Source organism: Streptomyces sp. NPDC050856, assembly GCF_040653855.1.
Classification (GTDB): Bacteria; Actinomycetota; Actinomycetes; order Streptomycetales; family Streptomycetaceae; genus Streptomyces.
In genome coordinates this window covers 55,190-110,233 of the sequence record NZ_JBFAGV010000013.1, presented here as the reverse complement: position 1 = coordinate 110,233, position 55,044 = coordinate 55,190, and the positions used below count along the sequence as shown (strand labels likewise).

Here is a 55,044-nt window from a genome sequence, read left to right as displayed (position 1 = left end):
CGCTTCCTCAGCTCCGCGATCCGGGCCTGGCCCGCCGCGATCGCCCTGCCGAGCTCCGCGATCTCGGTCGACTGCTTCCTGGCCCGTTCCTCGGCCAGGTTGTACGCGTCGGTGGCGGAGGCGGCCTGGCGGTAGAGCGCGTCGATCTCCCTGCGCACCTCCTCCAGGCTCTTCCCGGGGAGCGCCGGTGAGGCCGCCGCGGCGGCGGGGGGTGCCGTGGGAGGCACGGGTGCCGCGTACGCCACATGGGCCGGTGCCGCCAGTGCGGTCAGAGCGCAGACCACGGTGATCGCGACGGTGACACAGCGGCGTCGGTTCACGGACTTCCCCCTCGGACGGATCTGATTTACCGTCAGTAACTTTCGGTGGCCACCGAGATGGTGCCATGCCCACCGGCGATGCGACAGGGGGGCGTACGGGCACCTGACGGATCACCCGCACCGGGTGGGACGAAGGATCGCCGCCGGGCGTTCCCTCCCAACCGGCCGGTGGTGAGCGGCATCAGCGGACGGGCGCGAGGGCCGGCCACGCGACCGTCACCTCGCCCTGCCGCCACCGCCGGCGGCCGTCCGCCAGCGGCCAGTCCGCCGACAGGTCCGTCACCGCCGCGATCCACCGCTGCCGGGCGCCCAGTGAGGCGTAGGGGGCCGCCGCCGCCCACGCCCGGTCGAAGTCGCGCAGGAACGCGTGTACCGGCTCGCCCGGCACATTGCGGTGGATCAGTGCCTTCGGCAGCCGCTCCGCCAGGTCCGACGGGCGCTCCAGGGAGCCCAGCCGGGTGGCGAACGTCACCGTGCGCGGCCCCTCCGGCCCCAGCGCCACCCAGACATGGCGCCGCCCTATCTCGTCGCAGGTCCCCTCCACCAGCAGCCCGTCGGGCGCCAGCCGCCCGCACATCCGGGCCCAGATGGCCGCGACCTCTCCCTCGTCGTACTGGCGCAGCACGTTCGCCGCCCGGATCAGCGCGGGCGCGCCGGCCACCGGCACCTCGAAGCCGCCGTGCACGAAGGTCAGCCCGTCCCGCTCGTAGGGCTGGGCGGCGGCGACCCGCGCGGGCTCGATCTCGACGCCCACCACCCGGGCGCGGGGGTCGGCGGTCCGCAGCCGCTGGAGCAGCTCGACGGCGGTCCACGGGGCGGCGCCGTACCCGAGGTCGACGGCGACCGGGGGAGTGTCGCCGCGCGACAGGACGGGACCGTGCACGGCGGCGATCCAGCGGTCCATGCGGCGCAGGCGGTTGGGGTTGGTGGTCCCGCGGGTCGGTGTGCCGACAGGGCGGGTGCCGACGGAACGGGTGGTGCGCGGGGCCATGAGGACGAGGGTAAGCGCTGCCGGCCCCCGCCCCGGGCCCGCCCGGACGGGGGCCCGCGCACCCGCCCGGACGAGGGGGCCGCGCGCCCCGCCCCGGGCCCGCCCGGCGGCCGCCGTGCCGCGCCCCGGTCCGCCGCCCCGTCCGCGCCGGTGACCGGCCCCCCACCGCGTAATGAATTGGCAAACCGGAAATGAAAGGAGCCATTCCGCTGTTGTGGCCCCTGGAGGCGCGCGTCCTCCGTTCGCCCTGCCCCCGAGAGCGGAAGGACCGCCGACGTGAGCCAGTACGTGTCCCGGTTCGCCGGCACCCTGGCGGCGCCGCCCCGGCTCCGCATCCCCGGCCGGGCACGGGCGCCACGCCGGGTCGCCATGCTGAGCGTCCACACCTCTCCGCTGCACCAGCCCGGCACCGGCGACGCGGGCGGCATGAACGTCTACATCGTGGAGCTCGCCAAACGCCTCGCCGAGATCAACATCGAGGTCGAGATCTTCACCCGGGCCACCGCCGGCGGGTTGCCGTCCGCCGTGGAGCTGGCGCCCGGCGTGCTCGTACGGCATGTGGACGCCGGCCCCTACGAGGGCCTGGCCAAGGAGGAGCTGCCGGCCCAGCTCTGCGCCTTCACCCACGGGGTGATGCAGGCATGGGCGGGCCACCGGCCCGGCCACTACGACCTCGTGCACTCGCACTACTGGCTCTCCGGCCACGTCGGCTGGCTCGCCGCCGAGCGGTGGGGCGCCCCGCTGGTGCACGCCATGCACACCATGGCCAAGGTCAAGAACGCCTCGCTCGCCGAGGGCGACACCCCCGAGCCCGTCGCCCGGGTGATCGGCGAGACCCAGATCGTCCGGGCCTCCGACCGGCTCATCGCCAACACCGCCGAGGAGGCCGAGGACCTCGTCCGCTTCTACGAGGCCGAGCGGGCGAGGGTCGCCGTGGTGCACCCGGGCGTGAACCTGGAGCGGTTCCGCCCCGGGGACGGCCGGGCGGCGGCGCGCGCCCGGCTCGGACTGCCGGCCGAGGCGTTCGTCCCGGTCTTCGCCGGGCGCATACAGCCGCTGAAGGCGCCGGACATCCTGCTGCGCGCGGCGGCCCGGATGCTCGACGAGGACCCCTCGCTGCGGTCCCGGATGGTCGTCCCGGTCGTCGGCGGGCCCAGCGGCAGTGGCCTGGCCAAGCCCGAGGGCCTGCAGAAGCTCGCCGCCCGCCTGGGCATCGCCGATGTGGTCCGCTTCCATCCGCCGGTGGACCAGGACCGGCTCGCCGACTGGTTCCGTGCCGCGTCGGTGCTGGTGGTCCCCTCGTACAGCGAGTCCTTCGGGCTGGTCGCCATAGAGGCCCAGGCGGCCGGCACCCCGGTCGTCGCCGCCTCGGTGGGCGGACTGCCGGTGGCGGTACGGGACGGCACCACCGGCTACCTGGTCGAGGGGCACGACCCGGCCGACTACGCCCGCGTACTGCGCCGTTTCGTCGCCGAACCCACCCTCTCCGCCCGCCTCGGCGAGGCCGCGGCCCGTCACGCCGGCTCCTTCGGCTGGGACGCGGCGGCGACGGCCACGGCGGACGTCTACACCGCGGCGATGCACGACCACCGCCGTCGCGTACGCTCGCACCATGGCTGACGCACGGGAGATCATCGAGTCGGCGCTGAACGACGCCGAACTGACCTGGGAGTCCCCGGAGCCCGGCGCCTATGTCGTCACGCTCCCCGGCACCCACAAGCTGTCGACCACGCTGTCACTGCGCCTGGGCAACCACTCGCTGTCCCTGAACGCCTTCGTCATCCGCCACCCGGACGAGAACGAGGCGGGCGTCCACCGCTGGCTGCTGGAGCGCAACCTCCGCCTCTACGGGGTGGGTTACGCGGTCGACGGCATGGGCGACATCTACCTGACCGGCAAGTTCCCGCTGGCCGCGGTCACCCCCGAGGAGATCGACCGGCTGCTGGGCTCGGTCCTGGAGGCGGCGGACGGCGCGTTCAACACACTCCTTGAGCTGGGCTTCGCCTCGGCCATCCGCAAGGAGTACGCGTGGCGGGTCTCGCGGGGCGAGTCGACCCGCAACCTGTCGGCGTTCGCCCACCTGACCCGGCCGGACGCCTGACCCCAGGGCCGGGGCGGGCGAGGAGCGGTCGAACCCGGTGGGCCCGCAGGCCCTGGCCCGCGCGTGCGCGTCACCCGGGGCCCGGCCGGACCCGACCGGACCGGGGCGTACGGTCCCCCGTCGCCGTACACCCCGGTCGTCTCAGGCGGTGACCCGAGCGGCGGCGTCCACCGGGGCCCCCGGGCCCGTACCGGGGCCGCCGCCCGCGCCCGGGGCCGTGGCATCCACCGCCACCTTCGCCGCCGCCACCCGCACCGGCGCCGCCTCCGGCTCGGCCTCCGCCCCGGCGCCGGTGCCCGCTCCGGCACCCGCAGCCGTGCCCGTGTCCGCCCCGGCCAGTGCCCGTCGCAACAGCAGCGCGTACCCGGCCGCGGCCACACAGCCGATCACCGCGCAGCCCGCCCACAGCACGTTCGGGCCGGGCCCGTCCACGACCCAGCCGGCCAGGATCGGGGCCACGAAGCCGGCCACCGCCCAGGACATGCCCATCACCCCCTGGTAGCGGCCCCGGGCGTGCTCGGGGGCCAGCCGGGCGGTCGCCGCCGCGTTGGTCGGCACGTGCACCATCTCGCCGATCGTCCACACCACCACGGTCGCGGCGAACACCAGCGGTGTCCCGGCCAGCGCGGTCGCGCCGGTGCCGACCGCGAACAGGAGCGAGGAGACGGTGAGCAGGGCGGCCGGGGAGCGCTTCTCGGTGATCCGGTTGACCAGGAGCTGGAGCGCCACGATCACCACACCGTTGACGGCGATGACCAGACCGTAGGAGTCGCCCGACAGGCCGTCGGCGGCCATGGTCAGCGGCAGCCCCACCCAGGGCGCGGTGAAGACCAGGCAGACCAGCAGGTTGAGCAGGACCAGCGCCCGGAACGGCGCGTCGCGCAGTACGCCGAGCACGGTCACCTCCGGCTCGTCCGCCGCCCTGTCCGAGGCGTCGCCGGCGGCCGCGGGCCGGGTCTCCGGAAGCCGCAGGAACACGATCAGCGCGCACAGCGCGGTGGCCACCGCGTCGGCCACGAACAGCGTCCGGTAGCCCAGGAAGATCGCGGCACCGCCGCCCAGCGCCGCGACGGCGAACCCGAGGTTGAGCGCCCAGTAGTTCAGCGCGTAGGCCCGCCTTCGGCCGCTCTCCGGCACCAGGTCGGCGATGGTCGCGCCGATCGCGGGCCGGACCGCCTGCATGGCCACGCCCATCAGCAGGACCACCACGGCGATGCCCCAGGCACTGGTCACCACGGCCAGCGCGGCGGCTCCGGCCGCCCCCGCCAGATGCCCGGTGATCATCGTCGGCCGCCGGCCCCACCGGTCGCTGAGCATCCCGCCCAGCGGCGACCCGGCGATACCGCCCAGACCGTGCAGGGCGACGACCAGACCGGCGTACCAGGCGGAGTAGCCCAGCTCCTGGGTCAGGTAGAGGGAGAGGAAGGTGAAGACGAACGCTCCGGTGCGGTTCACCAGGGTGGACGTCCACAGCCACCAGAATCCCCCGGGCAACCCCGACACGGTCCGGCGCGCGGCGCCCCTCAGTCCGGCCATCGACATGCGTCCATCCCCCGTAAGTGGCTGCTCCAGCTACCGGAACTTACAAGGAACCCGGGCCCGCGAGCCATCCAATTGACGCCGTCCGTCAAGCGTCACGGGCGTCCATTAATCTCGTACGCATGGCCGACGCACCGTACAAGCTGATCCTCCTCCGCCACGGCGAGAGCGACTGGAACGCGAAGAACCTGTTCACCGGCTGGGTGGACGTCAACCTCACGGAGAAGGGCGAGAAGGAGGCGGTCCGCGGCGGTGAGCTGCTGAAGGACGCCGGTCTGCTCCCCGACGTGGTCCACACCTCCCTGCAGAAGCGCGCGATCCGCACCGCGCAGCTCGCCCTGGAGTCCGCCGACCGCCACTGGATCCCGGTCCACCGCTCCTGGCGCCTGAACGAGCGCCACTACGGCGCGCTCCAGGGCAAGGACAAGGCGCAGACGCTCGCCGAGTTCGGCGAGGAGCAGTTCATGCTGTGGCGCCGCTCCTACGACACCCCGCCGCCGGCCCTCGCCGACGACAGCGAGTTCTCGCAGGCCGCCGACGCGCGCTACGCCACCATCCCGCCGGAGCTGCGCCCGCGCACCGAGTGCCTCAAGGACGTCGTCGTCCGCATGCTCCCGTACTGGTACGACGGCATCGTCCCGGACCTGCTGGCCGGCCGCACCGTCCTGGTCGCCGCCCACGGCAACAGCCTGCGCGCGCTGGTCAAGCACCTGGACGGCATCTCCGACACGGACATCGCGGGCCTGAACATCCCGACCGGCATCCCCCTCGCCTACGAGCTGGACGCCGACTTCAAGCCGGTCACCAAGGGCGGCACGTACCTGGACCCGGACGCGGCGAAGGCGGCCATCGAGGCGGTCAAGAACCAGGGCAAGAAGTAGCCCCGCCCCCGGCACGACGGAAAGGGGCACCGCCCGGCGCCGGGCGGTGCCCCTCTCGTCGTACGGGTCGGGTTATCCGGTACAGCCGCCGCACTGGCACGGTCCGCCCGACTGGCAGCCGCAGCCGCAGCCGGGGCCGCAGCCGCAGGCGCCGATGACGGGTAGGTGGACCACTTCGACGGGTGCTTCCCGCGGTGCGTCGAACGCGAGGGAATCTGCCATGGGTTCCTCCTCGGAGGCGGACGTTCGCCTGCTCCCATTGCACGCCCGCCGAGCAGGGCGCATCAACGGCGCACGGAGGCCCCCGGCAGCGGCCTCACGCCCCCTCGACGGGCGCTTCCTGCTGCTGGAGCTCGTCCGCGTGCTCGCCCGTCACCAGGTACACCACCCGCTTGGCGACCGACACGGCGTGGTCGGCGAAGCGCTCGTAGTAGCGGCCCAGGAGGGTGACGTCCACGGCCGTCTCGATGCCGTGCTTCCAGCGGTCGTCCATCAGGTGCTGGAACAGCGTCCGGTGCAGCAGGTCCATCTCGTCGTCGTCGTGCTCGAGCTGGAGCGCCAGGTCGACGTCCTTGGTGATGATGACCTCCGCCGCCTTCGCCATCAGGCGCTGCGCGAGCTGGCCCATCTCCAGGATGGTGGCGTGCAGGTCGCGCGGCACCGCGCTGTCCGGGAAGCGCAGCCGGGCCAGCTTGGCGACGTGCTGGGCCAGGTCGCCGGAGCGCTCCAGGTCCGCGCTCATCCGCAGCGAGGTCACCACGATCCGCAGGTCCGTCGCGACCGGCTGCTGGCGCGCCAGCAGGGCTATCGCACGGGCCTCCAGGTCGTGCTGGAGGTCGTCGACCTTCTGGTCGGCCGCGATCACGGCCTCCGCCAGCTTCAGGTCCGCGTCGAGCATCGCCGTCGTGGCGCGCCCGACCGCCGACCCGACCAGCCGCGCCATCTCGACCAGGCTCTCGCCGATCGAGTCAAGTTCCTCGTGGTACGCGTCCCGCATGGATGTCCCTCTCTCACTACGACCGGGGTCCGGGTGGGGCTCGGACCCCCACGCTCCCACGTTCCGAGCCCCAGGAGTCCGGGGCCTCCCTCCCAAGTGAACCGCCACTATCCCCTCGGTGAACTCTGAGCGACGACTGTTCGAGCAGCCACTCGGATGGCTGGGAGCGTGTCCGTGACCACGCATAACCTGGGGACATGGACGTGAACGCGGCGGTCGCCGCAGCGGCAGCGATCGCCGGACTGTGCACCGGTGTCATCGCCATGCTGGCGTTCCGCTGGAGCGAGCGCGAACAGGCCAGGCCCACCCGTACCTCCCTGCACACCGACGCGGTGCTGCCGCCCGGCGTCGACACCGTCCTGTCCGTGCTGCGCTCCTCCGCGGTGGTCCTCGACGAGAGCGACTCCGTCGTCAAGGCCAGCTCCGCGGCGTACGCCCTCGGGCTCGTCCGGGGCGGCAAGCTCGCCGTGGAGCCGATGCTCCACATGGCCCGCGACACCCGCCGCGACGGCGAGATACGCCAGGTGGAGCTGGACCTTCCGCGGCGCGGCACCGGCCGCGGGGAGGCCCTCGCCGTCTCCGCGCGGGTGGCGCCCCTCGGATCCCGGCTGGTCCTGCTGCTGGTCGAGGACCTCACCGAGGCCCGCCGTACGGAGGCGGTGCGGCGCGACTTCGTCGCCAACGTCAGCCATGAGCTCAAGACCCCCGTCGGCGCGCTCTCGCTGCTCTCCGAGGCCGTCATGGACGCCTCGGACGACCCCGAGGCGGTCACCCGCTTCGCCGGCCGGATGCAGATCGAGGCGACCCGGCTCACCAACCTCGTACAGGAGCTCATCGACCTCTCGCGGGTGCAGAACGACGACCCGCTGGACGACGCGGAGCCGGTCCGGGTGGACGAACTGGTCGCCGAGGCGATAGACCGCTCCCGGCACACCGCGTCCACCAAGCAGATCACCATGGCCCCCGGCGGCACCGCCGACCTGCGCGTATGGGGTCACCGCGGCCAGCTCGCCGCCGCTCTCGGCAACCTCGTGGAGAACGCCGTCAACTACTCACCGGCCCGCACCCGCGTCGGCATAGCGGCTCGCCGCGTCCCCGCGCCCGGCGGCGGGGCCGCCCAGGCCACAGGCTCCGGCGGGATGATCGAGATCGCCGTCACCGACCAGGGCATCGGCATCTCCGAGAAGGACCGCGAGCGCATCTTCGAACGTTTCTACCGCGTCGATCCGGCTCGTTCCCGCGCCACCGGCGGTACGGGTCTGGGCCTGGCCATCGTCAAGCACGTGGCCGCCTCGCACGGCGGGGAGGTCACGGTGTGGAGCACCGAGGGTCAGGGCTCCACCTTCACCCTCCGGCTGCCGGAGGCGGGAGCCGTACGGGAACGCTCCTCCCGTCCCACCCGGCAGCACGACCCCGAGACCACCACCGAACCGCACCCTGCCCCGGAGGTCCTTCCGTGACCCGAGTCCTTGTCGTCGAGGATGAGGAATCCTTCAGCGACGCCCTGTCCTACATGCTCCGCAAGGAGGGTTTCGAGGTCGCCGTCGCGACCACCGGCCCCGATGGGCTGGACGAGTTCGAGCGCAACGGCGCCGACCTCGTGCTGCTCGACCTGATGCTGCCGGGGCTGCCCGGCACCGAGGTCTGCCGTCAGCTGCGCGGCCGCTCGAACGTGCCGGTCATCATGGTGACGGCGAAGGACAGCGAGATCGACAAGGTGGTCGGACTGGAGATAGGGGCCGACGACTACGTCACCAAGCCCTTCTCCTCCCGCGAGCTCGTCGCCCGCATCCGCGCGGTGCTGCGCCGCCGCGGCGAGCCCGAGGAGGTCGCCCCGGCGGCCCTGGAGGCCGGCCCGGTACGGATGGACGTGGACCGCCACGTCGTCACGGTCTCCGGTGCCAAGGTCGACCTCCCGCTGAAGGAGTTCGACCTGCTGGAGATGCTGCTGCGCAACGCGGGCCGGGTGCTGACCCGGATGCAGCTCATCGACCGGGTCTGGGGCGCCGACTACGTCGGTGACACCAAGACCCTGGACGTCCACGTCAAGCGGCTGCGCGCCAAGATCGAGCCGGACCCGGGCGCCCCGCGCTACCTGGTCACGGTCCGGGGCCTCGGGTACAAGTTCGAGCCGTAGGCCGTCGCGCGACACGAAAGGGCGCCCCACCGTCGTACGTGGTGGGGCGCCCTTTCGCGCGTTCGGCGCGCCGGTGCGGCAGGTGCGTCAGTGGCCCGCGCTGTGGGACGCGGAGGCCGCGTCCGAGGGGGCGGACGAGTGCTGCGAGCCGGTCCCCGGCTCGCCGGCGCCCTGGGTCGGGGAACCGCTCGGGCTGCCGGTCGGCGAACCCGTGGGGCTCCCCGTCGGCGAACCGGTCGGCTGCTGGGGCACCGCGCTCGGGCCGTACTCCGCGTAGTAGCCGGTCGCCGGGACGACGAACGCCGCCAGCTTGATGTCACCGGCCTCGCTGAACCGGAAGACGACCTCGCGGGCGTCGCCGTTGTCGGCCGCCTCGTGGCCCTTCTCGATCTCCGCGGCGGCGTTGCCCTTGCCGCCGATGATGACCGAGCCGTACGCGGGCACGGTGACCGGGCCGGAGCCCCCGCCCCGGGAGAGCTTGACCGCGGCGTCGGAGCCGGGGAGCTGGACGCCCTCCAGGACCTGCTCCTTCGCGCCGTTGTTGAAGATGGTCGCCGAGACGACCGCGGGACCCTCGGCGTCCGCCTTCGGCTGCGTGATCACAATGGCGTTCTGGATCTTGATGTCACCGACCGTCGTGGCGGCGTTGTCCGGCCTGATCTGGAGCGACTGGGCGTCATTGCCGGCGCCGCAGGCGGAGAGCGAGGCGATCGAAAACACGATGGCGGTGGCGGCGAGGGCGCCGCGTCGAAGGCTGCGGCTCACGGCGGCGGCAACTCCTAGGACGTACGGGACGGACAGGGGCTGAAGCTGAGCCAAGGGACAGTCAGCGCGCTCAGGTTACCGACCCCGCCTCCCGGTCCCGCACCCGACCCGCCCCCCGGGCGGTCCCGGTGCGCCGGGCCACTGCCCGGCCACCGGTCCGCCGACGGCGCGCGAACGGCCCGCCATCGGCGTGCGAACGGCCGGCCACCGGCGTGCGAACGGCGGGCCACGGCCGCCACCGGCCGCCACCGGCCGTTCACATAACCGCGCTTGATCAATTCCCCGGCGGTCGCCCTATTCGTTAGCCGAAAAACCGTGGTGATCAATTCGGGAAACACGGCGGTGCCGTCCGTGCGAGTGACCGACGTCCGAACGGAGTACGGGAAGTTCACCGTCGAGAACCCGGCAAACCGGGACGTTCGACCCTGTCCGGCCCCCTCCGGAGCAGTGTGACGGCCGTGTTTCAGGCTGCCCGTACAGCCGCTCCGACCTGCGAATACCCGGTTCCGGAAGGCCCCCGCAGCACGTTCCGGTTGCTGTTGTCAAGCCCCGAGATATGCCCTGACCTGCGGAAACGCCATTCAGAAGAAGCCGTATCCGTGTTACCCTGGATAGCCACGGAAGGGGTACCTGTCACATGACGTTCAAGGTTGGCGACACCGTGGTCTATCCCCATCACGGGGCCGCGCTGATCGAGGCCATCGAGACTCGCCAGATCAAAGGCGTGGACAAGACCTACTTGGTGCTCAAGGTCGCCCAGGGCGACTTGACGGTTCGTGTGCCAGCGGACAACGCGGAGTTCGTCGGCGTGCGCGATGTGGTCGGTCAGGACGGACTGGACCGGGTCTTCGAGGTGCTGCGCGCACCGTACGCCGAGGAGCCCACGAACTGGTCTCGTCGCTACAAGGCAAACCTCGAGAAGCTCGCCTCCGGCGACGTCATCAAGGTCGCCGAAGTGGTGCGTGACCTGTGGCGCCGTGAGCGTGAGCGCGGACTCTCGGCCGGAGAGAAGCGCATGCTCGCGAAGGCGCGTCAGATCCTGGTGAGCGAGCTCGCGCTCGCGGAGAACACCAACGAGGACAAGGCGGAGGCCCTGCTCGACGAGGTCCTCGCGTCCTGAAGTGAAGCGATGCAGCGGTGCCCGCTGACGTGCTGTGATTCACAGCGTCGTCGTCGGGCGCTGCGGCATTTCCAGCTCCGGTGCCCGACGCCACGGCAGCGGCACCGACCCGGGCGCTGACGCACGCGCCCGACACCGCGCCCCGGACCGGGCGACCCCGCGCTCGGCGCCCTGCAGCGAGCCGGGAGGCCGGCGGGGCCCGCTCGGCCAGCGGTCACGGAAGGGTCGGCCGAGGTGTGGCACCGCGCGTTCCCTCAACCAGCGGCCGGGGGTTCCCCCAGGCCATACCCACGTCGGCCGAGTCGACAAACCTGCCGGAGAACAACCGATGTCAGACGAAGCACGCCCCGCCCGCACCGCGGTGGTGATTCCCGCGGCCGGCAGGGGCGTACGGCTCGGCCCGGGCGCCCCCAAGGCGCTGCGCGCGCTGAACGGCACCCCCATGCTGATCCACGCCGTCCGGGCCATGGCCGCCTCCCGGGGCGTCTCGCTCGTCGTCGTGGTCGCGCCGCCGGACGGCGTCACCGAGGTGAAGAACCTGCTCGACGCGCACGCCCTGCCCGAGCGCACCGACTACCTGGTGGTGCCCGGCGGGGAGACCCGCCAGGCGTCCGTGCGGCTCGGTCTGGAGGCGCTGCCCGAGGGCATCGGCACCGTCCTCGTCCATGACGCGGCCCGCCCCCTCGTACCGGTCGACACCGTGGACACGGTGATCGAGGCGGTCCGGGACGGCACCGTGGCCGTGGTCCCCGCGCTGCCGCTCGCCGACACCGTCAAGCAGGTCGAGCCGGGCGGGCCGGGCGAGCCCGAGCCGGTGGTCGGCACGCCCGAGCGGGCCCGGCTGCGCGCCGTGCAGACCCCGCAGGGATTCGACCGCGACACGCTCGTGCGCGCCCACGCGACCGTCACGGACGACGTCACCGACGACGCGAGCATGGTCGAGCGGCTCGGCGAGCCGGTCGTGGTGGTACCCGGCCACGAGGAGGCGTTCAAGGTGACCCGGCCGCTCGACCTGGTGCTGGCCGAGGCGGTCCTCGCCCGCAGGAGGGCCAACGATGGCTTCTGAGCTCCCGCCGATCCCGCTGGTCGGCATCGGCACCGACGTCCACGCCTTCGAGCCGGGCCGCGAGCTGTGGTGCGCGGGGCTGCTGTGGGAAGGCTCCGACAGCGGCGGGTACGGGCTGGCCGGGCACTCCGACGGTGACGTCGCCGCCCACGCCGCCTGCGACGCGCTGTTCTCCGCCGCCGGAGTGGGCGACCTCGGCGCGCACTTCGGCACCGGCCGCCCCGAGTGGTCCGGCGCCTCGGGTGTGACGCTGCTCGCCGAGGCCGCCCGCATCGTGCGGGCCGAGGGCTTCGAGATCGGCAACATCGCCGTACAGGTCATCGGCGTGCGCCCGAAGATCGGCAAGCGGCGCGACGAGGCGCAGAAGGCACTGAGCGCGGCGGCCGGCGCCCCGGTGTCCGTGTCGGGCACGACCACGGACGGGCTCGGGCTGACCGGCCGGGCCGAGGGGCTCGCCGCGATCGCCACGGCGCTGGTGGTCCGTACCCGTACCTGAGGTACTCCGTGCGTACCCGGGCCGGGGGGTCCCCGTGCCCGTACCCGGGCACGGAAGAAGAACGGCGGGACGGGTGTTTCGCACGACGCGGTACCGAGTAGCGAGTACCTGTCAGTGGAACGTCGCACCAGAGCCACGAGAGAGAGGGGCCCCATGCCCGCCGTACTCAGCGACCGGCTCAAGGAACTGCTCGACAGCCCGGTCTTCGTCAGCATGGCCACCGTCCAGCCCGACGGCAGCCCGCAGGTGTCCCCGGTGTGGGTGAAGCGCGACGGCGACCAGGTGCTGATCTCCACCACCGTGGGCCGGCGCAAGGAGAGGAACCTGCGCCGGGACCCCCGGGTGACGATCATGCTCCAGCCCTTCGACGCCCCGTACACGTACGCCGAGATCCGGGGCACCGCCGAACTGTCGGCCGAGGGCGGACAGGAGCTGATCGACGAGCTGTCGGTGAAGTACACCGGCAAGAAGTACGCCGAGTTCAACGCGGCCGCCGGTGAGGACGCGCCGCGCGTCGTCGTCCGGATCACCCCGCACCGGATCGTCGGCCGGCTCTGAGCCCGGGAGCCGGGTGAAGCCCGGGAGTCCGGGACCCGGGGAGCCCCGGAGCCCGGGTCCGGCCCCGGCGTCCGCCCCGCGGCCCGAGTACGGTCGCGGGGCACTGGTACGGGCCCACTACCCTGGAGTGGTGACTATTCGCCTGTACGACACCAGCGCCCGGCAGATCCGTGACTTCGCCCCGATCACACCGGGCTGCGTCTCGATCTACCTGTGTGGCGCCACGGTGCAGGCCGCCCCGCACATCGGGCACATCCGGTCGGGGCTGAACTTCGACATCATGCGCCGCTGGTTCCAGTACCGCGGCTACGACGTGACGTTCATCCGCAACGTCACGGACATCGATGACAAGATCATCACCAAGTCGGCCGACCAGGGCCGCCCCTGGTGGGCGATCGGGTACGAGAACGAGCGCGCCTTCAACAGCGGCTACGACGTCCTCGGCTGCCTGCCGGCCAGCTACGAACCGCGCGCCACCGGCCACATCCCCGAGATGGTCGAGATGATGCGCGGCCTCATCGAGCGCGGCCACGCCTACGAGGCCGAGGGGAACGTGTACTTCGACGTGAAGTCCTTCCCCGGCTACCTGGCGCTGTCCAACCAGGACCTCGAGGACCTGCGCCAGCCGTCCTCCGAGGGGGAGACGGGCAAGCGGGACCCGCGCGACTTCGCCATGTGGAAGTCCGCGAGGCCCGGCGAGCCGTCGTGGGAGACGCCGTGGGGGCGCGGCCGGCCCGGCTGGCACCTGGAGTGCTCGGCCATGGCGCACAAGTACCTGGGCTCGGCCTTCGACATCCACGGCGGCGGCCTGGACCTGATCTTCCCGCACCACGAGAACGAGATCGCCCAGGCCAAGGCGTACGGCGACGACTTCGCCCGGTACTGGGTGCACAACGCCTGGGTCACCATGAGCGGCGAGAAGATGTCGAAGTCGCTGGGCAACTCGGTCCTGGTGAGCGAGATGGTCAAGCAGTGGCGGCCGATCGTGCTCCGCTACTACCTGGGCACCCCGCACTACCGGTCCATGATCGAGTACAGCGAGGAGGCGCTGCGCGAGGCCGAGTCGGCGTTCGCGCGCATCGAGGGCTTCGCCCAGCGGGTGGTCGAGAAGGCCGGCAAGAGCGTCGAGCCCGCCGCCGAGGTGCCGCCGGCCTTCGCCGAGGCGATGGACGACGACCTGGGCGTGCCGCAGGCCCTCGCGATCGTCCACACCACCGTCCGCCAGGGCAACAGCGCGCTCGCGGCCGACGACAAGGAGGCCGCGATCGAGCGGCTGGCCGAGGTCCGCGCGATGCTCGGCGTCCTGGGCCTGGACCCGCTCGACCCGCGGTGGGCGGGCGAGGACGACCGCGGCGAGGACCTCCACGGCGCCGTCGACACCCTCGTACGCCTGGTGCTCCAGCAGCGCGAGTCCGCCAGGGCGCGCAAGGACTGGGCCACCGCCGACGCGATCCGCGACCAGCTCCAGCAGTCCGGGCTGGTCATCGAGGACGGCCCGGACGGCCCCCGGTGGACGCTCGGCCCGCGCTGACCCGCGGCACCGCGCCCCCGGCGGACCGGGCGGCGCGCTCCCGCACCTGGCGGCACACTCTCTTGTACATACGCATCACCGAATTCACGAAGTAGGTAGGTCATGGCCGGGAACAGCCAGCGCAGGAACCGCCGCACGTCCAACAAGAAGGGCGCTACGGTCGGCAGCGGTGGCCAGCGACGCCGGGGCCTGGAAGGAAAGGGCCCCACGCCGCCCGCGTCCGAGCGCAAGGGCCACAAGAAGAACCGCATCGCCGGCGCGCAGGCCAGGAAGGCCCAGCGCCGCCCCGTCGCCCGCCGCGGCGGCAAGGGGACGTCCGAGATGGTCGTCGGCCGCAACCCGGTCTTCGAGGCGCTGCGCGACGGCGTGCCCGCGACGACGCTGTACGTCCAGCAGTTCATCGACAACGACGAGCGGGTGCGCGAGGCGCTCCAGCTCGCCGCCGAGCGCGGCAACATCCACCTGATGGAGGCCCCGCGCCCGGAGCTCGACCGGATGACCAACGGGCTGAACCACCAGGGCCTCGTCCTCCAGGTCCCGCCCTACGAGTACGCCCACCCCGAGGACCTGGCCGCGGCCGCGTTCGACGAGGGCGAGGATCCGCTGATCGTCGCCCTCGACGGGGTCACCGACCCGCGCAACCTCGGTGCCGTCGTCCGCTCCGTCTCCGCCTTCGGCGGCCACGGTGTGGTCGTCCCCGAGCGCCGCGCGGCGGGTATGACGGCGGGCGCCTGGAAGACCGCCGCGGGCACCGCCGCCCGCACCCCGGTCGCCCGGGCCACCAACCTGACCCGCGCCCTGGAGGCGTACCAGAAGGCGGGCATCACCGTGGTGGGCCTCGCGGCGGACGGCGAGACCGAGGTCGGCGAGCTGGAGGCGCTGGGCGGGCCGGTCGTCATCGTGGTCGGCAGTGAGGGCAAGGGCCTGTCCCGGCTGGTGGGCGAGACCTGCGACTTCCGGGTGCGCATCCCGATGCCGGGCGGAGCCGAGTCGCTCAACGCCGGTGTCGCGGCGGGCGTGGTGCTCTACGAGGCGGCCCGCCGCCGGGCGTGACGACGTCCGTCCCGGCCTGCGGGCGGCCCTGACCGGCCGCTGTGTCCGGGGCCTGTCATGATCTTGACGGGCCTCGGACATTTCCGGTGCGTCAAGGCAGTGTCCTAACCCCACGTCACTCGGTTAGATGAGTGTGGACACCAGAACGCCCCGGCCCGGTTTCGACGATCAGCCTGCGCTGAGCATGGTCAAGGTGGATTGCGATCCCGCGCAGGTCATCGTGAACCACGCCAGTTTCCGGGTGCAGCTCGCCCCGGTCCAGAAGCCCCGCTACGCCGAGACCGCCCGCGTGCCCGTCATGAGCGGCACGGTCACGCGGGCGGGACGGCGGCGCGCCCCCGTCGTGTGGAGCGGGAAGTCCGTCCCCGGGGACCCCGGGGCCACCGGACTGCTCCAGGCGGTCCGTGACTCCGCGTCCATGGACACGCTCGACACCCGGAGCCACCCCTACGCCGCCCGTGAGGCCGGCGCGACCCAGGTCATCCCGCGTGTCGGCCTGTCCGACGACACCATGCCGACGCCCGTCGTCGGCGGACAGCGCGGCCCCGTCACGGGCGGCCCGCTGCTGCCGCCGATGCGCCGCGCCGTCGGTGCCTACGACGAGCCCGACGGCCTCGCCGACACGGGCACCGTCGCCGCGTACGAGCGGTTCGACGACGACGAGGCCGGCGACACCGGCACCGCCCGCCAGGGCCACGGGACCGGCGGGCCCCGCCACGCCCGGGACGGTGACGGCAGGGACGGCTACGACTCCGCAGCCGACCAGCGGCACGCCTACTACCCGGGGCGCCGGATGAACCTGGGCGTGGTGCTGCTGCCGCTGCGCGTCTTCCTGGGCTTCATCTCCATCTACGCGGGCATGGGCAAGCTCTGCGACCCCGTCTACTTCGACGGCGGCGAGCGCGGCTCCATGGTCAAGTGGCTCACCTCCCTGCACCCCTGGCCACTGGCCGAGCCGCTGCGCGACTTCGCGCTCGCCCACCCCGTGGGCGCGGGCCTGAGCGTGGCCTTCGCGCAGGTCGTCGTGGGCGTCCTGACCGTGCTGGGCCTCTGGCAGCGGGTGGCCGCCGTCTTCGGCGCGGCGCTGTCGGCGGCGATCATCCTGACCGTGAGCTGGCGCACCCTCCCCGCTTACGACGCGCCCGACATCATCTTCCTCGCCGCCTGGTCGCCGCTCATCATCGCGGGCGCGCCCGTGTACTCGGTCGACGGCCGTCTCGCCGGTGAGGCCTGGCGCACCCTCGGGCCCCGCTCGGCCCTGTGGGACCTGCGCCGGAGGGTGCTGCGGCGCGGTGCCCTCGCCGCCGCCCTGGTGGTGGGCCTGACCCTGCTGACCGGGTCGATCCTGGGCGGCGCGGTGCGCTCCACCGAGATGGTCACCGTGCCGGGACCGGACGACGACCCGACCAACCACCTGCCCGGCCGGCCCCTCCCGCAGGAGCCGGGCGAGCGCTCCCCGTCCTCCCGTGAGACGTCCCAGCGGCCGGAGCCGACGGTGTCCGCCTCGCAGAGCCCGACGGCCGAGGAGTCCGCGGTGGTGCCGGACCAGTCCGACCGGGAGACCGAGCGCACCGAGGAGCAGCGGCCGACCGCCACCCAGGGCACCGGTCAGCGGCCCCCGCAGCAGTCGCGGCCCGAGCCCCCGCCGTCCAGCAGCGAGGGCCCGTCCTCCAGTGGCGGCAGCGGCTCCAGCGGCGGTCCCGGCGGTGGTGGTGACGGTGGCTCAAGCGGCGGCTCCACCGGTGCTGGTGACGGCGGTTCCAGCGGTGGCTCCACCGGTGGCGGTGACGGCGGCTCCAGCGGCGGCTCCACCGGCGGGAACCAGAACCCGATCGGCGGCCTGCTGGGGTGAGCCCCGCCGGTCCCGCCGGCCCCGCGCGCGAGGAGGGGCGGTCACCGTCGACACGGTGACCGCCCCTCCTCGTGGTGTGCGCCCACCGGGTTGGCGGGCCGGTCAGAAGCGGTGCGCGGCCAGTTCCGCGGCGGCCTCGGCGAGGTCCTTGGCGGTGTCGATGGCGCGCCAGTACGCGCCCTGCGGCAGCGGGAATCCGGCCAGCCGGCGTTCCCGTGCCAGCCGGGGGAACGTGGTGCGCTCGTGGTCGCCCACCTCCGGCAGGAGGCCGGTGAAGGCGGGGGAGAGGACGTACACGCCCGCGTTGATCAGGTACGGGGAGGGCGGCGACTCGACGAAGTCGGTGATGTGCCCGAAGGTGTCCGTCTCCACGGCGCCCCAGGGGATACGGGGGCGGGCCAGGGCCAGGGTGGCGGTGGCGTCCCGCTCGGCGTGGAACGCGGCCATCTCGCGCAGCGAGAAGCGGGTCCAGATGTCCCCGTTGGTGGCGTACCAGGGCTCGTCGGGGTGCGGCAGGCGGGCCGCCGCGTACTTGAGGCCGCCGCCCCGGCCCAGTGGCTCGGGTTCGACGACCGTGGTGACGCGCAGCGGCAGTGCGGCGGTCTCCAGCCAGTGCTGGAGGACCTCGGCGAGGTGCCCGCAGGAGACGACGGCGTCGGTCACGCCCTCCGCGGCCAGCCAGGAAAGCTGATGGCCGATGATCGGGGTCCCGGTTCCCGGGATCTCGACCATCGGCTTGGGGCGGTCATCGGTGTACGGGCGCAGGCGCGAACCCTGGCCGCCCGCCAGGACCACGGCCTGCGTGGGAGGCGTGTGCATACCGGCACGATATGCGGACCAGCGCTCTCCTCAGCTCTCGTGGGCGACGCCGGTGGCGTAGGAGGTGTCGCAGACGGGGCGGGAGAAGGACTGGGCGCGGACGGGGCCGTAGTGCTGCACCGCGGCGCGGCCGAGCGCGCGGGCGATCGACATGCAGTGCTTGGCGATGGACGGGCGCTCCTCCACCGCTCGCTGGAGGTGGGTCAGGGCGACACCCGGGTCCTTCTCCTGGAGCTCCGCGAGGAGCCGGTCGCGCAGAATGTCCTGCGGGGCACGGGACTTGGCCCGTACGGAGACGTTCTCCGAGGACGCGGTGAGCATCTGCGTCGTCGAGTTGCTGCCGGCCCACGGGACACTGGTGACCGCGAGGGTTCCGGAGAGCACCAGGACGACGGGCAGGACGAGAGCGAGGGTACGGCCGATTCGGCGTGCTGTGTGGGTCACGGACGTGAGCGTAGCGGCCAGTGATGATTTGGAGACATTTAGTCACCCTCCCGGGGGATGGTTCGATGCTCCTTTTCGAATGGCGGGTTGACAGCCAGGTGCGAATTGCCCGATGTGCCGGGGTATTTGTCGACAACCGTGATCACGGAACGCGGACGGCCCCGCACCGAAGTGCGGGGCCGAGCGCGTGTGTTGGGGTGTCAGCCGCTGAGACGCTCACCCGTGGAGGTCGCGAACACGTGGAGCTCGGCCGCGCGCGGCACCACGTGCAGCACGGAGCCCTTCTCCGGGACCGCGCGCCCGCCGACGCGGACGACCAGGTCCTTGTCCTCGCCGCCGACGCGGGCGGAGCCGTACACGTAACCGTCGGCGCCGAGTTCCTCGACGACATTGACCGAGACGGCCAGGCCCTGGTCGCTCTCGGCGCCCGAGACGTCGAAGTGCTCGGGGCGGATGCCCACGGTGACGGTGGTGTCGCCCCGGTCGGCCGCGGCGGCCAGCGCGTCGCGGGACACCGGGACGACGCTGTTGCCGAACTTCACGCCACCGTCGGTGATCGGCACCTCGACCAGGTTCATGGCGGGGGAGCCGATGAAGCCGGCGACGAAGAGGTTGGCGGGCCGGTCGTACATGTTGCGCGGCGAGTCGACCTGCTGGAGCAGACCGTCCTTGAGCACCGCCACCCGGTCGCCCATGGTCAGGGCCTCCACCTGGTCGTGGGTGACGTACACGGTGGTGATGCCCAGGCGCCGCTGGAGCGAGGCGATCTGCGTACGGGTGGAGACCCGGAGCTTGGCGTCGAGGTTGGACAGCGGCTCGTCCATGAGGAAGACCTGCGGCTCGCGCACGATGGCCCGGCCCATCGCGACCCGCTGGCGCTGGCCGCCGGAGAGGGCCTTGGGCTTGCGGTCCAGGTACTCGGTGAGGTCGAGGATCTTCGCCGCCTCCTCGACCTTCTTGCGGATCTCCGCCTTGTTGACCCCGGCGATCTTGAGCGCGAAGCCCATGTTGTCGGCGACGGTCATGTGCGGGTAGAGCGCGTAGTTCTGGAACACCATGGCGATGTCCCGGTCCTTGGGCGGCAGGTGGGTGACGTCGCGGTCGCCGATGCGGATGGCGCCGCCGTTGACGTCCTCCAGGCCGGCGAGCATGCGCAGGGAGGTGGACTTGCCGCAGCCGGACGGACCGACGAGGACGAGGAACTCGCCGTCCGCGATCTCGATCTGGAGCTGGTCGACGGCGGGCTTGGTGGACCCCGGGTAGATCCGGGTCGCCTTGTCGAACGTGACACTGGCCATGGTGATGCGGTCCCTTCACCGGCAGGAACGTGCCGGACGATCCGAGTAAAGGAATGGAAACTGTCCGGTCCACGGGAGTGAACCCGACGTGACGCTACCCGGCGGGGTGGGGTCTGTCAGTACCCCGGAGCCGTTCGATACCGTTCGGCGACCTGGCCCGCCCCGGCGGGACGGCGCGGCGGCGGCGCGGGGACGGCACCGGGGGTGGTGCGGGGCGCGGGTGCGGACGCGGTGCGGGGCGCCGGAATTCCCGACCGGCGCGCGGCGGTGTCCGGTTACACTCGTGCGCAGTGCCTCCTTAGCTCAGCTGGCCAGAGCACCGCTCTTGTAAAGCGGGGGTCGTCGGTTCGAACCCGACAGGAGGCTCCAGTGAAAAGGCCCCCCGGTCCCTGTGGACCGGGGGGCCTTTTCGCATGAGTGGTGGGCGGGCGCCCGGGTCAGCGGGCCGGCGGGGTGAACTCCGGCTGGTCGAGCAGGCGCAGCCAGCTGCCGTCGGGCTGGCGCCGGGCCACCTGGGCGCGGGCGCCCGTGCCGTCCTTCGGCGGGGTCGAGGTGAGGGCGATGTCGCCGCTGACCAGCGTGGGCAGCGGTGGTTCCGGCTCGAAGCGGGGGCCGCCGGCCAGCACCTTCTGCCACAGTGCGCGGATCGCCTCCCGGCCCACCGTCGTCCGGCCGGGCGGGTACGCCATCACCGCGTCCTCCTCGTAGAGGGCGGCGACCCCGGCCGCGTCCCCGGCGTTGGAGCGTGCGACGAACAGGCGGGTGAGGTCTTCCGGGCGCATCGCCTTCTCGTACTCCGGCATCCGATGTCCTCCTGAGGTCCGGCGTGGGGTTCTTCCTCGGTCCGCCTCCAGCGTGGTCCCGCCCCGGCCAGAAGTCCAACAGATGGTTCTTCTGGTCATTAGAATTTCCAGTCATGGAGCTGAGGCAGCTTGAGTACTTCGTCGCGGTCGCCGAGGAGCGGAACTTCACCCGGGCCGCGGAGCGCGTGCACATCAGCCAGTCCGGCGTCAGCGCCCAGATCCGCCGGCTCGAACGGGAGCTGGGGGCCGAGCTGTTCGACCGGTCGGCGCGCACCGTCACCCTGACCGCCGCCGGAGCCGCGGCGTTCGAGCACGCCCGGGCCGCGCTGGCCGCCGCCGGGGCGGTCGGCCAGGCGGTGGGCGAGGTGACCGGGCTGCTGCGGGGGCGGCTGACCCTGGGCATGGTGATCGGCTGCACCCTCACCCCGCTGTTCGACGCCCTCGCGGCGTTCCACCGCGCCCATCCCGGTGTGGAGCTCTCCCTCCGGGAGGACAACTCGGACCGGCTCGTTGAGGGTCTGCGCTCCGGCGACTTCGACCTGGGACTGGTCGGGGCCGCGTCCGGCACCCTGCACGGGCTGGACTCGCTGACGCTCGTCAGCGAGCGGCTGGTCGTCGCGGTCCCGGCCGGGCATCCGCTGGCCGACGCCGGGCGGGTCACCCTGCGCGACCTGGCCGCCCACCCGGTCGTGTGCATGCCGCCGGGGACCGGCCTGCGCACGGTCTTCGACCGGGCCTGCGAGGCGCAGGGCGTCCGGCCCAGGGTCGCGCTCCAGGCGAGCGCCGCCGACGCCGTGGCCGGACTCGCCCGCCGTGGGCTGGCCGCCGCCGTCCTCAGCGAGTCGATGGCCGCGCTCCACCGCGACCGGCTCACCGCACTCCCCCTCGACGGAGTCGAGGCGCCCGCGCTGCTCGCCCTCGCCTGGAGGGGCACGCCCGGCCCGGCCCTGGCCGGGCTGCTGGGGCACTGCCGGCGGGCGTTCGCCGGGCCGGACGCCGGCGAGGGGTGACGGGCGGCGTGGATCAGTGCCGGCCGGAGACGCGGTCGGCGAGAGTGGCGAGCCGGGGGGTGCGGGCGGTGTGGGTGGTGGCCTCCTGGCGGTCGGCGGTGCGGTAGGCGGCGTACATGGCCTGGACGCCGAGCCAGCGCAGGGGTTCGGGCTCCCAGTTGCGCACCTTGTGGTTGACCCAGGGCAGGGTGGTCAGGTCGGTGGGGCCGGCCTGGCCGGAGTCCTGCTGGATCAGGTCGCGCAGGGTGCGGGCGGCGAGGTTCGCGGCGGCCACGCCGGAGCCGACGTAGCCGCCGGCCCAGCCCAGGCCGGTGGAGCGGTCGAGGGTGACGCCGGCGCACCAGTCGCGCGGTACGCCCAGGACGCCGGACCAGGCGTGGGCGACGGGGGTTCCGGCCAGGGCGGGGAACAGCCGGACCAGGATGTCGCGGAGGGCCTCGACGGTGGCGGGCTGGGTGCGGCCGTCGTTGTCGGTGCGGGAGCCGTAGCGGTACGGGACGCCACGGCCGCCCAGCGCGATGCGGTCGTCGGCGGTGCGCTGGGCGTACATGTAGGCGTGCGCCATGTCGCCGAGGGTCTCGCGGCCGGTCCAGCCGATGTCGTCCCAGACGGCGGCGGGCAGCGGCGCTGTGACGATCATGGAGGAGTTCATCGGGAGCCAGGCGCGCTTGAGGCCCTTGAGGGTGGCGGTGAAACCCTCGGTGCAGCGCAGGACGTAGGGCGCGCGGACCGTGCCGTACGGGGTGACGGCGTGCTTGGGCCTGATCTCGGTGACGGGCGTCGACTCGTGGATGGTGACGCCGAGCGCTTCGACGGCGGCGGCCAGCCCCTTGACCAGTTTGGCCGGGTGCAGGCGCGCCCCGTGCGGGGTCCAGGAGGAGCCGACGGCACCGGTGACACGGACCCGGGCGGCGGTGGCGCGGGCGCCCAGCAGCTCCCGGTCGGTCTCGCCGAACGCGGTCTCGACGGCGTGGAACTCCTTGAGCCGGGTCAACTGGGCCGGGGTGTAGGCGACTTCCAGTACGCCGCCCCGGTGGATGTCGGCGTCGATGCCCTCGGCGGCGGCGACCTCGACGACCTCGGAGACGGTGTCGTTCATGGCCTTCTGGAGGCGTACGGCGGCCTCGTGGCCGTGCCGCGCGGCGTAGCGGGCGCGCCCGGCGATGCCGTTGTAGAGCCAGCCGCCGTTGCGGCCGGAGGCGCCGTAACCGCAGAACTTCGCCTCCAGGACGGTGATGTTGAGGAAGGGCACGGCCTTCTTCAGGTAGTACGCCGTCCACAGGCCGGTGTAACCGCCGCCGACGACACAGACGTCGGCCGTGGCGTCACCGGGGAGCGGCTCGCGGGGAGCGGGGGTGCCCTCCTGCGCGTACCAGAACGATATGCCGCCGTTGACGGTGTCCATGTGGGTCCTCGGGTGATGCAATCGGGTGGGTGTGGCGGGACGTTACTGGATGGGGTGGCGAGTGATCGAGGTTCCGGCCGAGCTGGCCCGGATTCAGGCGAGGACCAACGGCGCGGCGGGACGGGCGTTCGTCGCCGCGCTGCCCGGCCTGGCGGAGCGTTTCCTGGACGAGTGGGGTCTGCGGCCGGCCGGCCCGGCGCTGCACGGGTGGAGCGCGCTGGTGTTGCCGGTGGTGGCCGGGGACGGGACCGCCGCCGCCCTGAAGCTGCGACTGCTGGACGAGGAGAGCGAGGGGGAGGCGGCCGCCCTGCGCGCCTGGGACGGCGCAGGGGCGGTACGGCTGCTCGCGGACGACCCGGGCACCGGGACGCTGCTGCTGGAGTGGCTCGGGGGCGCCTCCCGGGCCGGCGGCGCCGGGGAGCGGGGGCGGCGCCTGTCGGACGTGCCGGACACCCGGGCGGCGACGGGCGTGCTGGCCGGGCTGCTGGCCCGGCTGGTGGCGGTGGAGGCGCCGGCGGGGATGCGGAGTCTCGGTGACATCGCGGCCGGGATGCTCGACGACGTGCCGGACGCGGTGGAGTGCCTGGCCAGTGAGGACGACCGGCGGTTGCTGCGGGACTGCGCGGCGGCGGTACGGGAGGTGGCGGGGGAGCCGGGGGACCGGCTGCTCCACTGGGACCTGCACTTCGACAACGTCCTGGCGGGCGGGCGGGAACCGTGGCTGGCCATCGACCCCAAGCCACTGGCCGGGGACCCGGGCTTCGAGCTGCTGCCGGCGCTGTGCAACCGCTTCGAACCGGACGAGGTGCTCTGGCGTTTCGACCTGATGACCGAGGCGCTGGGGCTGGACCGCGACCGGGCCAGGGCGTGGACGCTGGGCCGGGTCCTCCAGGACTGCCTGTGGGACGTGGAGGACGGTGGGAGCGCCCTGGGCGGGGAGCGGGTGTCCGTCGCCCGGACGCTGCTGGCGTGAAGGGCGGGGCAGCAGGCAGGCTGCGGACATGATTCGTAGCGCTGTTGTCGACGACGTACCGGTGATCCACCGGATGATCCGCGAGCTCGCGGAGTACGAGAAGGCCCTGGACGAGGTGCGGGCGAGTGAGGAGCAGCTCCGGGAGGCGCTGTTCGGGGAGCGCCCCGCCGCCTTCGCGCACATCGCACAGACCGACGAGGGGGAGGTCGCCGGGTTCGCCCTGTGGTTCCTCAACTATTCGACCTGGCGGGGCGTCCACGGTGTGTACCTGGAGGACCTGTACGTACGGCCCCACCTGCGGGGCGGGGGGTACGGCAAGGCGCTGCTGCGGGAGCTGGCGCGGATCTGCGTCGCCCGGGGGTACGGGCGGCTGGAGTGGTCCGTCCTGAACTGGAACACCCCGTCGATCGACTTCTACGAGTCGCTGGGCGCCAGGCCGCAGGACGAGTGGACGGTGTACCGGCTGACGGACGACGCTCTCCACAGGCTGGGGGCGGCGCAGTAGCCGGGGGCACTGGGCGCCCCCGGCCCTCCGCCACGGGGGGGGCGGACGGGCGGGGCCGATCAGGGGGTTGGCCGGTCACGGAGAGGGGGTGGTCCGGAGCCGGAGGCTGGGCGGGTCCCGCCCGGCCCGCTCCCGGGCAAGCTCAGGGGACCAGGACCACCTTGCCCATCGTGGCCCTGGTCTCCAGGGCGCGGTGGGCCGCCGCCGCGGCGGAGAGGGGGAAGCGCTGGACGGCGGGGCGCAGGCGGCCCGAGGCGGCTTCGGCGAGCGCGCGGGTCTCCAGGACCCGGATGTCGCCGCCCGCCCTCTCCAGCATCACCGGGCCCAGGACCCCCTGGGAGGTGATGCCGCGTTCGGCCAGCTCCTCGTCGGTGAAGGTGAGCGCCTCGCCGTCGTGCAGGCCCGCGCCCGACCAGCCGAAGACGAGGTGCTGCCCGCCCTCGCCCAGGAGGTCGACGGCGGCCCGGCCGGTGGCGCCGCCGACGGAATCGAAGACGACGGTGGCGGCCGTGCCGTCGAGGTACGCCCGGACCTCGCTGGGCCAGTCGGGGAGCTGGTAGTCGACGGCCAGGTCGGCGCCGTTGCGCCGGACGGCGGCGGTCTTCCCGGGTCCGCCGGCGAGGCCCACCACGGTGGCGCCGGCGTTCTTGGCGTACTGGACGAGCAGCGTGCCGATACCGCCGGCGGCGGCCGGGACGATCGCGACGCTGTCCGGGCCGAGCTCGGTGAACTGCAGGATGCCCATGGTGGTGCGGCCGGTGCCGATCATGGCGACGGCCTGGGCGTCGTCCAGCCCGGCCGGCACCTCGTGGAGCCTGGCGGCGTCGACGACGGCGAGTTCGGCGTAGCCGCCCGGTGCCATGCCGAGGTGGGCGACGACGCGTCGGCCGAGCCAGGAGGGATCGGTGCCCTCACCCAGCAGGTCCACCGTGCCGGCGACTTCGCGGCCGGGGACGGTGGGCAGCTCGGCCGGAGCGGGGAAAGGGCCGGTCATGCCTTGGCGCAGGGCGGTGTCGAGCAGGTGCACACCGGCCGCGGTGACGGCGACACGGACCTGGCCGGGGGCGGGGACCGGGTCGGCGGTCTCCTCGTACGTGAGGTTCTCGGCGGGGCCGAAGGCGTGCAGGCGGACGGCGTGCATGGGTCACTCCCGGGGCGGAATCCGGTGGCTGGACGGGTACGGGTACGAGTACAGCCTGCGATCTCAAGTGGACTTGAGGTCAAGGGGTTCCGGGCCGGTGGGGCGGGGTGGGGCCCGGCTCAGGGCAGGCGGGGGAAGCGGGCCTGGAGGTCCCAGATCGCCGGGTTGTCCGCCAGGCCCTCGTGCATGTCCGTGAGGTCGGCGATCAGGTCGTGCAGGAAGTCGCGGGCCTCGCGGCGCAGCTCGCCGTGGCCGAACGTGAGCGGGGGCTCGTCACCCGGCATCCAGTCGGCCTCGACATCCACCCAGCCGAACCGGCGCTCGAAGAGCATCCGGTCGCTGGACTCGGTGAAGTCCAGTTCGGCGTACTGCGGCTGGGCCGCCCGGCTCCCGCGCGGGTCGCGGTCGAGGCGCTCCACGATGTCGCACAGCGCCCAGGCGAAGTCCAGCACCGGAACCCATCCCCAGGCCGTGGACACCTCCCGGTCCTCCTCGGTGTCCGCGAGGTACACGTCACCGCAGAACAGGTCGTGGCGCAGGGCGTGGACGTCCGCGCGCCGGTAGTCCGTCTGCGGCGGGTCGGGGAAGCGGCGGGAGAGGCTGTAGCCGATGTCGAGCACGTGGTCGATGGTGTCACGCCGGCCGGCCGTGCCCGCACACGCGGGTGAGCGGTACCGGCCGTCCTCGGCACGTGCCCCGCACCCGGCCCTCCGGCCGCGCTCACCGGGCCCTGCGGGCCACTACCGGACCAGTGCCGTCCGGAGCCGGTGCGTTCCGGGACCAGTGCGTTCCGGGACCAGTGCGTTGCGCGGCCGGTGCGGGCCCGCGGCCGGTGAGCCCGGGACCGGGTTCTCAGGGCAGCAGCCGCTGCTCCTTGGCCACCGCGACGGCGCCCGCACGGGTGTCGACGCCCAGTTTGGTGTAGACGCGGCCCAGGTGGGTCTTGACCGTGGCCTCGCTGATGAAGAGCGCGCGGGCGATCTCCCGGTTGCCCAGGCCCCGGGCGAGCTGGCCCAGGATGTCCCGTTCGCGGTCGGTGAGGGTGGGGCCGGCGGCGCCGCGCATTCGGTCCCTCACCCGGCCGGCGACCGGGGCGGACAGCGCGGTGCGGCCCTGCGCCGCGGCGTGGATCGCGGTGAACAGCTCCTCGGGCCGTTCCGCCTTGAGCAGGTAACCGGTGGCACCCGCCCCGATGGCGCGGGTGATGTCGGCGTCCGTGTCGTACGTGGTGAGGACCAGGACCCGCACATCGGGTGCGGCGATGCGCCGGGTGGCCTCCACGCCGTCGATGCCCGCGCCGAGCTGGAGGTCCATCAGCACCACGTCGGGGCGCAGTTTGGCCGCCATGGCGAGGGCCTCCTCCCCGCTGCCCGCCTCGCCGACGACCTCGATGCCCGGCTCGCTGCCGAGCAGGGCGAGCAGCCCGGCGCGTACGACGGCGTGGTCGTCGCAGAGCAGGACGCGTACCGTCACGGCGCCTCCAGGGGGATCGAGACCGACAGGACCGTGCCCTCGCCCGGCGCCGACTCGACGGCCAGCGAACCGCCGAGCTGCTCGGCCCGCGCCCGGATGGCGGGCAGGCCGTGGCCCCGGACACCGGACGGGCGCGGGGCGCCGGGGTCGAAGCCCAGGCCGTCGTCGGTGACGTCCAGGACCACCTGGTCGTCCAGGTACGTCAGGGTCAGCGCGGCCGAACCGGCGTGGGCGTGTTCGCGGACGTTGGCCAGCGCGCCCTGGGCGATCCGCAGCAGCGCCGACTGGACCCGGCCGGGCAGCGCGACCGCCGTGCCGTCGACGTGGAAGCGGGCGGACTCGCGCGCGGCCAGGGCGCGCAGCGCCGCCTCCAGGCCGTCGCCCCCGGCGAGGTCGGCGGGGGCCAGGTCGTGGACGAAGCGCCGGGCCTCGGCGAGATTGCGCTCGGTGATCGAGGCGGCGGTACGGACGTGGCGGCGGGCGGTGGCCGGGTCGCCGTCCCAGGTGCGGTCGGCCGCTTGGAGCAGCATCCGCTGGCTGGACAGACCCTGGGCGAGGCTGTCGTGGATCTCCATGGCGAGCCGCTGCCGTTCGGCGAGGGTGCCCGCGCGCCGCTCGGTGGCGGCCAGCTCGCGGCGGGTGGCCAGCAGGTCGCCGATCAGGGCCCGCTGCCGGTCGGCCTGGCGCTGCGCGTGGACGAACACGGCGGTGGCGACGGCCGCCACGGCGGGCGGCGCGACCAGCAGGTTCGGGTCGGCGCCGCCGTCCGCCAGCTTCAACTGGGCCACCACGACGAACACCGTGAGCAGGGCCACCAGCGCGAATGCGGCGCGCGGCGGCAGCGTACGCAGGCCGGTGTAGAACAGCGGCACCGCGCACCACGCGAAACTCGGCGCCAGCACCACCAGCACCACCCACACCGCGACCACCGTGCACAGCCAGCCGAGCCGGCGCGGGGTCGGGCGCGAGCCGATGACCGGCCCCAGCACGTACAGCACGGCCAGCGCGCCGGACAGCGCGACCACCCAGGGCCCCCGGTCCGCCCACGGATGGCGCAGCAGGAACCGCGCGAGCGAGGCGCCGAGCAGCAGGAAGAACGCGGCGTGCATCACCCGGGCCAGCCAGCGGGCGTCGGGATCGTGCTCCACGTCCACCACCCCTCGTCCCTCCACTGCCACCACTCCCACTCCTGGTGCCTCCGCCTCCTGGTACCACCACCGCTCGCACCGGACCGTGAGTGTGCCCGCCGGTCCGCGCGGGGCACGCAGGGCGGCGGGCCGGACCGCGCACGTGCCCTCCGGTCCATCCTCGCCCGTCCGGCCCCCGGTGCCATCAACCGATCGGCTGACCCGGGGCCGCCGGTCCCGGCCCCAGGATCGGAAGCGACCACCGATCCGGAGGAGTTCCCATGAAGAAGATGTCCCAGCGTGCCCGTGTCCTGACCGGTGCCGCCGCCGCGGCGGTACTCGGCGCCGGTACCCTCGGCGCCGTGTCCGCGAACGCCGCCGCCCCGGCCACCGCGGCCACCGCGCCGGCGAAGGCCGCCGACGCCGCCCACGGCGACCTCCGCCAGACCACCCACCTGACCGTCGACGCCGCCGTCCGGGCCGCGCAGGCCGCCCTGGACGCCGCCGAGGACGACAACCAGCGCGTCACCGTCGCCGTGGTGGACCGCAACGGCACCACCCTGGTCACCCTGCGCGGTGACGGCGCGGGCCCGCAGTCCTACGACTCGGCCCAGCGCAAGGCGTTCACCGCCGTCTCCTGGAACGCCCCGACCTCCGAACTGGCCAAGCGGCTGGCGAGCGCCCCCAACCTCAAGGACATTCCCGGCACCCTCTTCCTCGGGGGCGGCGCCCCCGTCACCGCCAAGGGCGCCCCGGTCGCCGGCATCGGAGTGGCCGGCGCGCCCAGCGGCGACCTGGACGAGAAGTACGCGCGGGCCGGAGTCACCGCGCTCACCCGCTGACCCGCCCGCTGACCCGCGCGCCCCTCCGGCACCCCTTCTAGGATCACGGAGTGGACCAGCGAACCCCCGCACGCGCCCTCGCCGCCCTGCTCCTCGCCACCGGCCTGACCACGGGCTGCGCGGGCGGGGGCGGGGGCGTGCACGGCGAGCCGGGCGCCGCCGGGCTGCGCGACCCGTACTTCCCCAGGCTCGGCAACGGCGGTTACGACGTCCGGCACTACGCCCTGACCCTCGGCTACGACCCGGCCGCCGACCGACTGGACGGCACCGCCGAGATCACCGCGCGGGCCACCCGGACCCTGAGCGCCTTCAACCTCGACCTCGCCGGGCTGACCGTCACCGGCGCCACCGTCGACGGCACGCCGGCCGCCGTCCACCGCGCCGGGAACGAGCTGACCCTGCGCCCGGACGGCGACCTGGAGCAGGGCGCCACCTTCCGTGCCGTCATCCGCTACTCCGGCACCCCGCGCGCCGTCACCGGCTCCGACGGGACGCGGGAGGGGTGGATCAGGACCCGCGACGGAGCGGTCGCGCTCGGCCAGCCGACCGGCTCCATGACCTGGTTCCCCGGCAACCACCACCCCAGCGACAAGGCCACGTACACCGTCACCGTCACCGTCCCGGACGGGGTCGAGGCCGTGTCCAACGGAGAGCTGCGGCAGCGGCGGAGCGTGAACGGCCGCACCACGTTCGTCTGGCGCTCCACCGAGCCGATGGCCAGCTACCTCGCGACGCTCGCCGTCGGCCGGTACGCCGTGACGTCCTCCCGCACACCCTCCGGACTGCCGGTGTACAGCGCCGCCCGCGGCGCGACGCCACTGCTCGCCCGCGTCGCCGAGCTGCTGGAATGGGAGGAGGAGTACTTCGGCCCGTACCCCTTCTCCTCCACCGGCGCGATCGTCGATCCGACCGTTCAGGTCGGGTACGCGCTGGAGACCCAGAACCGGCCGGTCTACACGAAGGGCACCCTCACCCCGGAGTTCGTCGTCCACGAGCTGGCGCACCAGTGGTACGGCAACTCGGTCTCCCCCCGGTCGTGGCGCGACATGTGGCTCAACGAGGGCTTCGCGACCTACGCGGAGTGGCTGTACGCCGAGGACTACCAGGGCGTCCCGGTGCGCCGGAGCTTCGAGCGGGCCTACGCCAGGGACGACAATTGGGCGTTCCCGCCCGCCCTGCCGCCCACCGCCGACCACATCTCCGACGACCCGGTCTACGGCGGCGGCGCGATGGTGCTGCACAAGGTCCGCCAGGCGGTCGGTGACGACACCTTCTTCGGCGTCGTGCGCGGCTGGGCGGCCCGGCACCGGCACGGCAACGCCTCGACGGACGACTTCACCCGGTACGTGGAGGAGGAGTCCGGACGGGACCTGACGGAAGTGTGGGACACCTGGCTGTACGGCGGGGAACGCCCTCCGGAGCCGTGACCGGAGGCGGGGGACCGGAGGCGGCAGGGCAGCCGCCCGGGACCCGGGCGTCAGGAGGCCGGGCGGCCCGGGGCCGGGCGGTCAGGACGCCGTGGACTGGAGGGACTTGCGCAGCACGACCCGGTCCCGGCCGGCCCGCCGGTCCGGGCGGCGGTCGATCTCCTCGTACCCCAGGGCGGTCCAGAACGCGATGGCTCTGGTGTTGTCGTTCGGTACGGCCAGCCGGACGCCGTCGCGGCCGGCCTGCCGGAACCGCTGCTCCACGATCTCGGCCAGTTCCCGGCCGAAGCCCACCCGGTGGTCCCGGGCGTGCACCATCAGCAGCCCGATCCACGGGTCGGGGCCGCCCGCCTCCACCGACGACGCGTCCTGGGCGTCCGGGTCGGGCCGGTGGGCCCGGGTCACCGAGACGCCGATCACGTGCCCGGCCGAACGGGCCACCAGCACCTCGGTGTCCGGGTGCGCCAGCTCCTCGGCGAGCGAGGCGGCCACCTGCTCGGGCCGGATGTCGTCGGGGTCCGGGAAGTCCCCGCTGAGCTGCTGGAACTCCCGGTTCGACGCGTACAGCTCGGTGAGTTCGGTCAACAGCGGCCCGGGCAGCGCGCCGTCCTCGCCGAGCTCCAGCGGTTCCACGATCATGCGGCAACAGTAGGGCCCCGGCGCACAGACCGCCGCCGGGGCCGTGGCCCGTTCGGGCCCCGCGCTGGACGCGTCAGATGTTGACGCCGAAGTCGCGGGCGATGCCCTCCAGGCCCGAGGCGTAGCCCTGGCCGACCGCGCGGAACTTCCACTCGGCGCCGTTGCGGTACAGCTCGCCGAAGACCATGGCGGTCTCGGTGGCGGCGTCCTCGCTCAGGTCGTAGCGGGCGATCTCGGCGCCGCCGGCCTGGTTGACGATACGGATGTAGGCGTTGCGGACCTGGCCGAAGTTCTGCGAGCGGTTGACCGCGTCGTAGATGGAGACCGGGAAGACGATCTTGTCGACCTCGGCCGGGAGGCCCGCGAGGTTGACGTTGATCTGCTCGTCGTCGCCGCCGCCCTCGCCGGTGCGGTTGTCACCGGTGTGGACGATGGTCTGGTCCGGGGTGGACTTGTTGTTGAAGAAGACGAAGTGCGCGTCGGAGGCGACCTTGCCGGCCGCGTCCACGCCGATCGCCGAGGCGTCGAGGTCGAAGTCGGTGCCGGTGGTGGTGCGGACGTCCCAGCCGAGGCCGACCGTGACGGCGGTCAGGCCCGGTGCCTCCTTGGTCAGCGAGACGTTGCCGCCCTTGGAAAGGCTTACAGCCATGGGAAGTCCCTTTCGTCGTGCATGAAGCGTGCGTCGAAGCCGGTCACAGCACATAACGCGGCGGACGGCGTCCTGGTTCCAGGTGGGGCCGTCCGGGTGACACCGGACCCGGCGCGCCCGCGCACCGGCACGGTGCTCCCGGTGAAAAGCGGGTGACGTGACCCCCGCCGGCCGGGGAACATGGATGACATGTCCGGTCCCCATGTCATCCGCGGTTCGGTCTGCCTGCCGGAGGCCGAGCTCATGTGGCGGTTCTCCAGGTCGTCCGGGCCGGGCGGGCAGCACGTCAACACCAGCGACTCCCAGGTGGAGCTGCGCTTCGACCTGGCGCGCACCGAGGCGCTGCCCCCGGTGTGGAAGGAGCGAGCCCTGGAGCGGCTGTCGGGCCGGCTGACCGACGGGGTGATCACCGTCCGCGCCTCGGAGCACCGCTCCCAGTGGCGCAACCGCGAGACGGCGGCGGTGCGCCTGGCCGCGCTGCTGGCCGAGGCGACGGCCCCGCCGCCCAAGCCGCGCCGGCCGACGAAGATCCCGCGCGGCATCAACGAGCGCCGGCTGCGCGAGAAGAAGCAGCGCGCCGACACCAAGCGCTTCCGCTCGGCCCGCGACTGGAGCTGACCGGCGACGGCGGACGGGCCCCCACCGGCCGTACCCCGGGGCGGCGTCCCGGACCGCACCCTCGTGTCGCCCGGCGGGCCGCACCCGCGGGCCGTGCCGCCCGGCCGTCCCGGCCCCCGTGCCTCAGCCCAGGTGCCGGTAGCGGCCGCGGAAGTACATCAGCGGGTCGCCCTCGCCGCTGGGCAGGCCGACCGTCAGTACCCGGCCGATCACCAGGGTGTGGTCACCGGCCTCGACCCGCTGTTCCGTGCGGCACTCCAGGACCGCCAGCGCCCCGCCCACCAGGGGCGCGCCGCTCACCTCGCCCCGGGTGCGGGGGATGTCCTCGAACAGCAGCCGGTCGCTGATCCGGCCCTTCATCGCGAACCGGCCCGCGATGTGCCGCTGGCTCTCGGACAGGACCGACACGCCCCACACCGGCTGCTCGGCCAGCAGGTCGTCCATCCGGGAGCCCTCCCGCAGCCCGACCATGACCAGCGGCGGATCCAGGGAGACGGACATGAACGCGGTGGCGGTCATCCCGACGTCCTCGCCGCGGGGGCCTGCCGCGCTCAGCGGGGGCTCGTGGGCGGTCACCAGTACCACCCCCGAGGCCAGCCGGGACATCGCGGCACGGAACTCGTCGTTGCTCACCCCTTCAGGATGAGGGACGGCGGAAGCGGGGGTCTCAGTTGTCGGGTACACACCGGTGAACGCTAGTCTCGCCCTCCTGCCTCCCGCATCGGCCCACGGGACCAGCCAGGTCCTAGGACCGCGGGCGGGCGTACCGGGCCGCCGTTGCGGCTCGCAAACGGTTCGGCGGAGGTGCCGGTCCCACCATCATCTGTTGTGACTTGAGTCACAGAGCGGGGTTATTGTTGACCCTGTGTACCGAGTGCGCAGCTCGCTGTGATTCAGTGGCCGGTGACAACGCATCACGAGCGCCGATGAGAACCCTGGAGTTGCTGTCGAGGTCTCGGGGAGAGCGAGCAATGGAGACCGAGTCGGAGCCGTACGTCCGTCTTGCGACCCTGCGGCAGCTGCATCAGGTCGTCGCCAACCTCAACACGGCCCGGAGCCTGGCCGACACGCTGCAGACCGTCGCCGACGGAGTCATCCAGGGCCTCGGCTACGAGCTGGCCTGCGTCAACCTCGTACGCCCCGACGGTGACCTGGTCGTCGCCGCCTTCGCCGGGAGCGCCGCCGCCGAGGCCCTGATCACCGGACGGGTGGGCTCCCGGGCGTCCTGGGAGCGGCGGCTGGGCATGGGGGAGGCGTGGGGTGAGCTGCGGTTCATACCGCACACCGAGGGCTGGGTGCTCATCGAGGACGACGTCCCGCAGTGGCACACGGAGGGCCCCGAGCCCCGCTTCGAGGACGAGTGGCACCCCCGGGACCGGCTCTACGCGCCCATGTACGCCTCCGGCAGCGGACGCGAGCTGCTCGGCGTGATCTCCGTGGACCGGCCGCGCAACGGTCGCCGCCCCGGCGCCTGGGGCCGGGAGGCGCTCCAGATGTACGCCTCCCAGGCGGCGATCGCGATCAGCAACGCCCGGCTGCGGGCGAACATGCAGCGGGCCCTGGTCCGGCTGGAGCGGGAGCAGCAGGCGCTGCGGGCCAGCGAGGAGTCGTTCCGCCAGGCGTTCGAATACGCCCCCTCCGGCATGGCCATCGCCGAGATGGGCGGTGACCAGCACGGAAGGCTGCTGCGCGCCAACGACGCGCTCTGCCGGCTGCTGGGCCGCCCCGCCTCGGTGATGCGCCGCTACTCCTTCGCCGACCTGGTGCACCCCGAGGACATCGGCACCCTGCTGCGCACCTCGGCCGAGGGCGGCCGGGCCGAGCTGCGCCTCGCCCGCCGGGACGGCTCGTACGTATGGGTGTCCCTGCGCAACTCGGTGGTCGCCGACACCGCCGACGGACCGCGCTTCCTGCTGACCCACATCGAGGACATCGAGGAGCGCAAGCGGCACGAGCTCCAGCTCGCCCACCGCGCCTCGCACGACGCCCTGACCGGCCTGCCCAACAGTGCCGAGCTGCGCGCCCGCCTCAGCGCCCGGCTCTGCGAGCGGCCCCACGCGGTGCGGTCACCGGCCGCGGCGTACGGGCCGGGCGGCGCGGCCGGCGGCGAGTACGCGGAGCCGGGGGAGTACGAGTACGGCGGGGAGTACGGCGGCGAGCACAGCTACCGGGGGGACAGCTTCGACTTCACCGCGGACGCCACCGGGCCCTACGACCCGCACGTGCACGCCGTGGCGCCCGACGGCGAGGTCGACGACGGCACGAAGGGCCTGGCCGTCCTCTTCTGCGACCTGGACGGCTTCAAGTCGATCAACGACCGCTTCGGGCACCACACCGGCGACGCGGTGCTGATCGAGGTGGCCCGCCGGCTGAGCGCCGGGGTACGGGACGGGGACACCGTCGCGCGGCTGGGCGGCGACGAGTTCGTGGTCCTCGCCGACGGGCTGGGCGCGGCCGACGCCGCCGACCTGGCGGCACGGTTGCGCAACGCGATCGTCCCGCCGATCCGGGTGGAGGGCCGGGCGGTCCGGGTCGGCGCCAGCTTCGGCATCGGCTGGGCCGAATGCGGGATGTCGGTCGAAGAGGTGCTGAACTCCGCTGACCAGCGGATGTACATCGAGAAGCGCTCCCGTGCCAAGGTGCACCGCCGGGCGGGGTAGCCCGTTCGGGGTAGGCTCGCCCGGTCGGTGACCGCTGGCGAGCAGGGATGAGGAGTGACCAGGGATGGCTGCCGGTAACAACGGCGCGAGCACGCCCGAGGACGACGATCCGTTCGGCTACCTGTACGCGGACGGACGGGCCGCCGGCGCCCAGGCGCCGCGGCAGGGCGGCGGCTACGGCTACCCCGGTCCGGCCGCCCAGCCTGGCGTGCCCAGGACCTCGTACAACCAGGTCAGAGCGGTCGGCGAACGCCAGTACGGTCAGGTCCCGCCCCAGCAGCCGAACGGCCCGCAGTCCTACGGCCGCCCGGCCGTCCAGTACGCCGCGCCCGAGACCCACCCGGGCGGCGCCCCCACCCGGTCGGCGTCCCGGCAGCAGTCCCAGCGCGGCGGCCCCAACACCAAGGGCCTGCTCATCGGGGCCCTCGCGGTGGTGGCCGTCGTGGTGATCGGCATCACCGTGGCGCTGCTCAGCAACAAGTCGGACGACGAGAAGGGCGGCGGCCAGGCGGGCGGCCAGTCCCCCGCGCCCACCCAGGTCCAGGAGTCGCCGGCCCCGCAGCCCTCCAAGGGCGAGGAGAAGCCGCCGGAGCTGCCCAGGCAGGACGCGGCGACGCTCCAGCTCGGGGCGCCCGCGACGCTGGGCAAGGACGTCAAGGGCGCCAAGGGCGCCGACGGCGCGTACGTCATGTTCAACGGGGTGGGCGGCTCGGCGAGCTGGACGGCGGAGGTGCCCGAGGACGGCGACTACACGCTGTTCCTCACCTACGGCGTGCCCGGCAAGGACGCCAAGACCACGCTGACGGTCAACGGCCAGAACCCCCGTGGCATCCGGATGAGCAACTTCGCCCACGCCCCGGCGGGTGACTGGGAGAAGGGCTGGACGAACACGTACTCCTACGTGACGCTGAAGAAGGGCGTGAACACGCTCAAGATCTCCTGCGAGCAGGGCGACCAGTGCGACGCCTACCTCGACCAGGTCTGGTTGCAGCAGGGCCACGGCAAGGGCTGACCGGGCCGGCGGCCCACCGGGCCCCGGCGGGCGGCGACCGCGTGCGGCCGGCCCCGGCCGGCCGGTGGCGGGCGCCACCGGTCCGGCTCCCCGCCGGGGCCCGGCCGGTTCAGCCCCTGACCACCGCCAGGAAGTGGGCCACCGTCCCGGCCATCGCCTCGCGGGCCGGGGCCAGGTAGGCACGGGGGTCGACCGTCGCCGGGTGGGCCTCCAGGAAGGCGCGGACCGCGCCGGTGTACGCGGTGTTCAGCGCCGTACCGATATTGATCTTGGTCATGCCGGCGGCGACCGCCGCGCGGAGCCCGTCGTCCGGGACGCCCGAGGAACCGTGCAGGACCAGCGGGACCGGGAGGGCGGCGCGCAGCCCGGCGATCAGGGCGTGGTCCACCGCGGCCGTGCGTTCGGTCATGGCGTGGGTGGAGCCCACCGCGACGGCCAGCGCGTCGACGCCGGTGTCCGCGACGTAGGCGGCGGCCTCGGCCGGGTCGGTGCGGACACCGGGGGTGTGGGCGTCCAGTGGCGGTTCGCCGTCCTTGCCGCCGATCCGGCCCAGCTCGGCCTCCACCCAGATGCCGCGCCCGTGGCCCCACCGGACCGCTTCGGCGGTGGCCTTGACGTTGTCGCCGTAGGGCAGCTTCGAGGCGTCGAACATCACCGAGCTGAAGCCCTCGGTGTACGCCGCGTGCAGCAGGTCCCTGGAGACCACGTGGTCCAGGTGCAGGGCGAGCGGTACGGAACTGGCGCGGGCCACGGCTCCGGTGGCGGCCGCCAGCGCGGTCAGCTCCCCGCCGTGGAAGCGCACGGCGTTCTCGGAGATCTGCAGGACCGCGGGCTCCCCCGCCCGTTCGGCACCGGCGGCGATCGCCTCGGCGTGTTCCAGGGTGATGACGTTGAAGGCGGCGACCGCGCGTCCCTGGGACCTGGCGCGGGTGACCAGTTCTCCGGTGCTGACGAGTGGCATGGGGGTCCTCTCGCTAGGCGGCCGCCGGGTGTTCGGTGACCGTGACCTGCTCCAGCAGTTCCCGGTACGCCTCCTCGGCGAACTCACCCGCCGCCGGAGCCAGTACCGTCGCCGCCGACAGCGCGACCGCGCGCCGCAGCCGCTCGGGCCAGGACAGGCCCTCGACCAGGCCGGACAGCAGGCCCGCCACCGCCGAGTCGCCGGCCCCCGTCGGGTTGCCCTTCACCCGGGCGGGCGGCACCGCCCGCCAGGCGCCGTCCGGGGTCACGGCGAGGAGCCCCTCCGGGCCCAGCGAGGCGACCACCGCGTGGGCGCCGCGGCGGCGGGCGTCCCGGGTGGCGCGCAGCGGCTCGCGGGCGCCGGTGAGCCGGGCCAGCTCGTCGGCGTTGGGCTTGACCAGGTCGGGGCGGGCCGCGATACCCCGGCGCAGCGGTTCGCCGCTGGTGTCCAGCAGCACCGGCACGCCCGCGGCGCGGGCGCGGCGGACCAGCTCGGCGTACGCGCCCACGTGGACGCCCGGCGGCAGGCTGCCGCACAGGGCGACCGCGTCGGCACCGGCGAGCAGCGTGCCGTACGCGTCGAGGAACGCCGACCACTCGGCGGGTGTCACGGCCGGTCCCGGTTCGTTGAGCTGGGTGGTGTCGCCGGTGGCGGTGTCGACGACCGCGACGGTACGGCGGGTGGTGCCGCCGATCGGCACCAGCGCGTCGCGCACCGGCAGTGGCGCCAGCAGGCCGCGCAGCACCTCGCCGGCGGGGCCGCCCGCGAACCCGGTCACCACGGTGTCGTGCCCGAGCGCGGCCAGTACCCGGGCGACGTTCAGGCCCTTGCCGCCGGGGCGCTCGATGACGTCGGTGACCCGGTGCGTGGTGTGCGGCACCAGGGCGGGCACCCGGTGGGTGATGTCGAGCGCGGTGTTGAGCGTGACCGTCAGGATCACCCCTGGCACCCCCCGCACGTCCACCGCTCGCTCACGGGAACTGATCATGCCAAACGGAAGGCGGTTGGCCCAGACCCCCGGTGCCGCCGCCCGGCCGCCGTTGGCGCGCACATCACCCCGGGTGGGGCTCGACCACCCATTCACCCTTGCGCATCACACCGGCCAGGGCGAACTCCCCGTCCAGTACCACCAGGTCGGCGTCCTTGCCGGGCTCTAGCGAACCGACCCTGTCGTACAGGCCCAGCAACTTCGCCGGATTGGCGGAAATCGCCCGGACGATCGCCTCGACGGGCAGCCGGTCGACGGTCGCGGCCCGCTGGAAGGCGGTGTCCAGCGTGAGGGTGGAGCCCGCGATGGAGCCGCCCTCCACCAGCCGGGCCACGCCCGCGCGCACCTCCACCGCCAAGGGGCCGAGGTGGTAGGTCCCGTCGCCGAAGCCCGCCGCGTCCATCGCGTCCGTGATGAACGCGACCCGCCCGGACCCGGCGTGACGGAACGCCAGCTCCAGCGCCGCCGGGTGCAGATGCGTACCGTCGTTGATCAGCTCCACGGTCACCCGCTCGTCCTCCAGGAGCGCGGCGATCGGACCCGGCGCGCGGTGGCCGAGGGCGGGCATCGCGTTGAAGAGGTGGGTGGCGACGGTGGCGCCGGCCTCGATCGCCGCCACGGTCTGCTCGTACGTGGCGTCGGTGTGGCCGATCGCCGCGATGACACCGTGCTCGGCCAGCAGCCGCACGGAGTCGAGGCCGCCGGGCAGTTCGGTGGCGAGGGTGACCATCCGGGCCTGGCCGCGCGCCGCGTCGAGCAGCTTGCGCACCTCGGCCGGGTCCGGGTGGCGCAGCAGCGCCTCGCTGTGCGCGCCCTTGCGGCACGGCGAGATGAACGGCCCCTCGAAGTGGACGCCGGCGATGTCGCCCTGTTCGGCCAGCTCGGACAGGAGCCCGGCGCGGTGCGCGAGGAAGTCCATGTCCCCGGTGACGGTGGAGGCGACGACCGTGGTGGTGCCGTGCAGGCGGTGGGTGTGCACGCCCCTGAGGACGTCCTCGACCGTGCCGGAGGTGAAGGACGCTCCACCGCCGCCGTGGTTGTGCATGTCCACGAAGCCGGGCACCACCCAGTGTCCGGACAGGTCCAGCGTGGGGGCGTCGGCCGGGGCGCCGCCGGCGATGCGGCGGCCCTCCACGACCACCCGCCCGCTGTCGACGACCCCGGCCGGCAGCACCACGCGGGCGCCGGCGAGAACCTTGCGATCGGCCATCAGGCGGATACCTCCGAGTCAGCGGTGCGGGCGAACAGGTCCCAGGCGAGCAGACCCGCGCCCAGGCAGCCGGCGGTGTCCCCGAGGGCCGCCGGCACGACGGCGGGCGGCCGCTGGAACGTCACCCGCGCCTCGACGGCGGCCCGCAGGGGCGTGAACAACGTTTCCCCCGCCTCGGCCAGACCGCCACCGATGATGAGGGTCCCGGGGTCCAGCAGGGTGAGCGCGGTGACCAGCCCGTCGGCGAGCGCGTCGACGGCGTCCTGCCACACCCGTACGGCGCGGGGGTCGCCCGACTCGACGGCCTTGGCGCAGTCGGCGGCGTCCGCCACCGGGTCGCCGCTCGCCGCGGCCCACGCACGGCTGACCGCGGCGGCCGACGCGAGGGTCTCCAGGCAGCCGCGCTGCCCGCACCCGCACGCGGGCCCGCCCGGCCGCACGACGATGTGGCCGATCTCGCCCGCGTACCCGTGCGCCCCGGCCTCGATGGTGCCCGCGATGCCGATGGCGCCCGCGATTCCGGTGCCCAGCGGCACGAACAGGAAGCGGTCGGTGCCCCGGCCGGCCCCGACGCGGCCCTCGGCCAGCCCGCCGGAGCGCACGTCGTGGCCGAGCGCGACGGGCAGGCCGTCCAGCCGCTCGCTCAGCAGGGCGCGCAGCGGTACGTCGCGCCAGCCCAGGTTGGCGGCGTACACCGCCATGCCCTCGTCGGGCTCGACCAGCCCGGGCACGGCGACCCCGGCGGCCACGGCGGCGGCGCCGTACCGCTCCAGGCCGTGCGCGTACAGGTCGGCGGCGAAGGCGAGGATCGACTCCACGACGGCCTCGGGCCCCCGCTCCCGGCCGGTCGGCCGCCGCGCCTCGTACAGCAGCGTGCCGTCCGCCGCGACCAGGGCGGCCTTCATCCCGGTGCCGCCCACATCGAGGGCGATGACGTGTTCCACGTACGACAGTGTCGCTCGTGAACCCGTGAAAGGTCTAGTCCACTCGCCCGGGATTGTTGACGCCGCTTACAAATGGCGCGCCGGAGACCCGGACCGGCCCTCCAGGACGACGCTCCGGGTCAGGTTGCGCGGGCGGTCCGGGTCCTGGCCCCGGGCCTCGGCCAGCGTCACCGCGAGCCGCTGCGCCCGGATCAGATCCGCCATCGGGTCGGCAGTCGCGTGGTCGTGGAGCGTGCCGCCCACCCGGGCCACCTCGCCGGCCAGACCCTCCGGGAGTGCGCCGAACACCCACGTCACCCGGCCGGGTCCGGTGATGGCGATGGGGCCGTGGCGGTACTCCATCGCGGGGTACGCCTCGGTCCACGCCCCGGCCGCCTCCCGCATCTTCAGGCCCGCCTCCAGCGCCAGCCCGTAGGCCCATCCCCGCCCCAGGAAGGTCCACTGCTCGGCCTCCAGCACCGCCTCCGGCAGTGGCTCGGTCACCGCAAGCTCCGCGTCCACCGCCGCCTCGGCCACCGGCTTGACGCCCGGGACCTCCCCCAGGCCCGCCCGGAGGAAGGCCAGTGCGGTCGTCGCGAACCGGGTCTGGACCACGGACTCCTCGTCCGCCCAGTCCAGCACCGCCAGCGTGTCCGCCGCGCCGGCCACCGGCGTCCTCGGGTCGGCCGTCAGCGCCAGTGTCGGCACCCGGCCGCGCAGCGCGGTCAGCAGCTCCAGCACCTCGGTGGTCGTTCCGGACCGGGTGATGGCCACCACCCGGTCGTACGCCCGCCCCACCGGGAACTCCGAGGCGGCGAACGCGTCCGTCTCCCCCTGTCCCGCCGCCTCCCGCAGCGCGGCGTAGGCGATCGCCATGAACCAGGAGGTGCCGCACCCGGTCACGGCGACCCGCTCGCCCGGCCGCGGCAGCCCCTCGAAGGCCGCGGCGGCCTCCGCGGCGCGGCGCCAGTCGGCGGGCTGGGTGGCGATCTCTGCTGCGGTACGGGACATGCGCGGCGTCTCCTACGGCGGTGGCGGTGGCGGTGGCGGTGGTGTGCGGTGGGGGTGCGACGGCGGCGTGCTGGGAGAAGAGTTGCCGAAGCGATACCCCTGTGGTGTAGACCTCATCCCCGCCCATGGGAAAATCGCAGTTCGACGTAGACGTAAAGGGTGGGAAGACCTGTGCAGCGCCGCACCATGGGACTGACCGCGGCGGTGGCCGCACTGAGCATGATGGCAACGTTGTCCGCCTGCGGGACCGGGGGATCCGACGAGGTCACGCTCAAGCTGGTCGCCGCCGACTACGGCAGCACCGAGGCCAACACGACCAAGAAGTACTGGGACCGCCTGGCCCGCGCGTACGAGGAGAAGCACTCCGGCGTCACCATCGACGTCCAGGTCCTGTCCTGGAAGGACGTCGACCGGGAGGTCGCCGCGATGGTCGAGCGCGGCGAGGCCCCCGACATGGCGCAGATCGGCGCCTACGCCGACTACGCCAAGCAGGACAAGCTGTACGAGGTCAGCAGCCTCATCTCGGTCCCCACCCAGGCCAACTTCCTGCCCCTGCTCAGCCGCGCCGGCGAGGTCGAGCGGGTGCAGTACGGGATGCCGTTCGCCTCCAGCACCCGGCTGCTCTTCTACAACCAGGACCTCTTCGAGAAGGCCGGTGCCAAGCCGCCGACGACCTGGGACGAGCTCCAGCAGGCCGCGAAGAAGCTCAAGGCCAAGGACGTCGAGTACCCGTTCGCGCTGCCGCTCGGTTCCGAGGAGTCCCAGGCCGAGACGATGATGTGGCTGCTGGCCGGGGGCGGCGGCTACCTCGACGCGACCGGCGCCTCGTACCAGATCGACTCCACCGAGAACGTCAACACCTTCCGGTGGCTCAAGGACCAGCTCGTGGCACCCGGACTGACCGGCCCGGTCGCCCCCGGCAAGCTCGACCGCCAGCAGGCCTTCGACGCCTTCGCGCGTGGCGAGGTCGGCATGCTCAACGGCCACCCGACCCTGATGGACAAGGCCGAGAAGGCCGGGGTGAAGGTCGGCAAGGTGCCGCTGCCGGGCATCAACGGCAAGGCCAAGGCCACCATGGGCGTGGCCGACTGGATGATGGCGTTCAAGCAGAACGGCCACCGCAAGGAGATCGGCCAGTTCCTGGACTTCGTCTACCAGGACAAGAACGTGCTGGCCTTCTCCGAGGAGTACGACATCCTCCCGGTCACGGTCACCGCCAGCTCCGCCATGGCCGACGACCCCAAGCACGTGCCGCTGCGGGCCTTCCTGGAGGCCCTGCCCACCTCCGAGCTGTACCCGGTCGGCAAGACGTCCTGGGCCAAGGTCAGCCAGAGCGTCAAGACCAACATCGGCAGGGCGGTCGAGCCGAACGGCGACCCCGAGGCGGTGCTGGAGCAGATAGGCCGGGAGGCCCGGGACGCGGAGGCGGCCGAGTAACTATGTTGCTCATATGACCGCCGCTTCCGCCGCCGGCCCGCCGTCGCCCGACGCCTCCCCGTCGTCCGGCGGCCCGCCGGCCCCCGCCCCGCTGTCCGACCGGGACCGCGCCGTGCTCGCCGTGGAACGGCGCTCCTGGCCGGGCCCGGGCGCCAAGGAGCGGGTGATCAGGGAGCGACTGGGGCTGTCCCCGACCCGCTACTACCAGTTGCTCAACGCCCTGCTGGACGACCCCAGGGCGCTCGCCCACGACCCGGTCACCGTCAACCGGCTGCGCCGGCTGCGGGCCGAGCGTGAGGCGCGCCGCTGACCCGGCCAGGTGTGCGAGGCCGGACCCGGGGATAGGTTCCCGTCCATGGGCAGCACCTCGAACCCCTCCATGCCGCGTCCGTCCACCCCCGCCGGCCGGGACGGCCTCGCCGCGTTCCTGGCCCGGCCCGGGAAGGCGCTGGTCGCCCTCGACTTCGACGGCACCCTCGCCGACATCGTGCCCGACCCCGAGCGGGCCAGGGCCCACCCCGGCGCCGTACCCGCGCTGGCCGCGCTCGCGCCGCGCGTCGCCTCCGTGGCCGTGATCACCGGGCGCCCGGCCGAGGTCGCCGTACGGTACGGCGGCTTCGCCGGTGTACCGGGCCTGGACCACCTGGTGGTGCTGGGCCACTACGGCGCCGAACGCTGGGACGCCGTCAGCGGTACCGTCCGGGCCGCCCCCGTCCATCCGGGCGTGGCGGCGGTACGGGCCGAACTGCCCGGTTTCCTGGAGCGCGCCGGTGCCCGGCCCGGCACCTGGATCGAGGAGAAGGGCCGCGCGGTCGCCGTCCACACCCGCCGGGCCGAGGACCCCCAGGCCGCCTTCGAGGCGCTGGTGGTCCCGCTCGGTGAGCTGGCCGCCCGTCACGGCCTGGTCCTGGAACCGGGCCGCCTGGTCCTCGAACTGCGCCCCCCGGGCATCGACAAGGGCGTGGCCCTGACCGAGTACGTCCGTGAGACCGGCGCCGAGTCGGTCGTCTTCGCCGGTGACGACCTGGGCGACCTGCCCGCCTTCGCCGCCGTGGACGAGCTCCGCGCCGACGGGGTCCCGGGACTGCTGGTGTGCAGCGGCAGCGCCGAGGTGACGGAGGTCGCCGCCCGGGCCGACCTGCTGGTACCGGGGCCGGCGGGAGTGGTGGACCTCCTCTCGGCGCTGGCGCGGGCGGCGGGCTGAGCGGGCCGGACGGACGACGGGCCGGGCGGCCGCCCAGCTCCGGCGGCCCGGGGGCCGTCCAGCTCCGGCGGCCCGGGCGGCCCGGTCCACCCATGGCGAGGGCCGCCCGGCGCGCCCGCGGTGCCTAGCTTCGGTCGGCGGAGGACCGCTTCTCGGTGCGGTGGTCGTAGTAGGCCCACACCGCGACGGCCGCGGCACCGACCACGACCAGCGCGACCTGACGGACCGTTCCCGACGTGACCAGCGCGACCGGCACCATGGCCAGCATGCCGCCGAGCAGCACCATCCGGCTGGTCAGGTACTGCTGGGGCGACTGGGGCCATTCGCGGTCGTCGAGGTCGCGCAGCGCCTCCTTCGCCGGTCGCGCCGATCCCCGGCGCCGCCGCGCGCGGTACTCCAGCGCGAAACCGACGACCACGTAGAGCGCCAGCGCCCCCAGCATCCAGCCCCACTCGGTGGCGGTGTCCGGTAAGCCTGCCAGGTACATGACTCAATCCTCCCTCTCGTCCGTCCCGGCTGCCCCGACCGGGGCCGGTTCACGCGAGCGGGCGGGAACGGGAAGGGGAACCCGCCGTTCCACCACGGCGGCGGGTCCGGGCGGGAGCTACCCGGCCGCCCGCAGCGCCTCCAGCTGGGCCAGGAACCAGCGGGCCGGCGGGAGGGCCGTGGCCGCCGCCGCCAGGCGCTTGGTGCGGTCCGCGCGCTCCGCGGCGGGCATCGTCAGGGCCTGGTGCAGCGCCGCCGCCGTACCCGTCACGTCGTAGGGGTTCACCGTCAGCGCGTCGTCGCCCAGCTCCTCGTGGGCGCCCGCCTCACGGGACAGCACCAGGGCGCAGCCCGCGTCGGAGACCACCGGGACCTCCTTGGCGACCAGGTTCATGCCGTCCCGGATCGGGTTGACCAGGGCCACGTCGGCCAGCCGGTAGGCGGCCAGCGAACGCGCGAAGTCGTCCTTGACGTGCAGCAGCACCGGCGTCCAGTCCGCCGTGCCGTACTCGGCGTTGATCTCCTCGGCCACCCGCGACACCTCGGCCGTGTACTCCCGGTACACCGCCAGGTCCTGCCGGGAGGGGTACGCGAACGCGATGTGGACCACCCGACCCCGCCACTCCGGGTGCTCCGCGAGCAGCGCGCGGTACGCCAGCAGACCGCGCACGATGTTCTTCGACAGCTCCGTGCGGTCCACCCGGATGATCGTCCGGCGGTCGCCGACCTGCTCCCGCAGCGTCGCCATCCGCTCGTCCACGTCCGCCCGCCGGGAGCGCTCACGCAGGAAGTCCGCGTCGGCGCCCAGCCCGTGCACACCGACCTCCGTGGTGCCCGTGCCGCCCACGATCCGCTCGCAGCAGCCGGTGAACGCGTCCGCCCACCGCCGGGTCAGGAAGCCCAGCCGGTCCGCCCCCAGCATCCCGCGCAGCAGTTCCTCCGCCACGTCGTCCGGCAGCATCCGGAAGTAGTCCACCGGAGCCCACGGGGTGTGCGAGAAGTGACCGATCCGCAGGTCGGGACGGAGCTCGCGCAGCATGCCCGGCGCCAGCGCCAGGTGGTAGTCCTGGACGACCACCGTCGCGCCCGGAGCCGCCTCCGCCGCCAGCGCCTCGGCGAACGCCCGGTTGTAGACGCGGTAGGCGTCCCACTGGCGCCGGAACTCCGCGTCGAAGACCGGCTCCAGCGGCGTCTGGTACAGCATGTGGTGCACGAACCAGAGCACCGAGTTCGCGATGCCGTTGTACGCGTCGTGGTGGGTGCCCGCGTCGATGTCGAGCATCCGCACGCCCGGCTCCGAGATCCCGCGCCGTACCGCCTCCCGGTCGCCGTCGCTCAGTGCCGCGCACACCCACAGCGCTCCGGCGTCCGGCCCGATCGCCGAGAGTCCCGAGACCAGGCCGCCACCGCCGCGCCGGGGGTCGAGTGTGCCGTCCTCCCCCGGTACGTAGCTGACGGGACCGCGATTGGAGGCGACGAGAATCTGGGCTGCCATGGAGACGAACCTAGCCCGTACCCGAAACGCTCAAACGTACGGCTCTCAGGCCGCCCGCCGGCGCCGCGCGTACTCGGCCACCTCCGCCATCGGCGGCCGTTCCTCGGTGTCCACGGCATGGGTGCGCGGCACGAACCCCTCCGCGCCCCGGTCGAACTGGGTCAGCCGGGGCCGCACCTGGTGCCCCCGCTCCAACCGGAGCTGCGCCGTCCGGTAGATCGCCGCCGCCATCCGCCCCAGCGCCCGGTCGTCCTGGTGCCGGTGCAGCCGCACCCCCACGTCCACCTGCGCCAGCGCGTCCAGGCCCACCAGGTCCAGCGCGTCCACCAGCAGCCCCAGCTCCACGCCGTAGCCGACCGGGAAGGGCAGCCGCTCCAGCAGCGAGCGCCGCGCCGCGTACTCACCGCCCAGCGGCTGGACGAACCCGGCCAGCCTCGGCCAGTGCAGGTTGAGCAGCGGCCGCGCCACCAGCTCGGTGACCCTCCCGCCCTGGGCCCCGGCGCCCGGCGCGCCCGCCGCCTCCGGGGAGCTCAGCGGCCGGTCGTACATCGCCTTCACGAACCGCACGTCCGGGTCGGTCAGCAGCGGACCGACGATCCCGGTGACGAAGTCCGCCGAGAACTCCCGCAGGTCGGCGTCGACGAAGCAGACGATGTCGCCACCGGTCACCAGCAGCGACCGCCACAGCACCTCGCCCTTCCCCGGCACCGCGGGTATCCGGGGCAGTATCGCGTCCCGGTGCTCCACCCGCGCCCCGGCCGCGGCGGCGACCTCGGCCGTGCGGTCCGTGGAACCGGAGTCCACGACGACCAGCTCGTCCACCAGCGGCACCGCGCCGGACATCAGTTCGCGGCGGACGACGGAGACGATCCCGCCGACCGTCGCCTCCTCGTTCAGGGCGGGGAGCACCACACTGACCGTGGTGCCGCCCGCCCGCTTGGCGGCGAGCAACCGGTCGAGCGGACGGTCCGCCACCGACCAGGACCGCCGGGCCAGCCAGCGCTCCACCTCATCCAGCACGTGATCTCCATCTCGCGGATCGGACGACCATCTCGGCCGCCCAGGGGTTCGGTTACAGTCTTGAGCAACGCGGACGGCCCTCGCATGTCGGGGTCCCGCTGACAACCACATACCGCTCATCCAGAGGGGCAGAGGGAAACGGCCCGTTGAAGCCCCGGCAACCCTCCAGTCGGCACTCGCAGATCTCGCGCGAGGCCCCGGCTAGGGAAGGTGCCAAATCCGTCTCATGGCGAAGTGCGCCATGAGGAAGATGAGGAGAAAGGGCCTCGCCTCCATGGCTGTACAGACTGTCGCCACCGCCAAGAACGTCGACCTCGGTCCCGCCGCCGCCCTCTCGTGCCGCGAATGCGGAGAGCGTTTCGAACTCGGTCCCATTTTCGCCTGTGAGCTGTGTTTCGGGCCGCTCGAAATCGCCTACGACCTGCCGGCCGGCGACCCCGAGGCCCTGCGCGCGCGGATCGAGGCGGGCCCCGCGAACATCTGGCGCTACGCCCCGCTGCTGCCCGTCCCCGCCGATGTCGCGGACAGGCCCAACCTGAACCCCGGCTGGACCAAGCTGGTCAAGGCCGACAACCTCGCCCGCGAGCTGGGCGTCGAGCCGGGCAGGCTCTTCGTCAAGGACGACTCGGGCAACCCCACCCACTCCTTCAAGGACCGGGTCGTGGCCCAGGCCCTGGAGGCCGCCCGCGCCTTCGGATTCACCACCCTGTCGTGTTCCTCCACCGGCAACCTGGCCGGCGCGGTCGGCGCCGCCGCCGCCCGGGCCGGTTTCCGCTCCTGCGTGTTCATCCCGCACGACCTGGAGCAGGGCAAGGTCGTCATGGCCGCGGTGTACGGCGGCGACCTCGTCGGCATCGAGGGCAACTACGACGACGTCAACCGCTTCTGCTCGGAGCTCATCGGCGACCCGCTCGGCGAGGGCTGGGGCTTCGTCAACGTCAACCTGCGCCCGTACTACGCCGAGGGTTCCAAGACGCTCGCGTACGAGATCTGCGAGCAGCTCGGCTGGCGGCTGCCCGACCAGCTGGTCGTCCCGATCGCGTCCGGCTCGCAGCTCACGAAGATCGACAAGGGACTCCAGGAACTCATCCGGCTCGGCCTGGTCGAGGACCGGCCGTACAAGATCTTCGGCGCCCAGGCCCAGGGCTGCTCGCCGGTGTCCACCGCCTTCAAGGCCGGCCACGACGTGGTCCGCCCGCAGAAGCCGGACACCATCGCCAAGTCGCTGGCCATCGGCAACCCGGCCGACGGCCCGTACGTCCTGGACATCGCCCGCCGCACCGGCGGCGCGGTGGAGGACGTGGACGACGAGCGGATCGTGGACGCCATCAAGCTGCTCGCCCGCACCGAGGGGATCTTCGCCGAGACGGCCGGCGGGGTGACCGTGGGTGTGACCAGGAAGCTCATCGAGAACGGTCTGCTCGACCCGGCGCTGACGACGGTCGTCCTCAACACCGGCGACGGCCTGAAGACCCTGGACGCCGTGGCCCCGACCACCGGGCCGACCGCGACGATCCGCCCCAGCCTGGACGCGTTCCGCGACGCCGGACTGGCCCACTGAGCCTCCGGCTCCCCGGCTAGCGGGCCGTCCGCCCGCCCGCCGCCGGCCGCCCGCCCACGGCCGAGTCCTGTCGAGATCACCCCGAAAGGCAGCACCCATGAGCGTCAAGGTCCGCATCCCCACCATCCTCCGCACGTACACGGGGGGCCAGGCAGAGGTCACGGCGGAGGGCGCGACCCTCGCCGAGGTCATCGAGTCGCTGGAGAAGAACCACCCCGGTATCGCCGCCCGCGTCCTGGACGACCAGGGCAAGCTGCGCCGGTTCGTGAATGTGTACGTCAATGACGACGACGTCCGCTTCGAGGGCGGCCTCGCCGCCGCCACCCCGGACGGCGCCGGCGTGTCGATCATTCCGGCGGTCGCCGGCGGCTGACGGCCCCGGCAGAACAATTGCCCCCTCCGTCCACACAAGCGGAGGGGGAAATTCTCCATGGTTGAGCGCGGTAGAGTTGGGGAAGCCGCCACCGCCGATCATGCCGCTCGCATATGAGCCCGCAGCCGGTGGCGACAAGATGCAGTCAAAGTAGCCGCACAGAATGCGCCATATCTGCGCCGCGCCCGGCCCGACTTGCCCGGGAATCCTGTGGATTCAACCGTGATTTCCGTTCACGCGCGCTCGGAATTCTCGTCCGATTGACCTGTTGCAGACGGCAGTTGGACAGATACATTCAGCGGCGGTCGACGCGTTCCGGCGCACGCTCCCACCTGTCAGGGGAGCGAGGTCTGACCCGGGTCCGCGAAGTGCGGTCCTGTGCAAGGGCCAGTAATAGGGGAGTTAGGCATGGCTCAGGGCACCGTCAAGTGGTTCAACGCGGAGAAGGGGTACGGCTTCATCGCGGTCGACGGTGGTGCGGATGTTTTCGTCCACTACAGCGCGATCCAGATGGACGGCTACCGCACCCTGGAGGAGGGGCAGCGGGTCGAGTTCGAGATCTCGCAGGGCCAGAAGGGTCCGCAGGCGGACATGGTCAAGCTCGCCGCCGGCTGACCACGGCGCGTTCGGCCACGACCGCACCAGCGGAGTCGAGGGGCCCGTATCCCGCACTGGGATACGGGCCCCTCGCGCGTGGCAGGCGCTTGCACTCTCCGGGGTCGAGTGCTAATCATTGGCGTTAGCACTCGCAGAGTGAGAGTGACAACGAAGGACCGAGTCGGTGAGGCCGACAGGCCAGGTGGGGCAAGGAACCACCAGGTGTGTGGGCCGTCCGTCGCGGGCGCCAGCGCGGTCCGGAGAAATCCACCCCAGTCCGGGAGGACCACTTCACATGGCCAAGATCATCGCGTTCGACGAGGAGGCACGGCGCGGTCTCGAGCGCGGGATGAACCAGCTCGCCGACGCCGTCAAGGTCACCCTTGGCCCCAAGGGTCGCAACGTCGTCCTCGAGAAGAAGTGGGGCGCCCCCACGATCACCAACGATGGTGTTTCCATCGCCAAGGAGATCGAGCTCGAGGACCCGTACGAGAAGATCGGCGCCGAGCTGGTCAAGGAAGTCGCCAAGAAGACGGACGACGTCGCCGGCGACGGTACGACCACCGCGACCGTTCTCGCCCAGGCGCTGGTCCGCGAGGGACTGCGCAACGTCGCCGCCGGCGCCAACCCGATGGCGCTGAAGCGCGGCATCGAGAAGGCCGTCGAGGCCGTCTCCGGCGCGCTGCTGGAGCAGGCCAAGGACGTGGAGACCAAGGAGCAGATCGCCTCCACGGCCTCCATCTCCGCCGCCGACACGCAGATCGGTGAGCTCATCGCCGAGGCGATGGACAAGGTCGGCAAGGAAGGCGTCATCACCGTCGAGGAGTCCCAGACCTTCGGTCTGGAGCTGGAGCTCACCGAGGGTATGCGCTTCGACAAGGGCTACATCTCGGCGTACTTCGCCACCGACATGGAGCGTATGGAGGCGTCGCTCGACGACCCGTACATCCTGATCGTCAACTCCAAGATCTCCTCGGTGAAGGACCTGCTCCCGCTGCTGGAGAAGGTCATGCAGTCCGGCAAGCCGCTGCTGATCATCGCCGAGGACGTCGAGGGCGAGGCCCTGTCGACCCTGGTCGTCAACAAGATCCGTGGCACCTTCAAGTCCGTCGCCGTCAAGGCCCCGGGCTTCGGCGACCGCCGCAAGGCCATGCTGAACGACATCGCCATCCTCACCGGTGGCCAGGTCATCTCCGAGGAGGTCGGCCTCAAGCTGGAGAACGCCGGCCTGGACCTGCTGGGCCGCGCCCGCAAGGTCGTCATCACCAAGGACGAGACGACCATCGTCGACGGTGCCGGTGACAGCGACCAGGTCGCGGGCCGCGTCAACCAGATCCGCGCCGAGATCGAGCAGTCCGACTCGGACTACGACCGCGAGAAGCTCCAGGAGCGTCTGGCGAAGCTGGCCGGCGGCGTCGCCGTCATCAAGGCCGGTGCCGCCACCGAGGTCGAGCTCAAGGAGCGCAAGCACCGCATCGAGGACGCGGTGCGCAACGCCAAGGCCGCCGTCGAGGAGGGCATCGTCGCCGGTGGTGGCGTGGCTCTCATCCAGGCGTCCAGCGTCTTCGAGAAGCTGGAGCTCGAGGGTGACGAGGCGACCGGCGCCAACGCCGTGAAGCTCGCCCTGGAGGCCCCGCTCAAGCAGATCGCCGTCAACGGTGGTCTCGAGGGTGGCGTCATCGTGGAGAAGGTCCGCAACCTGCCCGTCGGCCACGGCCTGAACGCCGCGACCGGTGAGTACGTGGACATGATCGCCGAGGGCATCATCGACCCGGCGAAGGTCACGCGCTCCGCGCTGCAGAACGCCGCCTCCATCGCGGCGCTGTTCCTCACCACCGAGGCCGTCATCGCCGACAAGCCGGAGAAGGCCGCCGCGGCCGCTCCGGGCGGCATGCCGGGCGGTGACATGGACTTCTGATCCTCCCGGATCGGACACGTCCTTCTCGTTCGAGACGAGACCGAGGGCGGCACCCCTTCTCCCAGGGGTGCCGCCCTCGGGCGTTGTCGCGGGGCCCGCCCGGCCGCCGTGCCGGCGGCCTCACCGGGGGCGACGGGACGCGACATGGCAGCGGTGGAACGGAGACGCGAGGTGACCGCACCCAGCGAGCCGGGCCGCTCCTCGAGCGGCGTGCCGGCCGTCGCCGTGCTCGCCCTCCGTGTGCTCGGGCCGGCCCTGGCCTCCTGTTCGGCGGAGGGGGACGGTGCCGCCGGGCGCCGCGAAGTGCCGTACCGGGACGAGGGCGACACCGGCGACCGTCAGTGAGCGGACGGGTGTCACCGTCCCCGCCGGGGCCGCCGACCGCCGGGCCGCCCATCAGCACGGGTTCCAGGACGACGGGCTGCTGATGGCCCGCGCCCTGCCCACCGCCGAGGTGGCGCCCAAGCCGGCTGCGCGCCGAGCGGGACCTCAGGACACGCGAGGAATCCCGCCGCGACCCCGCCGCCCCGGCCACGCCCTTCGCCCGCCTCGGGCTGCCCGGACCCGACACGCTGCCACGCGCTCTGGAGGGGCAGGTGTGCGCCCCCCGCGACGGGGACCTTAACGCCCCGCGGGTGGCGGTGCGCCGGCTCGGCGGTGACAGCGGCCGCGTCCACCTCAGCGCGATCGACTGAGTCCGTCCACCTCCGGGGTGACGCCCCCTCGGACCGGCGCCGCGCGGGCCTGCGCCGCGCGGGCCTGCGCGGCGTGGGCGCGGACCTCGGCGGGCGGGAGGCGGGAGCACTCCGGCAGGCGCAGGGCGGTTTGACCGGTGTGACGCGTTCCGGCGGCATCTTGGTGGTCGGACGGTTGCGGGCCAGGACGGCGGGGTGGTGGACGGGGTCGGGGAGACCGGCGGTCAGGGCGGTCAGGACGGTCTGCTCGGAGGCGCCGCGCTCGAACCACTCGCCGACGAGCGGCGCCAGCGACTCGCAGTCGGTGTGCGAGAGGCACCTCACCGGCGCGGTGCGGCTCGGCGCGGCCAGCAGGATGTACGCCCGGGAGCGCGTGGGCCGCCTCGGTGGCCGCTCATCGGGGATCTCGCCCCGCTGGAAGGCCGCCCACCAGTCGTCGTTCACTCCGCATAGTCAACTGGCGGGGTGGGTGGACGGGTTGAGTCCCCGACCCACAACCATTCCTCGGTGAGAGGGCGCGGAGCCCGGGGCTTGAGCTCCGGGGCAACCAGGGCCCGCGCGGCGCCCGGAACCACCGGGGCCACCGGCCGCGCACCGGCCCGGGACCCGAACTCCGGGGCGGTGGCGCGCACTCCTCGGCGGCCGTGCCGGATCGTGCCGGCCGGAGTCCCGTTCCCGCCGTCACCGGCCGATTCGCGGTCGGTGGCGAGGCTCTGATCCGACCATCGCCCTGGGTGACGGGACGGGATCCAGGTGGCCCGTGCGGGCGTGGCGCAACTCCCGTTAGCCAGATGGGGTTGTTGGCACGCCGACTCCGTTCAGGCGGACCGGTTGGCGACCACTCTGTGTACAGAAGGCGAATACTCAGCGTGGAGGTGGCGGGTCATGACCGTGCGATCGGCGGAGCGACTGCGGGCGGCCGAAGAGGTAGTGGCCCAGCTGAGGAGTGAGCTCGGCGAGGTCGGTGTGACCCTCCCTTCCCTGCGGGTGGACCCGGTCTCGGCCGCCGGGGAGGACGCGTACCCGCTGGTGGACCTCGGGCGGTGCAACCTCGACACGGCGCTGCGGCTGATCGCGGTGCTGCACGAGGTGCGCCGATGACCGGCGAGTACATGCTCGACGCCCGGGACGGCCGGATCGGCGAGGTCATGGGCCATGTCGGGGGCTTCGTGCAGCTACGGCCGGTCGGCGGGGGGATCGAGTGGGACTGCCCGCTCGACGCGCTGCTCCCGGCGCCGCCGGGGGACGTGCTGCGGGCGCGCGTGCGGGAGCTGAACAGACGTTGGCGTCCCTCGACCGGCTGAGGCGGGAGCGGGCGGGCGGTCCGCCGTCGCGGGTGCCCGGCCGGGCCGGGGCGGGGGGACTCCCGTACGGCTCATGGGGGTGGGGAACGCCGGTCCGGACGGGACCGGGGAGGCCGGTGCCATCGCGGCCCCCCGTTCCCCGCCGAACGGCTCACGGCCCGGCGGCGGGTGCCTTCCGGGGTGCGGGGCGGTCGGCCGGCCCGGGGGCCGGTGAGGTGGTCCGGTCGAGGCCGGCGTCCTTGCCGAAGCCGAAGAGGTACGTGGCGGCGAAGCCGGCGGCGTAGCCGGTCAGCAGGCCCCCCGCGTAGATGGCGACCGTCCGGCCGTCGAGGCCGCCGGCGCCGTCGAGCAGCGGGAACAGTGCCAGGCCGGACGGGCCGATCGCCGTCGAACCGACCGTGTCGCCCAGCATGTTGAACAGTCCGATGAACCCACCGCCGAAGGCGCCGCCCACGCACGCCGTGACGAAGGGGCGGCCGAGGGGGAGGGAGACGCCGTAGATGAGCGGTTCGCCGACGCCCAGCAGGCCGGCGGGGAGCGCGGATCTGATCGTGCGGCGGATCGAGGTGTCACGGCGCAGCCGGACGTAGACGGCCGCCGCCGCCCCCACCTGGCCCGCGCCCGCCATCGCCAGGATGGGCAGCAGGACGGTGAAGCCCTGCTGTTCGATGAGGGTGGTGTGGATCGGGATGAGGGCCTGGTGCAGGCCGAGCATGACGAGCGGGAGGAACAGGCCGCCGAGGACGAAACCGGCCGCCGCGCCGCCGTTGGCCAGCAGCCAGTCGGCGCCCACGCCGATGGCGGAGGAGACCTCGCCCGCCACGAACATCAGCCCGAAGACGGTGACCAGGCCGGCGAGGAGGACGGTGACCGTCGGCGTGACGAGCACGTCGAGCGACTCCGGCACCCAGCGGCGGCAGCCCTTCTCGACGTACACCCCCAGCAGGGCGGCGGCCAGGGCGCCCAGCACGCCGCCCTGGCCGGGGGAGAGCCGCTGGCCGAACGCCTCGATGTCCGCCACGCCCGCGTAGACGATGATCGCGGCGACCGCTCCACCGAGGACCGGCGTGCCGCCGAACTCCTTGGCGGTGTTGTGGCCGACGAAGACGGCGATCAACGCCATGAAGCCGGAGGCGATGGCGGTGAGGGCGGGAGTGAGGGAGGGCAGGACGGCGAGGTTGACGAGGAGGCCGTTGAGGCCGGCGATGATGCCGCAGCCGATGAGGGCCGGGATGAGGGGGACGAAGATGTTGGCGAGGCGGCGCAGCAGGAGCTTGACGGGGGTGGCGTTCCTGGCCTTCTGGGCCGCCTTGATGGCCGCGCCCCGGGCGGCGAGGTCGTGCGCGGTGGTGGGGGCCGCGGCCACCAGGGCCTGGAACTCGGGGGTGACCCGGGCGACCGTGCCGGGGCCCAGGACGACCTGGTACGTCTCGTCGTCCTCCACGACGCCCAGGACGGCCGGGAGGGCCCGCAGCTCCTCGTCCCGGACCAGCGCCCGGTCGAGCAGCCCGACACGGAGGCGGGTCATGCAGTGGGCGACGGAGGTGACGTTCCCGGCGCCGCCGAGGAGGGGGAGGAGCGCGGCGGCGGTGGCACGGGGCGAGGGCGG

At 73.3% G+C, this 55,044-nt stretch carries 56 protein-coding genes, 1 tRNA gene and 1 riboswitch (2 of these 58 only partly in view); of the genes, 31 read left to right on the top strand and 26 right to left on the bottom strand.

The window, feature by feature from the left end; genetic code table 11:
* Positions 1-320: the 5' end (the start) of a C40 family peptidase gene (locus AB0H53_RS14915; RefSeq protein ID WP_362111885.1), read on the bottom strand. It extends 760 nt beyond the left edge of the window; 320 of the gene's 1,080 nt are visible here — the first part of the coding sequence; its start codon is at positions 318-320; the stop codon falls past the left edge of the window.
* A 181-nt stretch (positions 321-501) separates the two neighbouring features.
* Positions 502-1,311: a class I SAM-dependent methyltransferase gene (locus AB0H53_RS14910; RefSeq protein ID WP_362111882.1), complete on the bottom strand. Its 810-nt coding sequence runs from the start codon at positions 1,309-1,311 to the stop codon at positions 502-504.
* Positions 1,312-1,587: 276 nt separating this feature from the next.
* Here AB0H53_RS14910 and mshA point away from each other — a divergent pair, with 276 nt between their 5' ends.
* Both mshA and AB0H53_RS14900 read left to right on the top strand, forming a co-directional pair.
* Complete coding sequence (gene mshA / locus AB0H53_RS14905; RefSeq protein WP_362111879.1) at positions 1,588-2,931, top strand: D-inositol-3-phosphate glycosyltransferase; 1,344 nt, start codon at positions 1,588-1,590, stop codon at positions 2,929-2,931.
* Entirely contained in the window at positions 2,924-3,412 is a 489-nt protein-coding gene (locus tag AB0H53_RS14900; RefSeq protein WP_362111876.1) for a YbjN domain-containing protein, read from the top strand. The genes mshA and AB0H53_RS14900 overlap by 8 nt, the downstream gene beginning before the upstream one ends.
* A 141-nt stretch (positions 3,413-3,553) precedes the next feature.
* On the opposite strand, the gene AB0H53_RS14895 is transcribed toward AB0H53_RS14900, so the two are convergent.
* On the bottom strand, positions 3,554-4,948 hold the full coding sequence (locus AB0H53_RS14895; RefSeq protein WP_362111873.1) for an MFS transporter: 1,395 nt from the start codon (positions 4,946-4,948) through the stop codon (positions 3,554-3,556).
* Between the two features lie 125 nt (positions 4,949-5,073).
* Between AB0H53_RS14895 and AB0H53_RS14890 the strand changes: the two genes are divergently transcribed.
* Positions 5,074-5,832: a phosphoglyceromutase gene (locus tag AB0H53_RS14890; RefSeq protein ID WP_362111870.1), complete on the top strand. Its 759-nt coding sequence runs from the start codon at positions 5,074-5,076 to the stop codon at positions 5,830-5,832.
* Positions 5,833-6,148: 316 nt separating this feature from the next.
* Here the strand turns inward: AB0H53_RS14890 and phoU are convergent, their stop codons facing one another.
* Positions 6,149-6,829, bottom strand: coding sequence for a phosphate signaling complex protein PhoU (gene phoU / locus AB0H53_RS14885; RefSeq protein ID WP_362111867.1), 681 nt, complete (start codon positions 6,827-6,829; stop codon positions 6,149-6,151).
* 197 nt (positions 6,830-7,026) lie between these two features.
* On the opposite strand from phoU, the gene AB0H53_RS14880 reads away from it, so the two are divergent.
* Positions 7,027-8,289: an ATP-binding protein gene (locus tag AB0H53_RS14880; RefSeq protein ID WP_362111864.1), complete on the top strand. Its 1,263-nt coding sequence runs from the start codon at positions 7,027-7,029 to the stop codon at positions 8,287-8,289.
* Positions 8,286-8,966, top strand: coding sequence for a response regulator transcription factor (locus AB0H53_RS14875; RefSeq protein WP_182313193.1), 681 nt, complete (start codon positions 8,286-8,288; stop codon positions 8,964-8,966). Before AB0H53_RS14880 ends, AB0H53_RS14875 begins: the two co-directional genes overlap by 4 nt.
* A gap of 87 nt (positions 8,967-9,053) precedes the next feature.
* Here the strand turns inward: AB0H53_RS14875 and AB0H53_RS14870 are convergent, their stop codons facing one another.
* On the bottom strand, positions 9,054-9,731 hold the full coding sequence (locus AB0H53_RS14870; RefSeq protein WP_362111861.1) for a DUF461 domain-containing protein: 678 nt from the start codon (positions 9,729-9,731) through the stop codon (positions 9,054-9,056).
* A 637-nt stretch (positions 9,732-10,368) separates the two neighbouring features.
* Between AB0H53_RS14870 and AB0H53_RS14865 the strand changes: the two genes are divergently transcribed.
* The 7 genes from AB0H53_RS14865 (at position 10,369) to AB0H53_RS14835 (ending at position 17,407) form a co-directional block, all read left to right on the top strand.
* Entirely contained in the window at positions 10,369-10,851 is a 483-nt protein-coding gene (locus AB0H53_RS14865; RefSeq protein WP_003953493.1) for a CarD family transcriptional regulator, read from the top strand.
* Positions 10,852-11,179: 328 nt separating this feature from the next.
* Positions 11,180-11,917 (top strand): 2-C-methyl-D-erythritol 4-phosphate cytidylyltransferase, encoded by a 738-nt coding sequence (gene ispD / locus AB0H53_RS14860; RefSeq protein ID WP_362111858.1) that lies wholly within the window; start codon positions 11,180-11,182, stop codon positions 11,915-11,917.
* Positions 11,907-12,413 (top strand): 2-C-methyl-D-erythritol 2,4-cyclodiphosphate synthase, encoded by a 507-nt coding sequence (gene ispF / locus AB0H53_RS14855; protein WP_362111855.1) that lies wholly within the window; start codon positions 11,907-11,909, stop codon positions 12,411-12,413. The genes ispD and ispF overlap by 11 nt, the downstream gene beginning before the upstream one ends.
* Positions 12,414-12,566: 153 nt before the next feature.
* Positions 12,567-12,971 carry a PPOX class F420-dependent oxidoreductase gene (locus tag AB0H53_RS14850; RefSeq protein WP_362111852.1) on the top strand — a complete coding sequence of 135 codons (405 nt, stop codon included), beginning with the start codon at positions 12,567-12,569 and terminating at the stop codon, positions 12,969-12,971.
* A 130-nt stretch (positions 12,972-13,101) separates the two neighbouring features.
* A complete protein-coding gene (gene cysS, locus AB0H53_RS14845; RefSeq protein WP_362111849.1) occupies positions 13,102-14,502 on the top strand; it encodes a cysteine--tRNA ligase in 1,401 nt (466 codons plus the stop codon).
* Between the two features lie 102 nt (positions 14,503-14,604).
* Positions 14,605-15,555, top strand: a complete 951-nt coding sequence (gene rlmB, locus AB0H53_RS14840; protein WP_362111846.1) for a 23S rRNA (guanosine(2251)-2'-O)-methyltransferase RlmB — start codon at positions 14,605-14,607, stop codon at positions 15,553-15,555.
* Between the two features lie 127 nt (positions 15,556-15,682).
* Entirely contained in the window at positions 15,683-17,407 is a 1,725-nt protein-coding gene (locus AB0H53_RS14835; RefSeq protein WP_362111843.1) for a DoxX family membrane protein, read from the top strand.
* A gap of 102 nt (positions 17,408-17,509) precedes the next feature.
* On the opposite strand, the gene AB0H53_RS14830 is transcribed toward AB0H53_RS14835, so the two are convergent.
* The 3 genes from AB0H53_RS14830 to ugpC form a co-directional block, all read right to left on the bottom strand.
* Complete coding sequence (locus tag AB0H53_RS14830) at positions 17,510-18,226, bottom strand: nucleotidyltransferase family protein (protein ID WP_362111840.1); 717 nt, start codon at positions 18,224-18,226, stop codon at positions 17,510-17,512.
* Positions 18,227-18,256: 30 nt separating this feature from the next.
* Positions 18,257-18,670, bottom strand: a complete 414-nt coding sequence (locus AB0H53_RS14825; protein WP_362111837.1) for a hypothetical protein — start codon at positions 18,668-18,670, stop codon at positions 18,257-18,259.
* Positions 18,671-18,870: 200 nt separating this feature from the next.
* Positions 18,871-19,968, bottom strand: a complete 1,098-nt coding sequence (ugpC, locus tag AB0H53_RS14820) for a sn-glycerol-3-phosphate ABC transporter ATP-binding protein UgpC (protein ID WP_362111834.1) — start codon at positions 19,966-19,968, stop codon at positions 18,871-18,873.
* A gap of 292 nt (positions 19,969-20,260) precedes the next feature.
* Here ugpC and AB0H53_RS14815 point away from each other — a divergent pair.
* Positions 20,261-20,337 (top strand) — tRNA-Thr (locus AB0H53_RS14815).
* A gap of 68 nt (positions 20,338-20,405) precedes the next feature.
* On the opposite strand, the gene AB0H53_RS14810 is transcribed toward AB0H53_RS14815, so the two are convergent.
* The gene (locus AB0H53_RS14810; protein ID WP_362111831.1) at positions 20,406-20,771 is read right to left on the bottom strand and encodes a nuclear transport factor 2 family protein; all 366 of its coding nucleotides are present in this window, start codon (positions 20,769-20,771) and stop codon (positions 20,406-20,408) included.
* A gap of 113 nt (positions 20,772-20,884) precedes the next feature.
* On the opposite strand from AB0H53_RS14810, the gene AB0H53_RS14805 reads away from it, so the two are divergent.
* A complete protein-coding gene (locus tag AB0H53_RS14805; RefSeq protein WP_362111829.1) occupies positions 20,885-21,781 on the top strand; it encodes a LysR substrate-binding domain-containing protein in 897 nt (298 codons plus the stop codon).
* A gap of 13 nt (positions 21,782-21,794) precedes the next feature.
* On the opposite strand, the gene AB0H53_RS14800 is transcribed toward AB0H53_RS14805, so the two are convergent.
* A complete protein-coding gene (locus AB0H53_RS14800) occupies positions 21,795-23,186 on the bottom strand; it encodes an FAD-dependent oxidoreductase (protein WP_362111826.1) in 1,392 nt (463 codons plus the stop codon).
* A 61-nt stretch (positions 23,187-23,247) separates the two neighbouring features.
* Here AB0H53_RS14800 and AB0H53_RS14795 point away from each other — a divergent pair, with 61 nt between their 5' ends.
* Positions 23,248-24,159, top strand: coding sequence for an aminoglycoside phosphotransferase family protein (locus AB0H53_RS14795; RefSeq protein ID WP_362111823.1), 912 nt, complete (start codon positions 23,248-23,250; stop codon positions 24,157-24,159).
* Between the two features lie 28 nt (positions 24,160-24,187).
* Positions 24,188-24,664 carry a GNAT family N-acetyltransferase gene (locus AB0H53_RS14790; protein WP_362111820.1) on the top strand — a complete coding sequence of 159 codons (477 nt, stop codon included), beginning with the start codon at positions 24,188-24,190 and terminating at the stop codon, positions 24,662-24,664.
* 142 nt (positions 24,665-24,806) lie between these two features.
* Here AB0H53_RS14790 and AB0H53_RS14785 read toward each other — a convergent pair whose 3' ends face one another.
* From AB0H53_RS14785 to AB0H53_RS14770, 4 genes are all read right to left on the bottom strand, one after another.
* Positions 24,807-25,805: a zinc-binding dehydrogenase gene (locus AB0H53_RS14785; protein ID WP_362111817.1), complete on the bottom strand. Its 999-nt coding sequence runs from the start codon at positions 25,803-25,805 to the stop codon at positions 24,807-24,809.
* Positions 25,806-25,924: 119 nt separating this feature from the next.
* Positions 25,925-26,425, bottom strand: coding sequence for a hypothetical protein (locus AB0H53_RS14780; protein ID WP_362111814.1), 501 nt, complete (start codon positions 26,423-26,425; stop codon positions 25,925-25,927).
* A gap of 232 nt (positions 26,426-26,657) precedes the next feature.
* On the bottom strand, positions 26,658-27,278 hold the full coding sequence (locus tag AB0H53_RS14775; RefSeq protein ID WP_362111811.1) for a response regulator transcription factor: 621 nt from the start codon (positions 27,276-27,278) through the stop codon (positions 26,658-26,660).
* Positions 27,275-28,387: a sensor histidine kinase gene (locus AB0H53_RS14770; RefSeq protein WP_362112072.1), complete on the bottom strand. Its 1,113-nt coding sequence runs from the start codon at positions 28,385-28,387 to the stop codon at positions 27,275-27,277. Before AB0H53_RS14770 ends, AB0H53_RS14775 begins: the two co-directional genes overlap by 4 nt.
* Positions 28,388-28,686: 299 nt before the next feature.
* Between AB0H53_RS14770 and AB0H53_RS14765 the strand changes: the two genes are divergently transcribed.
* Positions 28,687-29,247, top strand: a complete 561-nt coding sequence (locus AB0H53_RS14765; RefSeq protein ID WP_362111808.1) for a heme-binding protein — start codon at positions 28,687-28,689, stop codon at positions 29,245-29,247.
* Between the two features lie 50 nt (positions 29,248-29,297).
* Positions 29,298-30,674, top strand: a complete 1,377-nt coding sequence (locus tag AB0H53_RS14760) for a M1 family metallopeptidase (protein WP_362111805.1) — start codon at positions 29,298-29,300, stop codon at positions 30,672-30,674.
* Between the two features lie 81 nt (positions 30,675-30,755).
* Here AB0H53_RS14760 and AB0H53_RS14755 read toward each other — a convergent pair whose 3' ends face one another.
* Positions 30,756-31,313: a GNAT family N-acetyltransferase gene (locus AB0H53_RS14755; RefSeq protein ID WP_362111802.1), complete on the bottom strand. Its 558-nt coding sequence runs from the start codon at positions 31,311-31,313 to the stop codon at positions 30,756-30,758.
* A 73-nt stretch (positions 31,314-31,386) separates the two neighbouring features.
* Entirely contained in the window at positions 31,387-31,962 is a 576-nt protein-coding gene (locus AB0H53_RS14750; protein WP_362111799.1) for a TerD family protein, read from the bottom strand.
* Between the two features lie 189 nt (positions 31,963-32,151).
* Here AB0H53_RS14750 and arfB point away from each other — a divergent pair, with 189 nt between their 5' ends.
* Positions 32,152-32,580 (top strand): alternative ribosome rescue aminoacyl-tRNA hydrolase ArfB, encoded by a 429-nt coding sequence (gene arfB, locus AB0H53_RS14745; protein ID WP_362111796.1) that lies wholly within the window; start codon positions 32,152-32,154, stop codon positions 32,578-32,580.
* A 123-nt stretch (positions 32,581-32,703) separates the two neighbouring features.
* Here the strand turns inward: arfB and AB0H53_RS14740 are convergent, their stop codons facing one another.
* Complete coding sequence (locus AB0H53_RS14740) at positions 32,704-33,264, bottom strand: flavin reductase family protein (RefSeq protein WP_362111793.1); 561 nt, start codon at positions 33,262-33,264, stop codon at positions 32,704-32,706.
* Between the two features lie 287 nt (positions 33,265-33,551).
* Between AB0H53_RS14740 and cdgB the strand changes: the two genes are divergently transcribed.
* Both cdgB and AB0H53_RS14730 read left to right on the top strand, forming a co-directional pair.
* A complete protein-coding gene (cdgB, locus tag AB0H53_RS14735) occupies positions 33,552-35,240 on the top strand; it encodes a diguanylate cyclase CdgB (RefSeq protein ID WP_362111790.1) in 1,689 nt (562 codons plus the stop codon).
* A 64-nt stretch (positions 35,241-35,304) separates the two neighbouring features.
* A complete protein-coding gene (locus AB0H53_RS14730) occupies positions 35,305-36,252 on the top strand; it encodes a carbohydrate-binding protein (protein ID WP_362111788.1) in 948 nt (315 codons plus the stop codon).
* Between the two features lie 109 nt (positions 36,253-36,361).
* On the opposite strand, the gene AB0H53_RS14725 is transcribed toward AB0H53_RS14730, so the two are convergent.
* From AB0H53_RS14725 to AB0H53_RS14705, 5 genes are all read right to left on the bottom strand, one after another.
* Positions 36,362-37,213 (bottom strand): class II fructose-bisphosphate aldolase, encoded by an 852-nt coding sequence (locus AB0H53_RS14725; protein ID WP_362111785.1) that lies wholly within the window; start codon positions 37,211-37,213, stop codon positions 36,362-36,364.
* Between the two features lie 13 nt (positions 37,214-37,226).
* Positions 37,227-38,153 (bottom strand): 1-phosphofructokinase family hexose kinase, encoded by a 927-nt coding sequence (locus tag AB0H53_RS14720; protein WP_362112069.1) that lies wholly within the window; start codon positions 38,151-38,153, stop codon positions 37,227-37,229.
* 112 nt (positions 38,154-38,265) lie between these two features.
* Positions 38,266-39,411 (bottom strand): N-acetylglucosamine-6-phosphate deacetylase, encoded by a 1,146-nt coding sequence (gene nagA, locus AB0H53_RS14715; protein WP_362111782.1) that lies wholly within the window; start codon positions 39,409-39,411, stop codon positions 38,266-38,268.
* Entirely contained in the window at positions 39,411-40,355 is a 945-nt protein-coding gene (locus AB0H53_RS14710; protein WP_362111776.1) for an ROK family protein, read from the bottom strand. The genes nagA and AB0H53_RS14710 overlap by 1 nt, the downstream gene beginning before the upstream one ends.
* Positions 40,356-40,421: 66 nt before the next feature.
* Positions 40,422-41,345 carry a sugar isomerase gene (locus AB0H53_RS14705; RefSeq protein ID WP_362111773.1) on the bottom strand — a complete coding sequence of 308 codons (924 nt, stop codon included), beginning with the start codon at positions 41,343-41,345 and terminating at the stop codon, positions 40,422-40,424.
* 186 nt (positions 41,346-41,531) lie between these two features.
* Here AB0H53_RS14705 and AB0H53_RS14700 point away from each other — a divergent pair, with 186 nt between their 5' ends.
* The 3 genes from AB0H53_RS14700 to otsB are packed head-to-tail and all read left to right on the top strand — an operon-like array spanning position 41,532 to position 43,986.
* A complete protein-coding gene (locus AB0H53_RS14700; protein ID WP_362112066.1) occupies positions 41,532-42,782 on the top strand; it encodes an extracellular solute-binding protein in 1,251 nt (416 codons plus the stop codon).
* A gap of 13 nt (positions 42,783-42,795) precedes the next feature.
* Positions 42,796-43,092 (top strand): DUF3263 domain-containing protein, encoded by a 297-nt coding sequence (locus AB0H53_RS14695; RefSeq protein ID WP_362111771.1) that lies wholly within the window; start codon positions 42,796-42,798, stop codon positions 43,090-43,092.
* 45 nt (positions 43,093-43,137) lie between these two features.
* On the top strand, positions 43,138-43,986 hold the full coding sequence (gene otsB, locus AB0H53_RS14690) for a trehalose-phosphatase (protein WP_362111768.1): 849 nt from the start codon (positions 43,138-43,140) through the stop codon (positions 43,984-43,986).
* A gap of 124 nt (positions 43,987-44,110) precedes the next feature.
* On the opposite strand, the gene AB0H53_RS14685 is transcribed toward otsB, so the two are convergent.
* From AB0H53_RS14685 to AB0H53_RS14675, 3 genes are all read right to left on the bottom strand, one after another.
* Positions 44,111-44,473 (bottom strand): hypothetical protein, encoded by a 363-nt coding sequence (locus AB0H53_RS14685; protein WP_362111765.1) that lies wholly within the window; start codon positions 44,471-44,473, stop codon positions 44,111-44,113.
* Positions 44,474-44,590: 117 nt separating this feature from the next.
* Complete coding sequence (locus AB0H53_RS14680) at positions 44,591-45,967, bottom strand: trehalose-6-phosphate synthase (protein ID WP_362111762.1); 1,377 nt, start codon at positions 45,965-45,967, stop codon at positions 44,591-44,593.
* 45 nt (positions 45,968-46,012) lie between these two features.
* A complete protein-coding gene (locus tag AB0H53_RS14675; protein WP_362111759.1) occupies positions 46,013-46,987 on the bottom strand; it encodes a glucosyl-3-phosphoglycerate synthase in 975 nt (324 codons plus the stop codon).
* Between the two features lie 113 nt (positions 46,988-47,100).
* Positions 47,101-47,244: riboswitch (SAM riboswitch) on the top strand.
* Here AB0H53_RS14675 and thrC point away from each other — a divergent pair.
* From thrC to AB0H53_RS14640, 7 genes are all read left to right on the top strand, one after another.
* Positions 47,238-48,548, top strand: coding sequence for a threonine synthase (gene thrC, locus AB0H53_RS14670; RefSeq protein ID WP_362112063.1), 1,311 nt, complete (start codon positions 47,238-47,240; stop codon positions 48,546-48,548). Its footprint overlaps the riboswitch before it by 7 nt.
* Positions 48,549-48,645: 97 nt before the next feature.
* Positions 48,646-48,921 (top strand): MoaD/ThiS family protein, encoded by a 276-nt coding sequence (locus AB0H53_RS14665; RefSeq protein ID WP_362111756.1) that lies wholly within the window; start codon positions 48,646-48,648, stop codon positions 48,919-48,921.
* Positions 48,922-49,329: 408 nt separating this feature from the next.
* Positions 49,330-49,536 carry a cold-shock protein gene (locus tag AB0H53_RS14660; RefSeq protein ID WP_008743607.1) on the top strand — a complete coding sequence of 69 codons (207 nt, stop codon included), beginning with the start codon at positions 49,330-49,332 and terminating at the stop codon, positions 49,534-49,536.
* A 277-nt stretch (positions 49,537-49,813) separates the two neighbouring features.
* Positions 49,814-51,436 (top strand): chaperonin GroEL, encoded by a 1,623-nt coding sequence (gene groL / locus AB0H53_RS14655; RefSeq protein WP_362111752.1) that lies wholly within the window; start codon positions 49,814-49,816, stop codon positions 51,434-51,436.
* Between the two features lie 171 nt (positions 51,437-51,607).
* A complete protein-coding gene (locus tag AB0H53_RS14650) occupies positions 51,608-51,781 on the top strand; it encodes a hypothetical protein (protein WP_362111749.1) in 174 nt (57 codons plus the stop codon).
* Positions 51,782-53,016: 1,235 nt separating this feature from the next.
* Positions 53,017-53,232, top strand: coding sequence for a hypothetical protein (locus AB0H53_RS14645; protein ID WP_362111746.1), 216 nt, complete (start codon positions 53,017-53,019; stop codon positions 53,230-53,232).
* Positions 53,229-53,435, top strand: coding sequence for a hypothetical protein (locus tag AB0H53_RS14640; protein WP_362111743.1), 207 nt, complete (start codon positions 53,229-53,231; stop codon positions 53,433-53,435). The genes AB0H53_RS14645 and AB0H53_RS14640 overlap by 4 nt, the downstream gene beginning before the upstream one ends.
* A gap of 151 nt (positions 53,436-53,586) precedes the next feature.
* Here the strand turns inward: AB0H53_RS14640 and AB0H53_RS14635 are convergent, their stop codons facing one another.
* Positions 53,587-55,044, bottom strand: partial view of a PTS transporter subunit EIIC gene (locus AB0H53_RS14635; protein ID WP_362111740.1) — the 3' portion only. The gene runs 36 nt beyond the window's last position; only the last 1,458 of its 1,494 coding nucleotides appear in the window; the start codon falls outside the window, past its right edge — the gene reads right to left on this strand; its stop codon occupies positions 53,587-53,589.

Bases quoted from the DNA above. Each gene is read 5' to 3' on its own strand.
- AB0H53_RS14910 (WP_362111882.1), bottom strand. From the start codon at position 1,311: ATGGCCCCGCGCACCACCCGTTCCGTCGGCACCCGCCCTGTCGGCACA.
- AB0H53_RS14900 (WP_362111876.1), top strand. From the start codon at position 2,924: ATGGCTGACGCACGGGAGATCATCGAGTCGGCGCTGAACGACGCCGAA.
- AB0H53_RS14895 (WP_362111873.1), bottom strand. From the start codon at position 4,948: ATGGCCGGACTGAGGGGCGCCGCGCGCCGGACCGTGTCGGGGTTGCCC.
- AB0H53_RS14890 (WP_362111870.1), top strand. From the start codon at position 5,074: ATGGCCGACGCACCGTACAAGCTGATCCTCCTCCGCCACGGCGAGAGC.
- phoU (WP_362111867.1), bottom strand. From the start codon at position 6,829: ATGCGGGACGCGTACCACGAGGAACTTGACTCGATCGGCGAGAGCCTG.
- AB0H53_RS14880 (WP_362111864.1), top strand. From the start codon at position 7,027: ATGGACGTGAACGCGGCGGTCGCCGCAGCGGCAGCGATCGCCGGACTG.
- AB0H53_RS14865 (WP_003953493.1), top strand. From the start codon at position 10,369: ATGACGTTCAAGGTTGGCGACACCGTGGTCTATCCCCATCACGGGGCC.
- ispD (WP_362111858.1), top strand. From the start codon at position 11,180: ATGTCAGACGAAGCACGCCCCGCCCGCACCGCGGTGGTGATTCCCGCG.
- ispF (WP_362111855.1), top strand. From the start codon at position 11,907: ATGGCTTCTGAGCTCCCGCCGATCCCGCTGGTCGGCATCGGCACCGAC.
- AB0H53_RS14850 (WP_362111852.1), top strand. From the start codon at position 12,567: ATGCCCGCCGTACTCAGCGACCGGCTCAAGGAACTGCTCGACAGCCCG.
- rlmB (WP_362111846.1), top strand. From the start codon at position 14,605: ATGGCCGGGAACAGCCAGCGCAGGAACCGCCGCACGTCCAACAAGAAG.
- AB0H53_RS14835 (WP_362111843.1), top strand. From the start codon at position 15,683: ATGAGTGTGGACACCAGAACGCCCCGGCCCGGTTTCGACGATCAGCCT.
- AB0H53_RS14830 (WP_362111840.1), bottom strand. From the start codon at position 18,226: ATGCACACGCCTCCCACGCAGGCCGTGGTCCTGGCGGGCGGCCAGGGT.
- ugpC (WP_362111834.1), bottom strand. From the start codon at position 19,968: ATGGCCAGTGTCACGTTCGACAAGGCGACCCGGATCTACCCGGGGTCC.
- AB0H53_RS14810 (WP_362111831.1), bottom strand. From the start codon at position 20,771: ATGCCGGAGTACGAGAAGGCGATGCGCCCGGAAGACCTCACCCGCCTG.
- AB0H53_RS14805 (WP_362111829.1), top strand. From the start codon at position 20,885: ATGGAGCTGAGGCAGCTTGAGTACTTCGTCGCGGTCGCCGAGGAGCGG.
- AB0H53_RS14800 (WP_362111826.1), bottom strand. From the start codon at position 23,186: ATGGACACCGTCAACGGCGGCATATCGTTCTGGTACGCGCAGGAGGGC.
- AB0H53_RS14790 (WP_362111820.1), top strand. From the start codon at position 24,188: ATGATTCGTAGCGCTGTTGTCGACGACGTACCGGTGATCCACCGGATG.
- AB0H53_RS14785 (WP_362111817.1), bottom strand. From the start codon at position 25,805: ATGCACGCCGTCCGCCTGCACGCCTTCGGCCCCGCCGAGAACCTCACG.
- AB0H53_RS14770 (WP_362112072.1), bottom strand. From the start codon at position 28,387: ATGCACGCCGCGTTCTTCCTGCTGCTCGGCGCCTCGCTCGCGCGGTTC.
- AB0H53_RS14765 (WP_362111808.1), top strand. From the start codon at position 28,687: ATGAAGAAGATGTCCCAGCGTGCCCGTGTCCTGACCGGTGCCGCCGCC.
- AB0H53_RS14755 (WP_362111802.1), bottom strand. From the start codon at position 31,313: ATGATCGTGGAACCGCTGGAGCTCGGCGAGGACGGCGCGCTGCCCGGG.
- AB0H53_RS14750 (WP_362111799.1), bottom strand. From the start codon at position 31,962: ATGGCTGTAAGCCTTTCCAAGGGCGGCAACGTCTCGCTGACCAAGGAG.
- arfB (WP_362111796.1), top strand. From the start codon at position 32,152: ATGTCCGGTCCCCATGTCATCCGCGGTTCGGTCTGCCTGCCGGAGGCC.
- cdgB (WP_362111790.1), top strand. From the start codon at position 33,552: ATGGAGACCGAGTCGGAGCCGTACGTCCGTCTTGCGACCCTGCGGCAG.
- AB0H53_RS14730 (WP_362111788.1), top strand. From the start codon at position 35,305: ATGGCTGCCGGTAACAACGGCGCGAGCACGCCCGAGGACGACGATCCG.
- AB0H53_RS14725 (WP_362111785.1), bottom strand. From the start codon at position 37,213: ATGCCACTCGTCAGCACCGGAGAACTGGTCACCCGCGCCAGGTCCCAG.
- nagA (WP_362111782.1), bottom strand. From the start codon at position 39,411: ATGGCCGATCGCAAGGTTCTCGCCGGCGCCCGCGTGGTGCTGCCGGCC.
- AB0H53_RS14705 (WP_362111773.1), bottom strand. From the start codon at position 41,345: ATGTCCCGTACCGCAGCAGAGATCGCCACCCAGCCCGCCGACTGGCGC.
- AB0H53_RS14700 (WP_362112066.1), top strand. From the start codon at position 41,532: ATGGGACTGACCGCGGCGGTGGCCGCACTGAGCATGATGGCAACGTTG.
- AB0H53_RS14695 (WP_362111771.1), top strand. From the start codon at position 42,796: ATGACCGCCGCTTCCGCCGCCGGCCCGCCGTCGCCCGACGCCTCCCCG.
- otsB (WP_362111768.1), top strand. From the start codon at position 43,138: ATGGGCAGCACCTCGAACCCCTCCATGCCGCGTCCGTCCACCCCCGCC.
- AB0H53_RS14685 (WP_362111765.1), bottom strand. From the start codon at position 44,473: ATGTACCTGGCAGGCTTACCGGACACCGCCACCGAGTGGGGCTGGATG.
- AB0H53_RS14680 (WP_362111762.1), bottom strand. From the start codon at position 45,967: ATGGCAGCCCAGATTCTCGTCGCCTCCAATCGCGGTCCCGTCAGCTAC.
- thrC (WP_362112063.1), top strand. From the start codon at position 47,238: ATGAGGAGAAAGGGCCTCGCCTCCATGGCTGTACAGACTGTCGCCACC.
- AB0H53_RS14665 (WP_362111756.1), top strand. From the start codon at position 48,646: ATGAGCGTCAAGGTCCGCATCCCCACCATCCTCCGCACGTACACGGGG.
- AB0H53_RS14660 (WP_008743607.1), top strand. From the start codon at position 49,330: ATGGCTCAGGGCACCGTCAAGTGGTTCAACGCGGAGAAGGGGTACGGC.
- groL (WP_362111752.1), top strand. From the start codon at position 49,814: ATGGCCAAGATCATCGCGTTCGACGAGGAGGCACGGCGCGGTCTCGAG.
- AB0H53_RS14645 (WP_362111746.1), top strand. From the start codon at position 53,017: ATGACCGTGCGATCGGCGGAGCGACTGCGGGCGGCCGAAGAGGTAGTG.
- AB0H53_RS14640 (WP_362111743.1), top strand. From the start codon at position 53,229: ATGACCGGCGAGTACATGCTCGACGCCCGGGACGGCCGGATCGGCGAG.